We start from the raw sequence: 57,671 nt of genomic DNA on the forward strand, positions 1-57,671 counted from the left end.
GCCATCTCCTCCTTCGGCATAAGCGGCACCAACGCCCACATAATCCTCGAACAAGGCCCCACCCCCACCCCCCTCCCAGCCACCCCGAACACCCCCACCACCCCGACCACCGAAGCCACGCCGAACACCGAAGCCACGCCGAACACCCCCACCACGCCGGGGAACTTTGCGACGCCGGAGAACTCCGCCACGGCGGGCCCCGGAACCACCCCCCACCCCCCACTCGGACGCGAAGCAGCCGACGCCGAAGGCGAGGGTGCGACCGCCATACCCGTGGACGGGCCGGTGGGGATGCCGTGGCTGTTGTCGGCCAAGGGGGCGGAGGCGCTGGTCGCGCAGGCTGAGCGGCTTGCTGAGTTCGTGGACGGGCGGACGGGGCTGGGGGCGGGGGACATCGCGTATGCCCTGGCTACGACGCGGACCAAGTTCGAGCACCGTGCGGTGCTGGTTGTGGACGGTGGGGGGCGGGAGCGGTATCGGCGGGCGGTGGCCGACCTGATCGACGGGGTGCCTAACGGTGACATCGTCAGTGGGGTCGCCGGGGTGCCGGGCAAGGTCGCGATGATGTTCACGGGGCAGGGGAGTCAGCGGGCGGGAATGGGGCGGGAGCTCTACCGGCGGTTCGAGGTCTTCGCGACCGCGCTGGACGAGGTCTGCGCGCAGCTGGACGGACATCTCGGACGGTCGTTGAAGACCGTCATGTTCGCCGAGCCGGAGACCGACGAGGCGCGGCTACTGGACACGACCCAGTTCACCCAGCCCGCCCTCTTCGCGCTTCAGGTGGCCCTGTACCGGCTGGCCGAGTCGTTCGGCATCCGGCCCGACCACCTCATCGGCCACTCCATCGGCGAACTCACCGCAGCACACCTGGCAGGAATCCTCACCCTCCAGGACGCCTGCACCCTGGTCGCCGCCCGCGCCCGACTCATGCAAAGCGCCACCCCAGGCGGCGCCATGGCCGCCCTACAAGCCACCGAAACCGACGTCCTCCCCCTCCTCACCGACGGCGTCTCCGTAGCGGCCGTCAACGGCCCGGCCTCCCTGGTCATCTCCGGCGACAGGGACGCCGTGACGAGCATCGCCGACCACTGGCGCACGACAGGACGCAACGCCACCCTGCTCAGGGTCAGCCACGCCTTCCACTCCCCCCACATGGACCCGATCCTCGACGAGTTCCAGGCCACAGCGGAAACCCTCACCTACTCCACCCCGCACACCCCGGTCATCTCCAACCTCACCGGCGAACCGGCAGGCGAGGAGATCACCACCCCCGCCTACTGGACCAGGCACATCCGCGAAACCGTCCGCTTCACCGACGGCATCACCACCCTGGCGAGCCTGGGCACCACCGTCTACCTGGAGCTCGGCCCGGACTCCACCCTCACCACCTTCACCACCCAGACCGTGGAGACCCAGGTCCACGCCGTCCCGGCCCTGCGCCCGAAGCGTCCGGAGACCCACACCCTGCTCACCGCCCTGGCCACCCTCCACACCATCGGCGTCCCCGTCGACTGGACCCCGCTGCTGACCGCCCCGGCCCAAAGGGTGGCCCTGCCCACCTACCCGTTCCAGCAGCACCGCTTCTGGCTGGAAGCCCCGGCCAACAGCGGCAACGCGGCCGAACTGGGCCTGGTCGCGGCGGACCACCCGTTCCTCGGCGCCGGGGTGCAGATGGCGGGCGACGACTCCTGGGTGTTCACCAGCAGAATCGGCCTCACCACCCACCCCTGGCTGGCCGACCACGCCATCGGCGACACCGTCCTCGTCCCGGCGACCGCGTTCATCGACCTGGCCATCGCCACCGGCGACCACGCCGGCTGCACGGCCGTCGAGGAGCTCATCGTCTACGCCCCGCTGGTCCTGGACCCCGCCACCCCGGTCACCCTCCAGCTCACCCTCGCCGCCCCGGACGACCAGGATCGGCGCACGCTGAGCATCCACTCCCGGCCGAACACCACCGCCACCTGGACCCAGCACGCCACCGCCACCCTCACCTCCGCCCTCATCACCGTCCCGAGCCCCGACCCGTCCGACCGGCCCCCCGCGGACGCCGTCCCCGTGGACGTGACCGGGGCCTACCCGACGCTGGCCCGCCACGGCTACCACTACGGCACGGCCTTCCAGGGGTTACAGGCGATGTGGCGGCACGGCGACGACATCTACGCCGACATCCACCTCCCGTCCCTCGACTCCCCGGACTCCACGGGCGCGGCCGGCGGCACCGGCCACCCCATCCACCCGGCCCTGCTGGACGCCGCCCTGCACCCCATCGCCGTGCACATGCTGGAAACGCGGGATCGCGAGGACGGCAGGCTCCTGCCGTTCTCCTTCACCGGCATCCACCTGTACGCCACCGGCGCCACCCACCTGCGCGCCCACCTGACGCCGACCGGCGACACCACCTACCGCCTGGCCCTGACCGACCCCACCGGCGCCCCCGTGGCCACCGTCGACACCATCACCCTGCGCGCCGCCTCCACCACCGGCGCCACCTCGGGTGAACCGCTGTACCGGGTGAACTGGACCCCACTCCCCCTCCCCACCCCGCCCACCCCGGCCGAGTCCTGGGCCATCATCGGCACCCCTCTCCCGGCCACCGGCATCCAGGCCGACCACTACCCCGACCTGGCCGCCCTCCAGAACGCCTTGACCACCGGCACCCCGGCCCCGCCCGTCGTCATCACCACGACCTTCACCACCCACGACGACCACCCCGACATCGCCCAGGCCGCACGCCAAGCCGTGCACCAGGGCGTCGAACTCCTCCAGCGATGGCTGGCCGACGACCGCCTCACCGACACCCGCCTGATCATCACCACCACCGGCGCCGCCCCCGTCGAAACCGGCCAGGACATCGACCTGGTCAACGCCCCCATCTGGGGCCTCATCCGCAGCGCCCAGAACGAGAACCCCGACCGCATCACCCTGCTGGACCTCCCGCCGCACACCACAGGCCCCCTCATCGCCAACCAGGCCGCCATCACCCAGGACGCCGATACCCCCGCCGAGGCAGACCTGTCCGTGATCGGCGCGCTGATCGAGGCCGACGAGCCCCAGGCCGCCATCCGCGACGGACGCGTCCTGGTCCCCCGCCTCACCGCCGTCCAGGCAACAGGCGACGCACTGGTGGTCCCGCAGCAGGGCTGCTGGCGCCTGGAGGTCACCGCCCCCGGCACCATCGACGGCCTGACGGTCATCGAGCACGAGGCCGACACCCGCCCGCTGCGCCCCGGCGAAGTCCGCCTCGACGTCCGCGCCGCCGGCATCAACTTCCGCGACCTCCTCATGACCCTCGACCTCTATCCAGGCGACGTCGTGATCGGCAGCGAGGCCGCGGGCATCGTCACCGAGATCGGCCCAGGCGTGACGAGGCACCGGGTAGGCGACAAGGTCATGGGCCTGGTCTCGCACGCCACCGCCCCGGTGGCCGTGACCGAAGAGCACATGGTGGTCCCCATGCCGGCCGGCTGGACCTACAGCCAGGCCGCCGCCACCCCCATCGCCTTCGCCACCGCCTACTACTCCCTGGTCGACCTCGCAGGCACCCAGCCAGGAGACAACGTCCTCATCCACGCCGCAGCCGGAGCCGTGGGCCAAGCAGCAACCCAACTCGCACACCACCTCGGCGCCGAGGTCTACGCCACCGCCCACCCCGCCAAATGGCCCACCCTCACCACCAACGGCATCCCGGCAGAACGCCAGGCCAACTCCCGCACCACCGAGTTCGAACAGCGCTTCGGCGCCGTCCGGATGAACACGATCGTGAACTCCCTCACCGGCGAAGCCATCGACGCCTCCCTCCGCCTGCTCAGGAACGGCGGGAACTTCGTCGAGATGGGCAAGATCGACATCCGCCCGGGCATCCCGGAAGAGCACCCCGGCATCGCCTACCGGCCCTTCGACCTGACGGACGCCGGCCCCGAACGCCTCAACCAGATCCTCACCCACCTCACCGAACTCTTCGACCAGGGCCACCTGCGAGCCCTGCCCACCACCACCTGGCCCGTCACCCACACCCGCCAGGCCCTGCGCCACCTGCAGACCGGCCAGCACACCGGCAAGAACGTCGTCACCATCCCGAGCAGGGACACCACCGCGCTCATCACCGGCGGCACCGGCACCCTGGGCACCCTCCTGGCCGAGCACCTGGTCACGCGGCACGGCGTACGCCACCTGCTGCTCACCAGCCGCCAGGGCCCGGACGCCCCGGGCGCGGCGGACACCCGGCAACGGCTCACCGAGCTCGGCGCCGAGGTCACCGTTGCCGCCTGCGACATCGCCGACCCCGAAGCACTCGCCGCGCTGCTGGCGTCCATCCCGCCCGAGCACCCCCTCACCACCGTGGTGCACGCGGCAGGCGTCCTGGCCGACGCCACCGTCGAGAACCTCACCTCCGAGCAGATCGACACCGTCCTGCTCCCGAAGATCGCCGCCGCCTTCAACCTGCACACCCAGACCCGCCACCTCAACCTCGACGACTTCGTGCTGTTCTCCTCCATCACCGCCACCATCGGCACCCCCGGCCAGGGCAACTACGCCGCCGCCAACACCTTCCTCGACGCCCTGGCGCACCACCGCCACACCCACCACCAGGTCGCCACCAGCCTCGGCTGGAGCCTGTGGGAGCAGAGCAGCGCCCTCACCGGCAACCTCACCGGCACCGACCACACCCGCATGGCCCGCGGCGGCCTGCGTCCCCTCAGCACCCGGCAGGCCCTCGCCCACTACACCAGCGGCACCACCCACACGCACCCCCACCTGATCCCCGCCACCATCACCCCGGTGACCCCCGTCCCGCCGATCCTGCGCGACCTGGCTCCGGCGGGCCCGTCCCGGCGGGCGGCGGCGGCCGGGACCGGCGGCGGAGGCGGCTGGACCGACCGCATGGCGGCGCTGCCGGCGGACGAGCGCCGGCGGGCCGTCGAGGATCTGGTCCGCACCATCGTGACCACGGTCCTCGGGCACACCACCCCGGGCGCGGTGGACCCGGCGCGGGCGTTCAAGGACATCGGCTTCGACTCCCTCACCGGCATCGAGCTGCGCAACCACGTCAACGCCGCCACCGGCCTGCGCCTGCCCACCACGGTCGTGTTCGACCACCCGACCCCGGCCGCGCTGGCGGCGTACCTGCTCACCCGGGTCCCCGGCACCGCCACCGCCTCGGCCGCGGTGACCCGGACCGCGACGGCCACGGACGAGCCGATCGCGATCGTGTCCATGGCCTGCCGGTTCCCCGGCGGGGTGCGCAGCCCCGAGGACCTGTGGCGGCTGGTCGACACCGGCACCGACGCCATCGACGAGTTCCCCGGCAACCGCGGCTGGGACCTGCGAGGACTGTACGACCCCGACCCCGATCGTCCGGGCACCACGTACGCGCGTACCGGCGGCTTCCTGCACGACGCGGCCGACTTCGACCCCGCGTTCTTCGGCATCTCCCCCCGCGAAGCCCTCGCCATGGACCCCCAGCAACGCCTCCTCCTGCTCACCGCATGGGAGACCCTGGAGCGCGCGGGCATCGACCCGGCCTCGCTGCACGGCAGCAACACCGGCGTCTTCGCGGGCCTCATCTACACCGACTACGCCAGCCGCCTGCCCACCCTGCCCCCCGGCCTGGAGGGCTACATCGGCACCGGCAACACCGCGAGCGTCGCCACCGGCCGCCTGGCGTTCACGTTCGGCTTCCACGGCCCCGCCGTCACCGTGGACACCGCCTGCTCGTCCTCCCTGGTGGCCGTGCACCTGGCCGCCCAGGCGCTCCGGGGCGGCGAGTGCGACCTGGCGATGGCGGGCGGCGTCACCGTCATGGCCTCCCCCAACACGTTCATCGAGTTCAGCCGCCAGCGCGGCCTGGCCCCCGACGGCCGCTGCAAATCCTTCGCCGCCGGCGCCGACGGCACCGCCTGGGGCGAAGGCGCCGGCCTCATCCTCCTGGAACGCCTCAGCGACGCCCAACGCAACGGCCACCGGATCCTCGCCGTGATCCGCGGCTCCGCCGTCAACCAGGACGGCGCCAGCAACGGCCTCACCGCCCCCAACGGCCCCTCCCAGGAACGCGTCATCCAGCAGGCCCTGGCCGGCGCGGGCCTCACCCCGGCCGACGTGGACGCCGTGGAGGCTCACGGCACCGGCACCACCCTGGGCGACCCCATCGAGGCGCAGGCGCTGCTCGCCACCTACGGCCAGGACCGCCCCGCCGGCCACCCGCTGTACCTCGGCTCCATCAAGTCGAACATCGGCCACACCCAGGCCGCCGCGGGCGTCGCGGGCATCATCAAGATGGTCCAGGCGATGCGCCACGACCGCCTCCCGCGGAGCCTGCACATCGACGCCCCGTCCCCGCACGTCGACTGGACCACCGGCTCCATCGCCCTGCTGGACACCCCGCGCCCCTGGACGCCGAACGACCACCCGCGCCGCGCCGCCGTCTCCTCCTTCGGCATCAGCGGCACCAACGCTCACCTCATCCTGGAGGAGTCCCCGGTCCCGGCCGAGGTCGCGCCGGACGACGACGAGACGCCGGCCGTCGTGCCGTGGGTGCTGTCCGCGAAGACCCCGGAGGCCCTGCGGGCGCAGGCCGGGCAGCTGGCGGACCTCGCCGGGACCGCCACCGTGGCGCGGATCGGCCACGCCCTGGTCACCACCCGCGCCACCTTCGACCACCGCGCCGTCGTCCTCGGCAGCACCCGGGACGAGCTGGCCGAGACCCTGCGTGCGCTCGCGGAGGGCGCCGACACCCCGGGAGCCGTCGCCGGTCACACCGCCAGGCCCGGCAAGACGGTGTTCGTCTTCCCCGGCCAGGGCTCCCAGTGGCCCGGCATGGCCCGCGAGCTGATGGACGACTCCGAGGTCTTCCGGCAGCACATCGAGGCCTGCGCCGAGGCACTGAGCCCGCACACCGGCTGGTCGCTCGTGGACGTCCTGCGCGGCGGCGCGCCGTCCCTGAGCCGGGTCGACGTCGTCCAGCCCGCCCTGTGGGCGATCATGGTGTCGCTGGCGGCGGTCTGGCGCTCCCACGGCGTGCACCCGGACGCGGTCGTCGGTCACTCCCAGGGCGAGATCGCCGCCGCGTACGTGGCGGGCGCGCTGACCCTGGAGGACGCCGCCGCCGTCGTCGCCCGCCGCAGCCAGGCCCTCGCCACCCTGTCGGGGACCGGCGGGATGGCCTCCGTCCTGCTGCCCGCCGCCCAGGTGCGCGACCGCCTGCGAAGCTGGGGCGGCGACCTGCACATCGCCGCGACCAACGGCCCCGCCACCACCATCGTCGCCGGGGACCGGAACACCCTGGACGAGTTCCGGCTGCTGTGCGAGGCCGAGGGCGTGCACGCGCGCGCCGTGGACGTCGACTACGCCTCGCACACCCCGCACATCGAGGCCCTGCGGGACGAGCTCACGGGCCTGCTCGCCGGGGTCACGCCCCGGGCGTCCGAGATCGCGTTCTACTCGACCGTCACCGGTGACCGCCTGGACACCACGGCCCTGGACGCCGCGTACTGGTACACCAACCTGCGTCAGCCGGTCCGCTTCGAGGAGGCGACCCGGGCCCTGGTCCAGGCCGGTCACGGGCTGTTCGTCGAGAACAGCGCGCACCCCGTGCTGACCGGCGCCGTGCAGGAGACCCTGGAGTCGCTCGGCGACGCGCGGGGCACGGCCCTCGGGACGCTGCGCCGCGACGACGGCGGGCGGCGCAGGATGCTCACCTCGCTGGCCCAGGCGTACATCGGCGGCGCCCCGGTGGACTGGGCGGCCATGTACCCGCCGAACCCGGCCCCGGTGGATCTGCCTACCTACCCGTTCCAGCGGCACCGTTTCTGGCTGGAGGCGCCGGCGGGCGCCGGGAACGCGGCCGAGCTGGGCCTGGTCGCGGGCGGGCATCCGCTGCTCGGCACGGGTGTGCAGGTCGCCGAGGACGACTCGTGGGTGTTCACCGGACGGATCGGCCTGAACGGCCACCCGTGGCTGGCGGACCACGCCATCGGCGACACCGTGATCGTCCCGGCGGCCGCGCTGATCGACCTGGCCGTGGCCACCGGGGACCACGCGGGCTGCACCGCCGTCGAGGAGCTCATCGTCCACACCCCGCTGATCCTCGACCCCGGCGGCACGCTCACCCTCCAGCTCACCCTCGGCGCGCCCGGCGAGGACGGCGCGCGTCCGCTGAGCGTGCACTCGCGCCCGGACGGCACCGCCACCTGGACCCAGCACGCCACCGCCACGCTCTCCAGCGGCCCGCAGTCCCCGCCCGATCTCGATCCGAGCCCGTGGCCGCCGCCCGGCGCCGAGGCGCACGACCTCACCGACGCGTATTCGCTGCTGGCGGGGCACGGCTACAACTACGGCCCCACCTTCCAGGGCCTGCACGCGATGTGGCGGCACGGCGAGGACCTCTACGCCGACGTCCGCCTCCCCGACACCCCCGACCCGTCCGGCACCGGCGCCGACTCCGGTGCCCACCACGACCTGGCCGGCACCGGCACGGCCCACGCCATCCACCCGGCCCTGCTGGACGCCGCCCTGCACCCCCTCGCCGTGCACATGCTCGCGGCGCGCGGCGCCACCGGGCCGCGGCTCCTGCCGTTCTCCTTCACCGGCATCCGCCTGTACGCCACCGGCGCCACCCACCTGCGCGCCCACCTCGCACCGACCGGCGACACCACCTACCGCCTGACCCTCACCGACCCCGCCGGCGCCCCCGTGGCCACCGTCGACACCATCACCCTGCGCGCCGCCACCGCGGCCCCCACCACCTCCGGCGAGCCGCTCCACCGGATCGGCTGGACCCCCCTCCCCCTGCCCGCCGCCCCGGCCCCGGACCGCCGATGGGCCGTCCTCGGCCCGCCCCTGCCCACGGCGGGCATCCAGGCCGACCACTACCCCGACCTGGCCTCCCTCCAGAACGCCCTGGCCACCGGCACCCCGGCCCCGCCCGTCGTCATCACCACCGCCTTCACCACCCACGACGACCACCCCGACACCGCCCAGGCCGCACGCCAAGCCGTACACCAGGGAGTCGACCTCCTCCAGCGATGGCTGGCCGACGACCGCCTCACCGACACCCGCCTGATCATCACCACCACCGGCGCCGCCCCCGTCGAAACCGGCCAGGACATCGACCTGGTCAACGCCCCCATCTGGGGCCTCATCCGCAGCGCCCAGAACGAGAACCCCGACCGTTTCCTCCTCCTGGACCTCCCGCACACCCCCCTGGTGAACGGCACGGCCCCCGCCGGCACGGATCTCTCGGTGATCGGCGCGCTGATCGAGGCCGACGAGCCCCAGGCGGCCGTCCGCGACGGACGCGTCCTGGTCCCCCGCCTCACCGCCACCCCGACGACCGGCGACGCACTGGTGGTCCCGCAGGAAGGCTGCTGGCGCCTGGAGGTCACCGCCCCCGGCACCATCGACGGCCTGACCGTCATCGACCACGACACCCGGCCGCTGCGACCCGGCGAGGTCCGGCTGGACGTCCGCGCCGCCGGAATCAACTTCCGCGACCTGCTCATGACCCTCGACCTCTACCCCGGCCCCACCGTCATCGGCAGCGAAGCAGCAGGCATCATCACCGAAATCGGCCCCGGCGTCACCACCCACCAGGTCGGCGACAAGGTCATGGGCCTGGTCCCCCACTCCACCGCCCCCACCGCCGTAACCGAAGCCCTCCTCGTCGTCCCCATGCCGGACGGCTGGAGCTTCACCGAGGCCGCGGCCGTCCCCGTCGCGTTCGCCACCGCGTACTACTCCCTCGTGGACCTGGCGAGCACCCGCCCCGGGGACAACGTCCTGATCCACGCCGCAGCCGGTGGCGTCGGCCAGGCCGCCACCCAGCTGGCGCGGCACCTCGGCGCCGAGGTCTACGCCACGGCCCACCCCGCCAAGTGGCCCACCCTCACCGCCAACGGCATCCCGGCGGAACGCCAGGCCAACTCCCGCACCACCGAGTTCGAGCAGCGCTTCGGCGCCGTCCGGATGAACACGATCGTGAACTCCCTCACCGGCGAGGCCATCGACGCCTCCCTGCGCCTCCTCCGGAGCGGCGGCCACTTCGTCGAGATGGGCAAGATCGACATCCGGCCGGGCATCCCACGGGAGTACCCCGGCATCGCCTACCAGCCGTTCGACCTCACCGACGCCGGCCCCGAACGCCTCAACCAGATCCTCACCCACCTGAGCGAACTGTTCGACCAGGGCCACCTGCGAGCCCTGCCGCTCACCGTCTGGCCCGTCACCCACACCCGCCAGGCCCTGCGCCACCTCCAGACCGGCCGCCACACCGGCAAGATCGTCGTCACCGTCCCCACCGGGAACGGCACCACGCTGATCACCGGCGGCACCGGCACCCTCGGCGCCCTGCTCGCCAGGCACCTGGTCACCCGGCACGGCGTACGCCATCTGCTGCTCACCAGCCGCCAGGGCCCGGCCGCCCCCGGCGCCGCGGAGCTGCGCGACGAGCTCACCGCGCTCGGCGCCGAGGTCACCGTCACCGCCTGCGACGTCACCGACCCGGCCGCGGTGCGACGCCTGCTGGACGGCGTCCCGGCCGGCCACCCGCTCACCACCGTGGTGCACGCGACCGGCGTGCTGGCCGACGCCACCGTCGAGAACCTCACCCCCGAGCAGATCGACGCCGCCGTGCTCCCCAAGATCGTCGCCGCGTGGAACCTGCACACCCAGACCCGGCACCTCGACCTGGACGCCTTCATCCTGTTCTCGTCCATCACCGCGACCATCGGCTCCCCCGGCCAGGCCAACTACGCCGCCGCCAACTCCTTCCTCGACGCCCTCGCCCACCACCGCCACACCCACCACCAGGTCGCCACCAGCCTCGGCTGGAGCCTCTGGGAGCAGGCCAGCGGCCTCACCGGGAAGCTCACCGGCACCGACCACACCCGCCTGGCCCGGGGCGGCCTGCGTCCCCTCGGCACCCGGCAGGCCCTCGCCCACTACACCGACGCCACCACCCACACCCGGCCCCACCTGGTCCCCGCCACCATCGTCCCGTCGAGTCCCGCGCCGCCGATCCTGCGCGACCTCGCCCCCGCCACGACCAAGCGGCGCGCGGCGGGCGCCGTCCGGGACCGCTCGTGGCTGGACCGCATGGCCACCCTGCCCGCCGAGGAACGCGGGCGCGCGGCGGAGGAGCTGGTGCGCGGCGTCGCGGCCACCGTGCTCGGCCACGCCTCACCCGCGGGCATCGACCCCGGCCAGGCGTTCAAGGACATCGGCTTCGACTCCCTCACCGGCATCGAACTGCGCAACCGCATCAACACGATCACCGGGCTGCGCCTGCCGACCACGGTCGTGTTCGACCACCCCACCCCGTCGTCGCTGGCCGGGTACCTGGTGACCCGGCTGGCGCCGCAGGCGAGCAGCGCGCCGCCGCCCGTGCTGGACGACCTGGAGCGCCTGGAACGACGCCTCGCGGGTCTCGGCGAGCACGACGAGGTGCGCACGGCGGTCGACGCGCGGCTGCGCGGCCTGATGACCAGGTGGACCGACTCCCAGGGGGCGACCGAGCTCGCCGACACCGCGGCCCGCATCCAGGAGGCCTCGGTCGAGGAGATCTTGGCGTTCATCGACCACGACCTCGGCCGGGCGGCCGACCTGGCCCTGCGTGAAGGGTCATCGAGCGAAAGGAACCGATCCGCGTGACGGGCACCGAGCAACTGGTCGACTACCTGAAATGGGTGACGACCAACCTGCACGAGACACGCCGGCGCCTCGCCGAGGCCGAGTCGCGCGGGCACGAGCCGATCGCGGTCGTGGCGATGGCGTGCCGTTACCCCGGCGGGGTGCGTTCCCCCGAGGATCTGTGGGAACTGGTCGACTCCGGCACCGACGCGATCGGCGACTTCCCCGGTGACCGCGGCTGGGATCTGCAGGGGCTCTACGACCCCGACCCGGAACGGCCCGGCACCACCTACACCCGCACCGGCGGCTTCCTGCACGACGCGGCCGACTTCGACCCCGCGTTCTTCGGCATCTCCCCTCGCGAGGCCCTCGCCATGGACCCGCAGCAGCGGCTGCTGCTGGAGACCGCGTGGGAGGCGTTCGAGCGCGCCGGGATCGACCCCACGTCGCTGCACGGCAGCAACACCGGGGTCTTCGCCGGGCTGATCTACACCGACTACGCCACCCGGCTGACCACGATTCCCCCGGAGTTCGAGGGGTACATCAGCACCGGGAACGCGGCCAGCGTCGCCACCGGCCGCCTCGCGTACACGCTCGGGCTGCACGGGCCCGCGCTCACCGTGGACACCGCGTGCTCCTCGTCCCTGGTGGCGGTGCACCTGGCCGCGCAGGCGCTGCGGGGCGGCGAGTGCGATCTGGCGCTGGCGGGCGGCGTCACCGTCATGGCCACCCCGCACACCTTCGTGGAGTTCAGCCGCCAGCGCGGCCTGGCCCCCGACGGCCGCTGCAAGTCGTTCGCCGCGGCGGCCGACGGCACCGCGTGGGGCGAGGGCGCGGGCCTCCTGCTGCTGGAGCGGCTGTCCACCGCGCGGCGCAACGGCCACCCCGTGCTGGCCCTGGTCCGCGGCTCGGCCGTCAACCAGGACGGCGCCAGCAACGGCCTCACCGCCCCCAACGGTCCCGCCCAGGAGCGGGTGATCCGTCAGGCGCTGGCGAGCGCCGGCCTGACCCCCGCCGACGTCGACGCCGTCGAGGCCCACGGCACCGGCACCACCCTCGGCGACCCCATCGAGGCCAAGGCCCTGCTCGCGACGTACGGCCAGGACCGCCCCGCCGGCCACCCGCTCTACCTCGGCTCCGTCAAGTCCAACATCGGCCACACCCAGGCCGCCGCGGGCGTCGCCGGCATCATCAAGATGACCCAGGCCTTCCACCACGACCGCCTCCCCCGCACCCTGCACGTCGACCGCCCCACCCCCCACGTCGAGTGGTCCGACGGCTCCGTCGAACTCCTCACCGACGCCCGCCCCTGGACCCCGAACGACCACCCCCGCCGCGCCGCCATCTCGTCCTTCGGCATCAGCGGCACCAACGCCCACCTAATCCTGGAGGAACCCCCACCTGCCGAGCCACAGCCGACCGACGGCAGCACGACCGCCCCTGCCTCCACCCACACACTCGCCACCCCCGCACCGCCCCTCGGTGGCACCGCCACCCCCGCACCGGGCCCGGCCGCCGTCACCTCTGCCGTAGGGCGCGGCGGCGCCGTCCCTGCGGGCGGCGATGTCCTGCCGCTGCCGTGGCCCGTCACCGCCAAGAGCCGGGAAGCACTGGCGGCGCTGGCGGAGCGGCTCGCGGAGCACCTGGACCGGGACCCGGAGGCCCCGGTCGCGGGGATCGGGCACGCGCTGGCCACCACGAGGGCCGTCTTCGACCACCGCGCCGTGGTGCTCGCCGACGACCGTGAGCGATGCCTCGGCCGTCTGCGCACCCTCGCGCGCGGCACCCCGGCGGCCGACGTGATCACCGGCCGGGCCGACGACGGCAAGACGGCGTTCGCGTTCACCGGCCAGGGCAGCCAGCGCGCCGGCATGGGCGGGCAGCTGTACGGGACGCTCCCGGTGTTCACCGCCGCCTTCGACGAGACCTGCGACCACCTCGACCCGCACCTGCCGCACCCCCTGCGCGAGATCGTGTTCTCCGCCACCCCCGACACCGCGCGGCTGCTCGACCAGACCCGCTACGCGCAGCCCGCCCTGTTCGCCCTCCAGGTGGCCCTCTACCGCCAGGCCGAGGCGTTCGGCCTGCGCCCGGACTACCTGATCGGCCACTCCGTAGGCGAACTCACCGCCGCGCACCTGGCCGGCGTGCTATCCCTGCCGGACGCCTCCCTCCTGGTCACCACCCGTGCCCGCCTGATGCAGGAGGCCCCCGCGGGCGGCGCGATGATCGCCGTGCACGCCACCGAGGCCGAGGTCCGCGCCACCCTGACCGGCCACGAGGACGTCCTGTCCGTCGCCGCCACCAACAGCCCCGCCATCACCGTCATCTCCGGCGACCAGCAGACCGCCCTGGACGTCGCCCGAGGCTGGCGCGGCCAGGGCCGCAAAGCCAAACGCCTGCGTGTCAGCCACGCCTTCCACTCCCCCCACATGGACCCCGTCCTCGACGAGTTCCACCGCGTAGCCGCCGGCCTCACCTACGCCGCCCCCCGCATCCCGATCGTCTCCAACGTCACCGGCCGCACAGCCACCGCCGCCGACCTGTCCGACCCCACCTACTGGACCAAACACCTACGCGGCACCGTCCACTTCGCCGCCGGCATCACCCACCTCCGCGACCACCAGGTAACCCGCTACCTGGAACTGGGCCCCGACGCCACCCTCACCACCCTGATCCACCACTGCCTGTCCGACCCGCCGAGAGACCCCGAATCGGCCCAGGAGAACCGCGCCGCACCCGTCCAGGGGAACGACACCGCATCGAGCCATGGGAACGGCATCACTCCCGGCCAAGGGACCGGCGCCGTACCCGGCGAGCCCGGCTTCCGGGCCGTCGCGGCGCTCGGAGACGGCCGGTCCGAGGCACGGGCCCTGATGACCGCCCTGGCCACCCTGTACGTCACGGGCGCCCCGGTCGACTGGCGACCGATCTACGGCGACGCCCCCGCCGCGGCGGTGACGCTCCCCACGTACCCGTTCCAGCGGCGTCGCTACTGGCTGCGTCCCGCCGACGACGACACCGCGAGCCCCGAGGCCACCCCCGCCGAGTCCGGCTTCTGGGACGCCGTCGCGGGCGAGGACCCCCACACCGTCGCCGGGTTGCTGGAGCTGGACGGCACCGAACGCGCGTCCCTCGCCGCCCTGCTCCCCGCCCTGTCGGCATGGCACCGCCAGAAGGACTGGTGGTACCAACTCACCTGGAAGCCCGTCACCCCCGGCCCCTCCCGAGCCCTGTCCGGAACCTGGCTGGTCGTCACTCCTCCCGAGCCCCCCGCCGGCCTCGCCGCCGCGGCGGCCGCGGAGCTCACCGCTCGCGGCGCCGAGGTCGCCGAGGTCCACCTGTCCCCTATCGACACCGACGACCAGGTCGACGAACGCCTCAAGGAGGCTCTCACCGGCCGCCCCCTCGGCGGCGTCCTCTCCCTCCTCGCCCTGGTGCCACCCGCACCCCCCTCCGCCACGGACCCGTCCGAGGTGTCCGCCGCCGAGCCGCCGGGCGGCACGCTCACCGGGCTGGCCCTCACCGGGGCACTGCTGCGGGCGCTGGACGCCGCGGCCGTGGAGGCGCCGCTGTGGTTGCTCACCAGGGGCGCGGTGTCCACGGGTACGGCCGACGCCGGGGTGGACGCCGGCCAGGCGCGGCTTTGGGCCCTCGGCCAGCTGGTGGCCCTCGGACGGCCCCGTCACCACGGCGGGGTGGTCGACCTGCCGGAGACCTTCGACGACCGCGCACGACGGCGGCTCGGCGAGGCGCTCACCGCACTAAAGGGCGAGACCCACCTGGCGATCCGCGGCACCGGAACGTACGCCCTCCGCCTGACCCGCGCCCCGGGCCGCACCCCCCGCACCTGGGAACCCGGCGGCACGGCCCTCGTCACCGGCGCCGACACCCCCGTCGGCGCCCAGACCGCCCGCTGGCTCGCCGCCAACGGCACCCACAACCTGATCCTCGCCGGACCCATGACGACCGGCGTGAGCGGCACAGGCGACATGGGCGAGACGAGCGGCACGACCGACTCAAGGGACATACCCGACATGACACGCATGGAGGGGCTGGTGGCCGAGCTGGCCGCCATCGGCGCCGATCGGCACGGGGACGGCTTCCGTGTGCGGCACGCCGCGGTGGACCCCGGGGACCGGGACGCGCTCGCGGAGGTGATCACCGGGATCCCGGCGGAGCATCCGCTCACCGTGGTCGTGCACGCGGCCCCGTTGCGGGAAGGGGGGGAGCCGGGGATCCTGCCGTCCGCCGTCGAGGAGGATCTGCGGGCGGCCGTCGGGCCGGCGGTGGTGCTGGACGAGCTGACCAGGGATCTGCCGCTACCGGCGTTCGTGATGTTCTCACCGGTGTCGGGAGCGCTGGACTCACCGGTGACGGCGTCGCTGAACGCGCTGGCGGCACGGCGCCGGGCCACGGGGCTGGCGGGTGTTTCGGTGGCGTGGACCCGCCCTGACGCGGTCACCTCGGTACCGCACGGCCTGCGGGCGATCCCGCCCCGTCCGGCGATCGTCGGCGCGGCGCTCAACCGTCCGGAGACGGCCGTGGTCGTGGCCGACGTCGACTGGGCACTGTTCGCGCCGGTGCGCACGGCACTGGCGCGCGACCTCCCCGAGGCCCGGTCGTTCATCGACGACTACGGCCCCACGGCCACCGGCCCCGCCGGCGACGGCGCGGCGAAACTGCGCCGCCGTCTCACCGACGCCGCACCGTCCGAACGGAACGCCATCCTTCTCGACCTCGTGATGACCCAGGCCGCCGCCGCCCTAGGCCACGAGTCCCCCCAAACCATCGACCCGACCGCAGGCTTCTTCGACATAGGCTTCACCTCCCTGACCGCCCTCCACCTGAACAACCTCCTCCGCACCGCCACCGGCCTCCCCCTCCCCCTGAAAATCATCTTCGAACACCCCACCCCCACCACCCTCGTCCCCTACCTCCACACCGCCCTGAACCTCGGCGCTCCTCCCGACAAGCCCTCGACTGAACAACAGGCCGGCCCTTCGGTGAGGCGCTAGACGAAAAACATCATTTCCGGCAGGCCGCCCTATTGTGAGCGGCCCGTTATCGGAGCGCTGACGGCCTGGTCCACCCGCCACCAATTCTGGCCCGGAACCACGCAGCAGCCCCACTGCACTGGAGATCCGGACGTGCGCGACGGCCGTTGGACCACGATCACGCCTTCCCGGTGCCCGGCATGAGCGTGAAATCCCGGAACACCTGCGCATAGCCCTACCGGCGAACCGCCGGAGCGCATGATTTCTGCGATGGACTCCTTATCACCTCCTCGCCATGGAGAAACCTCGGGATGTGGGTTCTACTTGACCTGCGCCCCTCTCATCAGACGCTCTCCCATGGCGAAGGTTGCGGCATGAGACTGTTGACGCCCACCGGGCGACGACTCAGCACAGCGAAGGCGAAAGAGGGACTGGTCACACGTGGCGTCGTTTTCATCGATCAAGCCACGATCGATGAGGTAAGGTCCTTTTTGCTCGATTGGACCGAGCCGTATCGGCATCCGCACGAAAGTAGCCCCGGTATCACCTTCATCGAGCCCACCCCTTCCCGTGAGGGCGAGAACGGCAAAGGCTTCACGTGCCGATCTTTACCGCTACACACTGATCGCGCCCATGTCACGACGCAACCCACCATAGTGGGCTGCCTTTATACGACACAGGCCCGCAAGGGTGGCGAATCCCTCCTTCTGGACGGCGGCCGCGTCATCAAGGAGGCCAGCAAGAAGCGACTGCTCGCCCACGCCGACAACGTTGTCCTTCTAGTCCCGGGCCGTCCTTGGCCCCCCGTCATCAAGGTCGCCCGCGACTCCACTCTCTGGCGCATCCGATACCGAAGCGACGCCCTGGCACGCCCCCACGCCGCGACGGTCCGGGCGAGACCCCTGCTGAACCTGCTACGCAGACTACCGGCACCCGTCGATCACACCTTCGCCGGAGGCCAGGGGTATCTGATCCACAACCTCCGAGTGCTGCACGGGCGTCGCTCCTTCATCGGTGATCGTCGAGCGGTGCGCGTACTGGCCACCGTCGCCCGGTCATCGGACTACGCCTACCTGAACGAAGGCTTCCACCTACCCGTAGAGCACCACTCCGGCGAGATCAGGGGCTGAGATTGCGCGAGTCGAGACGATACGCCCAGGTGATCCAGCGGCTGGAAACGCTGCCCGAGCAGAAGTCCTCGGCGTTTCCGCAGGCCATCCGCGATGTCATCGAGTGGATCCCCGACCCGGAGGAAACCCTGCGGGGCGTTCTGCAAATACCGCGACTCGACCATTCCATCCGGTTCTGCGCGTTGTACGGATTACTGCTCCGTCTGCGCAGAGAGGAACGCCACAGCGAGTACGAGCACACGGTCGTACGCCATGCCCAGCGGTTTGAAAAAGAACCCTATTTCCCCACATTCCTCGCCATAGTCGAGCGTAACCGAGGAGATGTAGCAAGCCTCCGAAAGGCCGTCGAATATTCGCGCCGAGCAGCGGCCGACATGCCGGATGTCGCGGGTGTCGTCCATCAGGTGGCCGCTTTCATGGCAGAATATCTTGAGCGAAGAGCGGAACCTCCGACGATCAGTGAGATCGAAGAAGCCGAGCGTTGCGTGGACACGGCAATAACCTCGACCAACGGGCGGATATCACATTATCACGAGACAAAGGCGCGCATTCTTACCCTTCGACATGAGTTCGACTCCGCACGCATATCGCTAACCCGCGCGATAGAGCTGGAGCCACGCGGAAATCGCGACTACCACCGCCGTCTGATGCAGTACCAGACCACGCGGATGCGCATCGATCTGGTCGAGCAGCAGGCACGCTGGCACGAGATGCAAGAGAACAACAAGCGAGAGCTGACGGAGTTCAAGAACCAGCAGCTTCAGCTCCTGGGCCTGCTCGCCGCCGTGGTCGCCCTCATCGCGGCCGGGGCGAACATCGCGAGTCAGAGCGAGCTCTCCAACGGCATCGTCCTCATCGAGGTGATGGCCGGAGCGGTCGTCATCGTGTTCTCGGCGTTCTCGCTGATGGCGTCTCGCTCACTGTGGCGCGTGCTGACCGCGTTCGCCGTGGGCCTGGCCCTGATTCTGATCCCACACATCTTCGGACGGTGAAATCACGGTGAAGGTCCTCGACATCACTGAGAGTCCCGGCTCCCCCGCGAAGCCCAGCGAGGACAGGGTGGGCTCGTCGGGCAACCTCGCGTGGGTCGTCGACGGCGCGACCGACTTCACCGGCGAAAGAACCCTTCCGGGCGGCTCCAATGTCCAGTGGTTGGTGGATGTGGTCGACCGGAGCCTCCGTGACCTCGGCGCGCTCGCCGAGGTCACCGACGTGACCGAGATCTTCGATCGCCTGGGCAAGACGGTCCGCGACGAATTGGCCTCCGTCGCCACTGACGACCTTCGCAACCACCCCTGCTGCTCGGTCGGCCTGGCCGCCTTCGACGACGACTCCGTGGACCTCGGCCGGGTCGGTGACGCCCTCCTGGTCGCTTTCGCGGGAGATCGCCTCACATGCGAGGTCAGCACGGATTTCTTCGATCGACGTGAGGCACAAGCAGTCCGGCGGTCGAGGACGGCCCGGCAGACCAGGGACCAGATCGTGGCCGACATGTTCGCAAGGCGCCTGGAGTACATCAAGGGCGTTCATGAGGAGTCGGTCTTCTCCGCCCACCCCGCGGGGATCTTCCACATCCATCGGCAAACTGTTTCGTCACGACAGGCGGAGACCGTTCTCTTGTGCACCGATGGATTCGCCCGGGCCGTCACCGACTATCGGATTTTCGCGGACTGGCAGAGCCTCGGCCTGCATGCCCGTCAGAAGGGCCTCGACAGCGTCACGTCCCTGATCCGGCGACATGAGACACATCCGGCCGACGCGACGGGCGACAGATTCAAGAGCGCCGACGACGTGGCGGCCGTCCTCTTAGGCAGTGGGAACAGGAGATGAACATGGACGGCCCTGACCGCCTCCGCGCCGACGGGATGCCCGAATACCTCGTCGAGCGAAACCTGGGCTATTTCGAGTATCAGCTCCCGGTCTCGGTGAAGCTGGTCATCGACTTGGGCGGGAGGATCCCGCTGCTCATGAACGAGCGTGACGAGTGGGAACTCCCCGGCGGGAAGCTCGAACTCGGGGAGACACCGGAGGTGTGCGTCTGCCGTGAGGTGTTCGAGGAGCTGAACCTCACCGTGACCGTCGAGGGGATCATCGACACATGGGTCTACGAGATCACCCGGCTCCGGCATACGTTCATCGTCAGCTACGGAACCACCTACACCGGCGACGAACAGGTGCGCAGCTCGAACGAACACAAGAGACTCGGTCTCTTCGACTACGCCGACGTGCCGGCGCTTCCCATGCCCGAGCCGTACAAGCAGTCCATCCAGTCCTGGCAGAAGCTCCTCACAGAGCACCGCCCCGGCACCAGCCGTACCCCGCCGGTTTGATCTCCTGAGAAAGCCGGCGAAGGCACAGACCTGTCCCGCAACCGTCCCGCCGCGGCATAGCACCTCTGACAGGAAGGCCCGTGGCTGTCGCCACGGGCCTTCCTCGTGCCGCCGGAGCGGTCAGAAGTCGAACTCACCCTTCTTGGCACCGTCGACGAAGGCGTCCCACACACTCGCGCTCACCACGAACGGCGCCTTCTCGGGAGCCTCGGTGTCCCGCAACCCGACCCGCCCTCCAGAGAGCGGAGCCACCTCAAGGCAGTTTCCCTGGTTAGGCCCGCTCTTGGTGGCCTTGCGCCAGGCCGCTCTCTCCAGCTCGTCGTTCAGGTCCATCGTTTCTCCGCCTCCCTGATCAACTCGATCGAACCAGGCTGGGGCTGGGCCTCAGCTCGCACAGTGTCATAGCTGCTCTGAATCACCTTGACGTCTCCTGGACGGTTCGACACCTGCCCGTGAGTCGCGGATTCGATGTACACGGTATCCGGACTGTCCGGTGTCTGCGCGATGACAAATCCACCCAGTAAGCCTGTGGTGACCCCAAGAGCCGTGGGGACGACCTGAATGCCGATATAGGGAGTCTCGACGGCTTCAAGAAGCCGACGGACCTGGTCTCGCATGACGTCATTTCCGCCGACCGGCCGATTAAGCACACCCTCGTCTATCACTGCCCAGAGCATGGGCGGAGCCTCACGAGCAAAAATCCGCTGCCGCTCCATACGGGCAAATACGGCTTTCTCGACTTGAGCGGCGGTTATACCAGCTTCTCCGCGGATGATCGTCCGCGCGTAGTCTTCGGTCTGGAGCAGACCCGGAACCACCAATGGTTCCCAGGTGTGCAGCGTGTGCGCCTCCTGTTCGATTTCCAGCCACCCGCGAAACCATCGAGGACTGGCGTCGCGGGTCAGCCGGGTCCACAGGCGGACGAGGTCTCCGCCTGCGCTCAGTGCGTCGTCGCATCGTTGTGCCAGGTCGCGAGTGGGAGTGCGTTCCCCCCGCTCGACGAAGGCCAGCATGCTGCGACTGAACTGCGTGATCTCGGCCAGCCGTTCCTGGGTGACGTTCGCCCGCCTGCGGCATTCGCGAAGTTCCGCGCCGAAAACTGCGAGCGACCTGACGGATGGGTCATGGGATGAGCGTACGGACATTTCAACTCCCTCCGACAGCAAGGGAACTCGCGGGCACCGGGATGACACGGAAATGGCACAGATGGCGGCACGAAAGTGTCACAGGGGTGTGCCCGGCTTCCTGATGCAGAAGGTAGTCCTCTACGGGCACGCTGTGCAGGGAATCACGAAACCGAAGAGCCTCGCCGGATTCCGTCCCACTCCATTCACCTGTGCCGCGCGATGGCCGTCGAGAGATTTGCTAGACATGTCCGGATAAGGGGATGCAATTGAACATCGAGTTGGAAGGTCGTATCTCTGGTGGGTGATAGACGCATTCACTCGACAGTGTTTTGTCACCAGCCGGTAAGCCGCACCGGGCACGTCGACAAGCTGTCACGCGCACGAATTCCACGAGGCGAGCGCCCGCGTGAGGAGATGGCGGAATGAACCAGGACACGGCCTTCCAGGTACGCGTCCGAGGGCGGCACCGGCCAGGCACGGCCGTTATGCCGGTTCCCTCTCGACTGTGGGATGTGGTCCAGAAGGCCGCGGCGCGGCGGTTGGACCATACCGAGCCCGCGTGGAGCCATGAGCCACCCGACACCCCACGGAGCACCGATGCAGGAGACGCAGGACGGCGGTTCGCGCGCCGTCTGCTGGGACCTGACCGACGACCTGTCGATGGTCGGCAAGACCCGCGCCATGGTGCGAGAGACCCTCACCGCCTGGGCGGCGCCCGTCGCCGCCGACGACGTGGTCCTCGTCGTGGGCGAGCTGCTCGCCAACGCGCTCACCTACGGCGAGCCTCCGGTCAGGCTGTCCCTGTGGCTCGGCGCCGGCGCCCTGTGCGTCCGTGTCACCGATCGCGGCGCGGAGCCGCCGCGCCATCTGGACCTCGACGTCGAGGCCGTCCACGGCCGCGGCCTGATCATCGTCGACGCCCTCGCCGACGACACCGGCGTCACCCCGCTTCCCGACGGCCGGGGCAAGACGGTCTGGTGCCGCTGGCACCTGCCTGCCCGGGCGGCGGACACCCAGCGACCCCGCTGATCCCAGCTAATCCGTCCCGGGATCGAAGTCGATCCGCAGACTGCTGCTGTACGCGCCATCCCTGTCACGCTCGCCGGCCGCACCCGGCGGGCCCGGCGTGAGGTCGTCTCCACCGAAGACCTCGATCGCCCGGAAGTCGAATCCGTCCTGCCGCCCCCGCTCCCAGGTGAACCGGACACGCTGCCCCGGCACGAGGGATCGGTAGCCCTCGACCCCCACGATCGCGGAGAAGTGCGCGAAGACGTCACCGGAGACGTCGGCGGACCGGAGGACGCCCCACCCTTCGTCGTCCTTCCACTCCACGACAGTCCCCACGGCCACCTCACCCGGCCCGACGCTCATCATCGGCTCCTTCCCCGCCACACGGACGGCCCCGTCCCGGCCTCCATTACACCGCGCCGTGGCGGTCGCGGACGATCGCGCCCGGCGGCCGTTGACCTCGAACGCGGGTGGAACGGACACCGTGTGGTGCCGCCGGTCAGCCGGTGAAGGACTCGGGGCCGAAGCGGCCCCACACGATGAACGCCGCGAGTGCGAGATAGGCCAGGTTCAGCAGCACGAACGCGAATTCGCCGCGCCGGCCGTGGGTGATCATCGCACCGGCCATCAGCAGAACCCAGCAGACGGCGGTCACCGGCACCAGAACCGGGGCGACGCCGAGCGCGGCGGGCAGGATCAGGCCCACCGCGGCCAGGAGTTCGAGAACGCCGAGGGTCTTGACGAAGCCGACGCCGGCGTCTCCGGTCCATCCCCCGCCATGCGCCGCCGCAAGTTTCTCCTTGGGCACGAACGTCTTGGTGACGCCGCCGGTCAGGGCCACCGCGGCCAGCAGTCCGGCGGCGATCCACAACGCGAGGTTCATCGTCCACTCCTTGATCGAGCATTACCTGCACCTCACAGACCAGACAGGAACCCCGCTTGTGACATCTCCGACTCCCGGACAGGGGCACGGGAGGGCGGGTGCGCCCGTACGGCCCTCCTCAGTTGCCGCTCGCCTGACGATCAGCGTACCGTCTAAACGCCATTGACTGGTAGCTCGTATACGTCTACGTTTCATGTTCATCAGGGGAAGCTTTCGAGGCGGACGTAGCGGAGCTACCTCCGTCACCCAGAATTTTGGTGATCCGACCGAGGAGACAGCATGCGGGAACGGTTCGGGAACAAGTCGGCCATCGTCGCTCTGATCGCCCTGACGCTGGCGGTGTTCACCTACGTCACGACCGAGTCGCTGCCGATCGGCCTGCTCCCCTTGATCGCGAAGGATCTCGGTACCAGCGCGTCAGCGGTCGGGCTGCTGGTCACCGGGTACGCCCTGGTCGTCGTGGTGGTGTCCCTGCCGCTCACGCGGCTGACCAGCCGGATGCCCCGACGGCGGCTGCTGTGCGTCCTGTTAGGCGTGTTCGTCGTGGCGACCTGCCTGTCGGCCGTGGCGGGGAACTACTGGCTGCTCATGGGTGCCCGGATGGTGACCGCGCTGAGCCAGGCGCTGTTCTGGGCCGTCGTGACACCGGTCGCCGCCGGCCTGTTCCGGCCCGAGGTGCGCGGCCGGGCCCTGTCGATCCTGTACGCCGGCGCCTCCAGCGCCGCGCTGGCCGGCATCCCGGCGGGTACGTGGCTCGGCCAGCAGACCGGCTGGCGGGTGGCGTTCCTCGCGCTCAGCGGCCTGGGCCTGCTCGTACTCGTCACGGTGGCGGCCGTGCTGCCCGGCACACCGGCCGGGCGGGGCGCGGCCGACAGGGGCAGCGCGCCCGACCGCGGCCGGTATCTGTCGATCGTGGCCACCACGGCGATAGCGGTCACCGGCGCGTTCACGGCGTTCACCTACGTCAGCCCGTTCCTGACCGGCGTCAGCGGCTTCCCCGAGTCGTCGATCGGCCCGCTCCTGCTGGTACGCGGGATCGCGGGCCTGGCCGGTGTGTTCGCGGCCGGCTACCTCGTCGACCGCCACGGCTGGCTCACCATGACGGGGCTCATCGGCCTGCAGGTGCTGGCGCTCGCCGGGCAGTACGCGTTCGGCGCCTCCCAGGTCGCGACCGTCATCGCGATCTCCCTGTCCGGCTTCACGCTGGCGGGCCTGACCGCCGTCCTCGGCTCGCGGGTGCTCGTGTACGCGCCGGGCCAGTCGGTCATGGCGAGCGCCGCTACCTCCGCGGCGTTCAACATGGGCATCATGGCGGGCGCGTTCGCCGGTAGCGTGCTGCTGCCGGGTCCCGGAGTGCGCAGCACGGCGCTCGTCGGGGCGCTGCTCAGCCTGGCAGGGTTCGCCATCGTGCTGGCCGAACCGCTCCTCTCCAGCCGGCGGAAGGCCGCAACGACGACCGGTGGCGAGCTCTTGCCCGAGGACGCCAGAGTCACGTGACCCCGATGCTCAACGGCCAGCGACCGGCTACCCCCGTCGGAAGTTTCGATGGTAGCATCGGTGGTATGCCACTCGATGTGAGCCAAGTGCCGCTGGTCGGCGGGCACCCCGCACTCGATCTGGTCAACACGCTCGAACGAGGGGCGCCGCCCGATGCCGAGCCGCCGCCCCACGACTTCCTGTCCGACACCTCCGCACTCCTGCGCTGGGCGGTCAGGGTGGGCCTGATCAGCGACGCGGAGGCCGGCCGGGCCGGCCAGGCATGGCGCGACGATCCCGCGACGGCACACGCGGGACTGGCCGCCGTCCGGGACATCCGCGAGGGGCTGTACCTGGTGATGCTCGCGGCGATCCGGCCCGCCGGCGGCGGGTCGGCGGACGACCCGGGCGGGAACGACCCGATCGCGGCCGGTGCCGCGCTGGTCGGGCTGCACGAACGGTGGTCGGCCGCGGCCACCCGGGCGACGCTGGTGCTCGACAGAGGCGACCCGCCACAGGTACGGCTCACCTACGGCACGGTGCCGGCCATGCTGATACCCGACCGGATCGCCGAGACCGCACTGGACGTACTCCGGACGGCCGACCTGACCCGGGTGCACCGCTGCCCCGTCCCCGAAGGCGGCTGCGGCTGGCTGTTCCTCGACCACAGCCGCAACGGCTCCCGCCGCTGGTGCCGCATGGCCGACTGCGGCACCACAGCCAAGGCCCGCCGCCTCACCGACCGCCGCCGCGCCGCACGCACCGGCACCCCGTAGATCCTCCCGCCCTCCGCACCGTCCTGGCTCCACCGCCTCGTGGACGGTTCATTCCGCGCGCCACCAGCTAAATGCATTGGCATCGTCGCCCGGCCGACGTGAGCGAACAAACAGGTGAGCGATCCCCTGCTGCGGCCGTGGCTGATGTGGTTCCCGCGGCCCCGGGCGGCGGCCGGCGACGGTTTACGCGCGCGACCCGTTCCGCTGTTAGGGGGCTGGAAGTGGCCTGCAAGCGGTGTGCCTTCCACTGAGGGTGCAGGTGACGCGGTGCGCCGCCGCTTCACCGGGCACGCCAGAGGAGGCACCCATGAGCACGTCCGAACACCCCCCACCGGGCGCGCGGCTCGCGCGTGGCCGGCGTACGCCACCCAGATGGTTCGCTCTGCTGCTGCTACCGGTCGGCGCCTACCTGGCCGTCGCGCTGACCGAGAAGCACAGCCTGGCGGTCGGCGTCCTCGCGGCCGTCGTATACGGGACGCTGGCGCTGGTTCCGCTGTTCTCCGTGCAGGTCAGATCATGGTCGAAGGCCCACCCCGTGCTCGACAGCCTCGTCCTAATCCCTCTGATCTTCCTGGCCCTGGCCTACCTGACCCCCCTGTCGCTCCCGCTATGCGCCGCCATAACCGCCGCCTGCACCCTGCCCTGGCTGGCCATAACCGCCATCATCCGACGCCGCCGCCACTCCAAACTCCTCCTCGACCGCGTCGGCGGAATCCTGTCCGACGCCGCCGACACCGCCCTACGACGCGACACCCCCCCACCAACACCCCCCACACCGAAGAACGACGAGCCCGGCAGACCCGGGAGTGCAGAAACGCCCCCCGCCTGAAAACACCCCCTCGCGGCTTCCACACAAAGCACGCCAACCGCGAGAACCATCTCCACCGCCACCCACAACACATCGAGGCCACCCACCCCACGACGACACCGAATCCGCCGTACGACATCCCGCCACTACGGCGCCCCACGGACTCGTCCGGGGCGAACCCCCGTCCGGGGAGGCGCAACCCCCACGGACAACGGCAAAGAGGGAAGGCCAACCGCCGTACGAGGGCGCCGAGTTCGCCACACAACATCCCACCGCCAACGGCGCCCCCCACAACGACGCCCACGACGACGCCCCGGGGCGGACCCCCGCCCGGGGAGGCGCACGGTCACACGCACCCCCACGGGTAACGGAAAAAGGGGAAGGCCAACCGCCGTACAAGGACCCCGAGCCCGCCGCACAACATCCCACCGCCACGGCGCCCCCCACAACGACGCCCACGACGACGCCCCGGGGCGGACCCCCGCCCGGGGAGGCGCACGGTCACACGCACCCCCACGGGTAACGGAAAAGGAGGGAGGCCAACCGCCGTACAAGGACCCCGAGCCCGCCGCACATCTTCTCGCCGGCCCGGCGCCGGGAAAGAGTTCCTGAGTGAGGGCGTGGTCCCCGGCTTCCGCGTGGGGGAAGGTCTGGCTCTGTTCGAGGTGGTGGAATGCCCGCACCTGGTGGAACTGCCGAAGGGGTGGCCGGTGGGGCACGATGAGGCCGGCAGGGCCGGGGGTGCGGGGGTGCCCCCCGCATGAGAACAGCCCTCGCGGCTTGCGCGCGAAGCGCGACCACCGCGAGGACCATTTCCACCGGCGCCCACACACATCGGGTCACCCACCGTACGGCGGCGCCGAATTCGCCGTACACCTTCTCGCCGACGCGGCGCCGGGAAAGGGCCTCACATGACGACCTGGACCCCGGCTTCCGCGTGGCGGAAGGTCTGGCTCTGTCCGAGGTGGTGGAACTCCGAAGCCAGGTGGAACTGCCGAAAGGGTGGGCGGTGGGGCACGATGAGGCCGACAAGGCCGGGGGTGCGGGGGTGCGAGGTGCCCCCGCATGGGAACAGCCCTCGCGGCTTCCGCGCGAAGGGCGACCACCGCGAGGACCATTTCTACGGCGCTCACGCACATCGGGTCACCCACCGTACGGCGGCGCCGAATTCGCCGTACACCTTCTCGCCGACGCGGCGCCGGGAAAGGGCCTCACATGACGACCTGGACCCCGGCTTCCGCGTGGCGGAAGGTCTGGCTCTGTCCGAGGTGGTGGAACTCCGAAGCCAGGTGGAACTGCCGAAAGGGTGGGCGGTGGGGCACGATGAGCCCGGCAGGGCCGGGGGTGCGGGGGTGCCCCCCGCATGAGAACAGCCCTCGCGGCTTGCGCGCGAAGCGCGACCACCGCGAGGACCATTCCCACCGGCGCCCACACACATCGGGTCACCCCTTGTGAGGGGTGCGTCCGGGGTGGGGGGTCAGCCGGTTGAGGGTTCGGGGGTTGCGGTGGCGGGGGGTTGGGCGGGGGTGGTGTGGCGGGTTATGGCGGCGTCGGCTATTTGGGCTATTGCTAGGCCTACGGCGAAGAAGGCGGCGCCTACGAAGCCTAGGTAGCGGGCGTCGATCAAGGTTAGGGCTATGGCGCCTACCACACCGGAGAGGGAGGCGCCGATGAAGACGACTGAGCTGTTCAGGGAGATGGCCAGGGGGGCGGACTGGGGGGAGATGAGGATCAGGCGGTGTTGCTGGGGGACCAGTTGGGACCAGCCGAAGACGCCCCAGACGATGACGGCGGCGATGGCCAAGCCCAGGTTGGCGCTGGTCCAGGGGAGTAGGGCGAAGTTTAAAATGGAGACGCCTACGGCGATGTTGAAGACGCGGCGGCTGCCGAAGCGGTCGGTGAGGGGGCCGGAGCCTAGGCTGCCGACGACGCCGGCGAGGCCGGACAGGAACAGCAGCAGGGCCAGGGTGGTGGCCTCGCCGCCGGTGGCGCGGCCGAAGGCCTGGCTGACGTAGACGTTCAGGGTGAAGTTGCCGGTGAAGACCACGATGGTGGTGGCGAGGACCAGGGCGACGCGGCTGTCCTTGAGCGGGGAGAGGCGCTGGCGCAGGGTCAGGGCGAACGGCGCGGGCAGGTCGCGCAGGAAGACGCCGATGCCGACGGCGGCGATCAGGCCGAGCGCGGCGACGAACCACATGGTGACCCGCCAGTCGGACCAGCCGCCGATGGCGGCGCCGAGCGGTACCCCGAGCGCGGACGACACCGCGACGCCGCCGCCCACGATGGACAGAGCGGTGCCGCGCTTCTCCGGCGGGACCAGCGACGCGCCGGCGGCCAGGGCGACCGGGGTGACGGCGGCGCCGCCGATGCCCGCGACCACGCGGGACAGCAGCACGAGGCCGAACGTCGGGGCGACGGCGGCCGCGACGTTGGCGAGGATGAACAGGCCGACCCCGGTGAGCAGCAGCCGCTCGCGGGACCAGCGCGCGGTGACGACCGCGATGACCGGTGAGAGCAGCGCGTAGGTAAGTGCGTAGGCGGTGACGAGTTGTCCCGCCGACCCCACGCTGACGTCCAGTGACCGGGCGACCTCGGGGAGGATGCCAGCGATCACGAAGCTGTCGGTCCCGATCGCGAATGTGGCCACCGCGAGTGGGAGTAGACGCCGGTACATGATGAGTGTGTCTCCAAAGGACGTTGTCCCTGGCCGCGCTGAACCGATCTCCCGTCCGCCCGGCAGGCTGCCGCGCGCCGGACCGGCGCGGGACGGTCAGCCGCGCGGCAGGAGGTTGATAGGGGTTTCTCGGATGTCGGTTCCGAAGTCGTCGGTCGCGGTCAGGATGGCGCGCTGCAGGTCGCGCAGGGCGCGGCAGGGTTCGAGGCCGAGCTCGTTGTTGAGCACCCTGCGCGCCGACTGGTAGACCCCGAGCGCCTCGGCCTGCCGCTCGGAGCGGTACAGCGCGAGCATCAGGTGGCGGTAGAACGCCTCGTAGAGCGGATACTCCCTGGTCAGGGAGTACAGCCGTCCCACCAGCTCACGGTGGTGGCCGAGCTCAAGGTAGGAGTTCATCAGTATCTCGATGCATTCGAGCCGGGCCTCTTCCAGCCACGTGACGAAGCCCATGATGGTGCAGCCGTCCCGCAGGTCGCCGACCGCCGGGCCGCGCCACATGGCGAGCGCGTTCTCGAAGCAGGCCGCGGCCTCCTGGTGGCGCCGTTCCCTGGCGTGCATCCTGCCCTTGTTCATCAGCCGCATGAAGGCGTCGACGTCGATCTCGTCGTCGCGCATGTGCAGGACGTATCCGGGCGGCCGGGTGACGATCACGCTGCCGGAGGGGCCTGGGCGGTTGAGGAACTTGCGGAGCTGGGAGATGTAGACGTGGATTCCCGCGGCGGCGCGGCGCGGCGGGTCCTCTCCCCATATCTCGGTGATGAGCTGGTCCAGCGCGACCACCTGGCCGGCCCGGATGAGCAGTATGGCCAGCACGGTCTCGATCTTGCGAGCGCTGATGAACATGGTGGTCTCTCCGTCGGCTATTCGGAGAGGACCTAAGATTTCATACCTCACGCAACTCTCCCCCTGAGAATCGCATCGGACACCCCGACGGCACCGGAGGCTCCCCAAAAGCCCCAGTGGGAACACTCCAGCGCGGCGATCTTGTCAACCCCTCATCTCCCATCACTTCACTCCTGGCTCGGGCCGATTCCACAGCGCCGGGCGACGGGCGGCGTCGCCGCGGCCACACCACGCCGCGAGTGGGCAAGGTGCGCTGAGTTGGGGTCAGGGCGCCGAGTAAGGAAAAATCGGCGCGACTTTTCGGACCTAATTGTCAGGCCAATTCCCGGTTTCGGGCTGAGGGAGGACGTCGAATCGGGAGGTTGGCAAGGTGAAGCATCTTGGCTGGCCGGTGAGGCGTGTGTCCGCGCTCACTCAGACGTGAGTCCGCCTCATCGGTAATGATCCCCCTGTACATCTCGCGGGCCGTAACACAGGTCTGAACTCTGGACACCTCGGGCTACCTGCTATAAAGGCAGACGCTAGCCAACCATTGCAGTAAACGCAAGTGTCAGACACAAAGTTAGGCAATTCGCTTTCGCTGTGTCATACCACAGTAACGACCCGCATCTGTGGTCTAATGCGTCCTACTTCGCCACAGCAGGATGGACGCAAGCACAGGCTGTTGTACTGAAGCACAACAAAGATCATTCAGCTGCGGACGGAAACGTGCATATTGGCGCTCTCCGCTATGAACACGACAATGCACCAGTCTCGAAAGGCGGACATGCCGGAGCGCCGCGGGGCGACGCGGTGAGCGCCGCCCCACGGCGGTAAGCCGCCCCGGATCACCCGGGAAGCAGCAGCTCCTCCAGCACGGCGCGGGCCGGAGGAGTCCAGGACGTGGGACGCAGCGTGGCGGGATCCATGCGGATGTGCACACGGCGGCCCTCGGCGTGCACCGTGGCGCCGTCGGCCGACACGAAGCGGAAGGCGTAGACGGCGCTGGTGTCGCCGAGCCGCTCGACCCAGAAATGCACGCTCACGGGACCGGCGCCGCGCACGGGGAACTTGTACTTGATGGAGAACTCGGCCACGACGAGAAACGAATCAGGATTACTGGCCCCGTTTTTGTTGGAAAAACCGCGGCCCGTCCAGAATTCACTGAGGGCGCGTTCCAGAATAACGGCATAACGGCAGTTGTGTACGAGACCCATCGCGTCGAGGTCGTCATAGAACACCGTCATCGGCTGGATGTGACCGTGCCCGGCCACCGGAACCGGCGTCGACGCGGACGGGGACTGCGGCTGGACAGTCAAGCTGACAACTCCTTCGGAAAATGGAAACGCCCGGACGGATCATATTAACAGCGACTCCTGCATACGGACCGGTCGGTATGGAATCGCGGTGCCGACGCGCGGACGCGCCCGCCGCCTCGCGGCAAGCCCGCTGATCACCTGCACCGGGACGCCGTTCGCGCCACGACAGGGGATGCACGCCGCAAAACGGTCACGATCCCGGGAATCGGCGCGACGCGCACCCCTCCGGATATGCGTGCGCCCCCACCGCCCTCGCGCGATCGGCGGTTCACCAAGTGACCGGCAGCACGGAAACCCCGCTGATCTGTGAAAAGAGCTTGACCGGAACGTCCTCCGCCGGGATTGCCAGCCCCAGGGTGGGAATGCGCCGCAGCAGGGTCTCCCAGACCACGCGCAGCTCCAGCCGCGCCAGGGACTGCCCGACGCATTGATGGATTCCGTGACCGAAGGCGAAGTGGTCCTTGGCCGGCCGGTGGATATCGAACCGATCGGCGTCCGGGTAATGGGCGTCGTCGCGATTGGCGGAGAAATTCAGCGGGATGACGCCCTCGCCCGCCCTGATCAGCTGCCCGCCGATCTCGATGTCCTCGGTGGCCACCCGCAGCACGACCAGGTGGACGACGGTCAGATAACGCAGCAGCTCCTCGATGGCGCCGGGCAGCAGACCGGGGTCGGCGCGCAGCTCGGCGACGTGGCCGGGATTCCGCAGCAGCACCAGGGTGCCGGTGGCGATCATGCTGGCGGTGGTCTCGTGACCAGCGATGATCATGAGCATGCCGCTGTTGACGACGTCGTTGCGGCCGATCGTCCCCTCGCGCGCCGCCGCGACGAGCTGGCCGAGGATGTCGTCCCCGGGGTCCGGCGCCGCCTCCCGCTCGGTGATCAGCTGGTCCAGGTACGCGCGCAGCTCCATGCCCGCCTTCATGGCCCGCTCCAGCGCGTGCGGGTCGGTGAAGTCGGCGCGGTTCATCAGGTGCTCGGTCGCGGTGTTGAAGAAGCCCTGGTCCTCCTCGCGCACGCCGAGCACCCAGGCGAGCACCGTGGACGGCACCGGCAGGGCCAGCGCCCGGACCAGGTCCGCCGGCCGCTCCCCGGCCGTCATGCGGTCGATCGCGCCGTCCACCAGGGCCTGGAGCCGGTCGCGGTAGGCCTCCACCCGCCGGGCCAGGAAGTTCTTCACCAGCAGGCGCCGGAACACGGCGTGCTCGGGCGGGTCCATCCAGATGAACGGCCGGTCCTCCTCCCGCGGCGGGAACACCCCGAACTTCGGGTACCCCGGCCGCCGGATGTCCGAGCTGATCCGCCGATCCCCCAGCACCGCCCGCACGTCGTCGTACCGGGTGACGAGCCATGCCTCCTGCCCGTTGCGCGTGGTCACCTTGGTGACGGGCCGCCGCTCCCGCAGCCACGCGTACAGCTCCGGCGGGTCGAAGGCCGTACGCGGCCACGGAAACGGCTCGGCGAACAGCTCCGGCGGGTCGAAGGCCGCCGCGGACTCGGGTGCGGTGCCGAGTGCGGGGCCTGGCGCGGTATCGGGTGCGGTGCCCGGCATGGTGCCGGGTGCGGTGTCGGTCATGGGCCACCTCCGGGCGGCCTGTGCGGTGAACGGTGAAAACGCGCCGCCACCCGCCCACGCGCCTCGCCCCATCCTCCGCATCCGGGCTAAAGCAGACCTAATACGCCCACCACCGCACACCCGGCGACTCCCGGCTGCTCCACGGCCGGCGGACGGTGGGCCATCATCGACAGTTATGAGGAGTGGGCGCGCGAAGGCGTGGTTATGGGGCGTACTCGCCCTGACCGGGATGGCGACGGTCGCGGTCGTCGTCCCCTGGTTCCTGCCGGAGCTGCGGACGGGCGACGTCGACCCGCTGGGCGCGCTGATCGGTGTGGTGTCGCTGGTGGTCGCCGCGGTGTCGCTGGTACTGGCCGCCCGCGCGCTGCGTCCACCGGCGCCTTCGATGCTGGAGGTCGCCGCCGAACTGGCCCACGCGGTCAAGCGGGCCGAGACCGCCGCCCGCCGCCAGCTGCTGGGCGGCGACGACACCGTCATCGACGTGACCTTCACGCTGCGGCCCGCCCCCTGCCACACGCCGCCCGCCCGCGCGACGATCGGGGCCCGCGCCGGAGGCCGCCTCGGGCAGGTGGTCGACTACTACCGGGAGCTGACCCCGGGGCGCATGGTCATCACCGGAGCCCCGGGCGCCGGCAAGACCGTGCTGGCGGTCGAGCTGATCCTCGGCCTGATCGAGGACCGCGCCGAGCAGGACGCGGTCCCGCTGCGCATCTCCGCGACCGCCCTGGACACCGCAGTGACCACCGCCAGCGCGGTGGACGCCTGGCTGGTGCGCCACCTGACAGGCGTGTACCGCCTCAGGCGGGACACCGCCGTGGCCCTGGTGGACGCGCGCCTGGTGACTCCGGTGATCGACGGCCTGGACGAGATGGACCCCGAGGACGAGCCGGGTTACGACTCACGAGCGGGGCGGGCGCTGCGCGCGCTGAACGCCTACCAGGACGGCCGCGCCAAGGCCGCCGTGGTGCTCACCTGCCGCAGCACCCACTACCAGGCGCTGGAACGGGCCCGCGTGTGGGCCGGCTCCCCCGCCCGGGTGGAACTGTCCCCGGTCTCCTCCCGCCAGGCCCGCGCCTTCCTGTCCGAACGGGTCACCGACCTCAGCCGCTGGGAACCGGTCCTGCGGGCCATCGGGCACGCCCCGGCCGGGCCGCTCGCCGAAGGCCTGTCCACCCCCTGGCGGCTCACCCTGGCGGCCGTGGTCCACGAACAACGCACCCCCACCGGGGAGTTCGTCCGCGACCCGGCCGACCTGACCGGCGCCGCCCTGGGCACGGCCCAGGCCGTACGCGACCATCTGCTGGCCTCGTTCATCCCGGCCACCGTCGCGTCCCGGACACCGCCGGGCGAGGCCGGCGCCGACCGGGTGCACCGCTGGCTGGCGGTGCTGGCCCGCTACCTCGACACCAACTCCGCCACCGGCCGCGCCCTGGGCGGACGCGCATTGTCGGGGACGGACCTGGTACTCCACGAGCTGTGGCCACTGGCCGGAACCCTGCGCCCCCGCATGATCACCGCCGCCGCCGTAGCGGTGCTCGGCGCGGCCGTCCCGGCGCAGTTCCCGGATGGCCTGTCCCCTGCCCAGTTCGTCATCGCCGGGCTGTCGATCGCGGGGGTGCTCATCCTGATGTGGCAGGCGTGGTGGATCACCTGGCCCCAGCCCAGCCGGTTCGACCTGAGCCGGCTGCGGAGCCGCACCGGCCGCCGCACCCTCGCCGTCCGGCTCGCGATCGGGCTGGCGATCGGCATCGCGAGCGGGCTGGCCGCCGGCCTCGCGTCCGGGCTCGTGGCCACGCTCGCGGACCGGCGCACGGACGGGCTCGGGACCGCGCTCACGTTCGGCCTCGCGGGCGGGCTCGGGACCGGGCTGGCGCTCGGGCTCGCGTTCGGGCTCGTGGCCTCGGGGGCGGGCGGCACGGCGGATCCCCGGGACGGGGTGCGCACCGACCTCGTGGCCGGGGTCACGCTCGCGCTCGGGCTCCAGGTCGCCGCCGCGCTGGCCCTGGAGGTCGCGGTCGTGGTCGTGGCCGGGCTCGCCACCGCGGTCGCGTTCGGGCTCGCGTTCGGGCTCGCCGGGCTGCGGTACGTGGCGATGTTGCTGTGCGCGCGGCGGTGGAACGCGGTGTGGCTGCCCTGGCGGCTGGGCCGGTTCCTGGACTGGGCCCACGGGGCCGGGCTGATGCGGGTCGCCGGGGTCGCCTACCAGTTCCGGCACCGTGAGCTTCAGGACTACCTCGCCGCCCATCCGGTGCCGGAGCGTTGACGGGTCAGCCGAGGAGCTCGTCGGCGGCGGCGAGGAGTTTCAGGGCGGTGGGGTGGGGGGTGCGGGTGCCCCGGGGGACGCGGGTGGCTATGCGCTGGAGGAGGACGTGGACGTCGTCGGCTTGGGCCATGGCGGCGTCGGCGTGGCGGAGGCGCAGGAGCAGCTCCAGGCCGCAGGCCGCCTGCGCGGCGACCAGGGTGAGGAGGTCGACGTCGGCGAGCTCGCCGCGGAAGGACTCCGAGCGGTCGAGGACCTCCAGGACGCCGATGACCTCCTCCTGCCGGAACAGGGGGGCGGCCATGATGCTGCCGGGGACGTAGCCGGTGGACTCGGCGGCGTCCCTGGAGAACGGGGCGTCCCGCAGGTCGTCGGCGATCATGGGCTGGCCGCTGGCCGCGACCCAGCCGGCGATGCCGGTGCCCTGGGGGAAGCGCATGCCGATCAGGTGTTCCTCGCCCTCCCCCGACACCGCCTCGAAGACCAGCTCCCCGGTCTCCTCGTCCACCAGGAATATCGACGACGCGGCGGCGCCGAACACGGCCCTGGCCACGTCCACGATGGACAGCAGCAGACGGCGTTCGATGATCGCGGTGCCCGCCGAAGGCATCGGGTCATGTACGGACATGGGTGCCTCCGTTGAGAGAGGTGACGTTGTTGGCCGCCAGGTAGAGCACCGACTTGAGCTGGAACGGCGTCATCCAGGGGTGCTTGCTGAGGATGAGGGCGCAGATGCCGGTGATGTGCGGCGCCGCGAAGCTGTTCCCGGTGCTGTGGATCTCCCGGCCGCCCGGCCAGGCCACCGGCACCCGGACGCCGCGCCCGTAGAACTCGGCCGGGGGGTTGGGGTTGTAGTAGTACGTCATCGGGTCCGCCTGGTCGTGGCTGGCGACCGAGATGACCGAGGAGAACGTCCACGGGAAGCTGAGCACGGGCATGTTGTGCGCCGACGCCACCATGAGGCACCGCCGGAAGTACGCGCGGTCGGCCAGCTCGTGCAGCGCGGGCTGGAACTCGCTGCGGGTGGTCGAGAGGCTGAGGTTGATCAGGTCGTATCCCTGGTCGATGGCCCAGCCGAGCCCGGCGAGCAGCGCCGCCCCGGTGCCCGCCTTGCCGTCGGTCAGCACCCGCACCGAGGACAGCAGCACCTGGGGGGCGAGCGACCTGATGATCCCGGCGCACGCGGTGCCGTGCCCGGCGGGGTCGACCGGATCGCAGTCGGTGACGGTCAGCCGGTCGTCCTCGTCACGGCTGACCACCAGTGACCGCTCCAGCCCGCCGACCCGGGGGTGGGCGCCCTCGACGCCGGTGTCCAGCACGCAGACCCGCACGCCGGACCCGTCGGACCCGCCCCACGCCCACTGCTGGGTGATCTCCTCCTGGCGGCTGACGTGGAACTCCTCCAGCGCCGCACGCGAGGTGCTGAGACTCCAGGCGGGCATGCCGGGATAGTGTTCCCGGCGCTCGCGCCGCCACGGCAACTGCGTCACGGTTCTGCCTCCCCTGCGGCGGAATCAGCGGAATCGGCGGCACCCCCGGCCCCCGGGACTCCGGAAGCCGCCGGGCCGCCGGCGGCGAGGCGCTCGCGGGCCCGCGCCGCGGACAGGGCGGCGCCCTTGTCGGTGTAGTGGCGCAGCGCGCGGGCCGCGGCGGCCGTCGACTCGGCGCCGAGGCCGGCGTCGCGGTAGGTGTCGGCGATCTCCAGGAGCACGTCGCCGCGCAGGCATGGGTCGTCGGTGCGCTCCAGCCGTTCCTCGGCCTGGACGGCGAGCCCGACGGCCGCGCGGTGGTCGCCGGCGAGCGACGCCAGCCGGGCGCGCAGCGCGAGCAGGGTCAGCTCGCCCCGGGACTGGAGCCGTCCCGCGTCCTCCTCCGGCCGCTCCAGCTCCGCCGCGGCCTCCGCGGCGAGGCCCCGGCGGAGCAGCTCACGGGCGGCGTAGATCTCCAGCGTGGTGGCGGGCCCGGTCTGCCCGGTGGCGCGCAGCGACGCCGCGCCCTGCCGGAACAGCCGCTCGGCCTCCTCGTGCTCCCCGGCCAGCGACTCCACCAGCCCGCTGACCTGCACCACCGCGGTGGCGGCCAGTTCGAGGTGCAGGTCGCCCGCGTACCGTCCCGCGGCCTGGAGGGCCTCGCGCGCGGCGCCGATGTCGCCGGACAGGGCCAGCAGGCGGCCCTTGGTGATCAGGACGGGCACCAGCAGCGCCCGGTCCCCGCCGAACCGCGTGGTCAGCCCCTCGCACAGCGCGAGCCCGTCCCCGACAGGTGTGGACGACCACTGCGCCAGCTCGCACAGCCCGCTGAGCAGGCGGCTCTCCTCGTAGCGGTCGCCGAGGGACCGCGCGCGGGCCAGGCCGTCGCGCAGCGCCGCCTCCGCGCCGCCGAACCGCCCGTCGCCGAGGTGCACCAGCGCCTCCAGCTGGTAGAACCTGCACCAGCTCAGGTCGTCGGCGGGGTCGGCGAGCAGCAGGTCGCGCAGCGGGTCCAGCGCCGGGGTCCGCACGCCGAAGCGCACCGACAGCGTCTCGCGCTGGATGGCGCAGGTCAGCAGGTTGCGCCGGTCCTGCGGCAGCATGCGCTCGGCGATGTCGAGCGCCGCGAACGCCCGGTCGCCGTCGCCGCGGGCGAGCCCGGCGTCGCAGATGCGCACCGCCAGCGGCCGGTGCTCGGCGTTCCCCGCGGGCAGCAGCGCGCGCCCGCGTTCCAGCAGGGCCAGCGCCGCGGGGAGGTCCTTGCGGTGCAGCGCCTGGGTGCCCGCGCCGATCAGCGCGCGGGCGGCACGCTCGGTGAGGCCGGGCAGCAGCGGGTCGTCCGGCCGCACCTCGCGCTTGAGCAGGCAGGCGGTCTCCAGGTGGTGCGCCAGGTCGCCCTGCGCGGACTCCTCGAACGACGCCTTCGGGGTCTCGGCCCGCTCCGACAAACGGTCGGCGAGAGCGAGGTGCCAGGTGGCACGCAGCTCCTTGCGGGTCATGGCGTAGACGGTATCCCGGGTGAGCGTCTGGGTGAACTGGTACGACCCGGGCAGCTCGCCGCGCCGGATCATGCGGTTGCGCAGCAGCCTGCGCAGCAGGTCGTCCAGCCGGGGCCGGTCCGCGGGGGCGTCCTGGAACAGGGCCCGCATCTCCTCGGCGGTGAAGGTGTGCCCGATGGTCGCGGCCCGCTCCAGCACGTCGCGCTCGCCGTCGCCGAGCCGGTCCAGCCGGGCGCCGAGCAGCGCCTGGATGGTGGGGGGCAGCGGCGCGTCCTCCCCCTCCTCCAGCAGCATCTCCAGCATGAGCTCGGCGAACAGCGGGTTGCCGTCGGAGCTCTCGGCGACCCGCTGCCAGGGCGGGTCGGCGCCGTGCGCGACCACCTCGGCCTCGGCGGTCCTGGCGGCGGACAGCTCGGCGACCAGGTGCCCCATCTCCATGGTGTCCAGCGGCCCGAGCTCCAGGGAGGTGGCGCACGCCATGCCGCCGCCCCAGGTGGGACGGGCGTCCAGCAGGTCGGGCCTGGCCACGCACACCAGCAGGACCGACACGTCGAGCAGCCAGGTGGCGAGCTCCTCGATGAGGTCCAGCAGGGTCGGCTCGGCCCAGTGCAGGTCCTCCCACACCGCGACCACCGGGCGGTCCGAGGCCCGCGCCTCGAACAGCGAGCGCACCGCCATGGAGATCTCCTCCACCCCGGCGCCCTCGCCGTCCGCGCCGGAGGACGCGCCGGTGAGGCCGCGCAGGGCCCGCACGCTCGCCGGTTCCAGCGTCTGGCCGATGGACGGCCAGCCGGCCTGCGGGGATTCGAGCATCTCGGCGATGGGCCGGTAGGTGATGCCCGCGCCGTAGGACAGGCACCGGCCGCCGAGCACGGTCACGTCGTCGGGCAGCGCGTTGGTGAAGTCCCGCACCAGCCGGGACTTGCCGATGCCGGGCACGCCGAGCAGCGTCACCACGCAGCACCGGCGGCCCTGGGTGACCCGGCGGTACGCCTGGCGCAGCTGCTCCATCTCCTCCTCGCGGCCCACCAGCGGGATCTGGTCCTCGTCGGGCCGCCGACCGTAGGGCTCCAGCGACAGCAGCCGCCACGCCCGCACCGGGCTGCTCTTGCCCTTCAGCGTGAGCGGCGGCACGGGATCGAGGGTGGCCTGCGCGCGGACCATGCGCGCCACCTCGTCGCCGACCAGGATCTCGCCGCCCTCGGCGGCCGACTGCAACCGGGCCGCGGTGTTGACGGTGTCCCCGATGACCCGCAGGTCCGAGCCGGGGGTGACGATGACGATCGCCTCCCCGGCGGAGATGCCGCAGTGCACGTCCAGCCGGATGCCGTGCGTGGGCGCGAGCTCCTCGCTCAGCCGCCGCACCCCCTCGACCGCGGCGTGCGCGGCGCGGACGGCGCGCAGCGCGTCGTCCTCGCTGCTGACCGGGATGCCGAAGGTGGCCATGATGGCGTCGCCGATGAACTTCTCCACGACCCCGCCGTGCTCGGCTATTCCGGTGGTGCAGGCCCGGTAATAACGGTCCAGGATGTGCCGCAGAAGCTCGGGATCGAGCCGCTCGGCGAGTTCGGTCGACCCGACCAGATCGATGAACACCACGACGACGTGCCGGCGCGCCGGGCCCGTGGCCCTGTCGCTCATACGAGCTTGAGCTCCTGGCCCTCGACCTCCCCCGCCACCGCGTCCAGGCGGGTCTTGATGGAGTTGAGCAGGTCGACCTCGGGGCGGCTGAGGTCGGCGAAAACCTGCCGTTGCCCCTCGTTGAGCAGGTCGATCGGGTGCCCCGCGGCCCGCAGGGTGGTCAACGCGTCGAACGACTCCGGCCGTGGTCGAGCCTCGCTGGGGTTCATCGGCTACCTCCCGGATCCTCGCCGCCGCGGATGCTCTCGGCTGCTGGTGCTCCGCACGCTAGTCAGCCCGGGTTTGTAGCCAGTATGGCGGCGCCATGCCGTCGCCATACTGGGCCGAAACTGGCCCTCCCTAGCGTGTGGATCGCCGATGAACGGCACCGTCCCCGGATACTCGAGGAGCCTGCCATGACTGAGCCCAACGACGCCGTCAACCCTGAGATCGAGCCCGAAGAGGCCGAGGCCCCGGATGTCGTCGCCCACTCCGAGGACGACAGCGAAGAGAGCCCCCTTCCTCCCCCCGCCGGTTGGTGCGGCGTGCACCAGTCGAAGGACCTCGGCTGACCGAGCGCGTGTGTTCCCGGTCTCCCAGGTGGAGACCGGGAACTCTCGTCGTGTAGTGCGAGTGCGAAGGAGTCCCATGAACCGAGGCCGTCACCGTGGCGTGGAGGCCCGTCCCCGCGTGCTCCGAGGGGAGCACGGCTGGTGGTTCCTCGGGCCCGGCGGGGTCGCGAGACTGAAGGACGGACACCTCACCCCCGATCTCACCCTGCGGCCGGCCGCGGAGCGAAGCCTTCGCGAGCGGGGCCTGTTCGACCTCCCCGCCTATCGCACGTACTCGCTCACCGTGCTGACCAGCACGAACTGCAACCTCGGCTGCGCGTACTGCTTCCAGAACGTCGAGCAGGACACCAGCGGCGCGAACCGCCCGCCGCGGATCGGCTACTCCCGCCTCACCTCCGGCACGATCACCTCGGTACTGGAGTTCGCCGCGCGGCGCATGGCCGAGGGCGGCATGTCCGGCCTCGGGGTGATGCTGTTCGGCGGCGAGCCGCTGCTCAACCCCCGGGGCTGCCGGGAGCTGCTCGCCCGCGCCGCGGACTACGGGCTGTGCTGGGCGAGCATGACCTCCAACGGCACCCTGCTCACCCCCGCGCTGGCCCGTCAGCTGAGCGACCTCGGGCTGCGCGACGTCCAGGTCACCTTCGACGGCGACCGGGACGAGCACGACGCCATCCGGGTCCGCAGGACCGGGGGCGGCACGTTCGACGACATCGTGCGCAACATGGCGGCGGTGACGGAGGCCACCCCGCTGCGGTGGGGCCTGCGGGTCAACGTCTCGCACCACAACCACGAGGGCATCGACGACCTCGTGGAGCGGCTCGGCGCCGCGCTGGACCCGTCCAGGTGCGCGATCTACTTCGCCCGCGTCGGCGACGTGGGCATCGGCTACGGCAACGACCTGGAGTTCTCCGGCGACATGGCCGCCAGCTTCATCCGGTGGCAGCGCCGCGCGCTGGAGCTCGGATTCAGCGTGCCGCGCCCCCGCACGATCGACCCCTGCCAGGCGTGCTCGTACGCCGACGGCAAGTACGGCGCGGTGGTGAACGCCGACGGCACCCTGTCCAGCTGCTGGGAGACGGCCGGCAAGCCCGGCTACCAGGTCGGCACGGTCCGCGACGGCTACCTGCCGCGCGAGCGGACCGAGGGCAAGTGGATCTCCTGCGAGGAGTTCTACGAGTACGCCGAAGACCTGTCGGCGCTGACCCGGTTCCAGGACACCGTGGACGCGGCCCTGCTCGACTACCTGAGCGCCACCGGGCGGCTCGGCAAGTGAGCCCCGGAACCTCGGGACGGGAAAGGAACACCATGCGCTACCCGGACGCTCCGCGTCTGGACACGGCCGAAGAGTTCCACGGTGAGGTCGTCGGCGACCCCTACCGCTGGCTGGAGGACGCCGGCGACCCGCGGACCCTGGCGTGGACGGCCGCCCAGCAGGAACTGTTCGCCCGCGAACGCGCCGGGTGGGCGGAGCTGCCCGCGTGGCACGCGACGCTCACCGAGCTGAGCCGGCTGCCGATGGGCTCGGTGCCGCGGCTGCGCGGGGACCGGGTGTTCGCCAACCGCCTGGAGGCCGGCGCCGAGCACGCCGAGCTGCTGGTGCGTGAAGGCGGGGACGAGCGTGTGCTGATCAGCCCGCTCACGCTGGACCCGGGCGGCGGCACGGTGCTGGAGGCGTGGCAGCCGTCGCTGGAGGGCGACCTGCTGGCGTACCAGCTCTCGTCGGGCGGCACCGAGGACTCGCTGCTGCGCGTGATGGACGTCGCCACCGGTGCCGTGGTGGACGGCCCGATCGACCGGGTGCGGCGCACGCCGGTGGCCTGGCTGCCCGGCGGCCGGTCGTACTACTACGTGCGGCGGCTCGCCCCCGAGCTCAACCCGGGCGAGGAGCGGTACCACCGGCGGGTGTACCTGCACCACGTGGGAACCGGCCCGGAGCAGGACGTGCTGATCTTCGGAGAGGGCCAGGACAAGACCCGGTTCTACACCGTCGGCGTCACCCCCGACGGCCGCTGGCTCAAGGTCTCGGCGACCACCGGCACCAGCCCCGCCAACGACCTGTGGCTCGCCGACCTGCGCGACGGCCCTCCGGAACGGCCCCGCCTGCGCCCGGTCCAGCAGGGCACGGGGGCGCGCACCGTCCTGCAGATCGCCCCCGGCACCGGGCCCGGCGACCCGGTGTGGCTGCGCACCGACCGGGACGCGCCGCGCGGCCGGGTCGTGGTGGCGACCGCCGCCGGCCCCGCGCCGGCGGCCTGGCGCACGCTGATCCCCGAGCGGCCGGACGCGGTGCTGGAGGATTTCGCCCCGCTGACCGGCGACGGCCTGGACCGCCCGCTCATGCTCGTCCTGTGGAGCCGGCACGCGGTCTCGGAGATCACCGTGCACGACCTGGCCGACGGCCGCGAGCTCGGCACCGTGGGGCTGCCCGGCAGCGGCGCCGCCGGGCCGCTCACCACCCGGCCCGAGGCCGGCCACGAGGCGTGGTTCGTCTACTGCGACCACACCACGCCGCCGACGGTCCTGCGTCACGACGCCCTCACCGGCCTGACCGAGCCGTGGACGCGACCGCCCGGAACCGGGCACGACGGCGAGGTGAAGACCTCGCACGTGACGTTCCCCTCGAAGGACGGCACACCCGTGCGCATGTTCGTCCTGTCCGCGGCGGGCACGCCGGACCGGCCGCGGCCCGCCGTGCTGACCGGGTACGGCGGTTTCGGGGTGTCGATGTCGCCCGGGTACATGCCGCAGGCGCTCGCCTGGGTCCGGGCGGGCGGGGTGTTCGCCGTCGCCTGCGTGCGCGGCGGCGGCGAGGAGGGCGAGCAGTGGCACCGCGCGGGCACCGGGCCGCGCAAGCAGAACGTCTTCGACGACTTCGACGCCGCGGCCGGCTTCCTGGTCGAGCAGGGCTGGACGGCGCCCGGCATGCTCGGCGCCGTCGGGGAGTCCAACGGCGGGCTGCTGGCCGGCGCCGCGCTGACCCAGCATCCGGAGAAGTACGGCGCGGTGGTCTGCCTGGCGCCGCTGCTGGACATGCTCGGCTACGAGAGGCTCGGCATGGGGCCGAGCTGGCGGCCCGAGTTCGGCAGCGTGGCCGACCCCGAGGGCTTCGCGGTGCTGCGGGCCTATTCCCCCTACCACCGGGTCCGGGAGGGCGTGCGGTACCCGCCGGTGCTGTTCGCCGTCGCCGACGGCGACACGCGGGTGGACCCGGCCCACTCGCGCAAGATGTGCGCCCTGCTCCAGCACGCGTCCTCGGGCTCCGGCCCGGTGCTGCTGCGGCTGGAGCGGGACGTCGGCCACGGCGCCCGCGCCGCGAGCCGCATCAACGCCCTGCACGCCGACGTCTTCACCTTCATGGCCCGGTACCTCGGCCTGCCCCGGGCCCCCGCCCCGGCCGACCCCGACGTGACCACGACGCCGGCATGAACGTCCTGCTGTGCCCGTTCGGCGAGCCCGGCTACCTGTACCCCGCGCTGGCCGTCGGGATCGAGCTGCGCGGGCGCGGCCACACCGTGACGGTCCTCGCCCGGCCCGGCGCGGCGCGCGTCGTGCGCGAGGCGGGCCTGACCCCGCTGGACGCGACCGCCTACGCGGAGGCCGGCACGTTCTCCGTGAGCATGTGGACGCGGACGGGACGGCAGCAGTACCAGGCGGTGGTCAGGGCCGCCGGGGAGACCGGGGCCGGCGCGCTGCTGACGTCGCCGCTGTGCCACGGGGCGCTGCTGGCGGCCGAGGCGCTCGACCTGCCGGCCACCGTGCTCGGCTTCGCCGCCCACATGTGGCCGTACCGCGAGGGCGGGGAGGGTGAGCCGGAGCACGTCGTGGCGCGGCGGTGGCGGCTGCGGGAGCTGCTGCGCCACTACGGCGCCACCCGCGAGCAGACGGGAATGCCGCCGCGCCGTGACCGCCAGGAGGACCGCCCGCTGATCGGGGCGGGGCTGCTGCTGCGCGGGGACCCGGCGCTGGAGTACCCGGGCGCGGTCCTGCCGGACGGGGTGCGCCACGTCGGGCCGTGCGTCTGGGAGCCGCGCGCCGACCCGGCCGAGCTGGACCGGGTCGCCGGGCTGCTGGCCCGTGCGGGCAAGCCGGTCGTGTACGTGCACCTCGGGCGGACGTTCGGCGGGGACAGCATGTGGCCGCGGCTGAACGCGACGTTCACCGGCGGCCCGTACCAGGCGGTGGTGGAGCTGGCCCGCTCCGCCGACGCGCGGCCCCATCCCTGCGCGGACATCGTCACGGTCCGCGTGCCCTGGATGGACCCGCTGGTCGCGTCGGCGCGGATGGTGCTGACCAACGGCACCAGCTCCCCGGTGCTCGCCGCGCTGCGCCACGGCAGGCCCTTGGCGGTGGCGCCGGCGGGCTCGGAGCAGCCGGTGCTGTCGGAGGCGTGCGTGCGCTCCGGCGTCGCGGTCCGCTTTCCCGCCGATGAAGCCGCCGACGGCACCGCGGCCCTCACCTCGGCGCTCACCGGCGAGTCCCCGCACCGGGTCCGCGACCTGGCCACCCGCCTGGCCGCCACGCGGGGCGCGGCGGCCGCCGCCGGCTTCGTCCTGTCGACCCTCTCCCCCGCCCTGGCGGGCACCTCGGGAGCCGCCCCATGACACCGTCCGGACCGCGGCCGACACCCTCAAGCCCGGGACTCGCCGACGATCCCAACTCCGTGACACCGTCCGGACCGCGGCCGACACCCTCAAGCCCGGGACTCGCCGACGATCCCAACTCCGTGACACCGTCCGGACCGCGGCCGACACCCTCAAGCCCGGGACTCGCCGACGATCCCAACTCCGTGACACCGTCCGGACCGCGGCCGTCGCCGTTCAGCCCGGGATTCGCCGACGATCCCTACTCCGTGCTCGCCCCGTACCGCGCCGAGTGCCCGGTGGCGCGGGTGACCACGCCCAGCGGGCGGCCCGTGTGGATGATCACCAGCGACGCCGGCGTGCGGGCCGGGTTCACCGACGCGCGGCTGTCCCTCCAGGACGGGCGGGACCTCACGGCGCCGCGGGAACGGGCCCTGGACATCACCTTGGTCAACTACGATCCGCCGCACCACACCCGGATCCGGCGGCTGGCCACGCCGTGGTTCACCGCGCAGCGCGTCGAGGCCTACCGGCCGACGGTCGAGGCGGTCGCGGACGAGTTGCTCGCGCCGCTCGCCCTGCGTCCGGTCGCCGACCTGATGGCGGACTTCGCGCATCCCTTCTCCTTCCAGGTCATGTGCGAGCTGTTCGCGCTGGACCGCGCGGTGCGCCCCGACCTTTACGGCTGGATCGCCACGGTGTTCCGCCATCCGGTGCGCGACCGCCGCGCCGTCGTCGACGCCATGAACCGGCTCGACGCGTTCTTCCACGCGGAGACGCGGCGACGGCTCGCCGAGCCGGGGGACGACGTGCTCTCCTGCCTCGTGCGCTCGTGGGACCCCGGCGGCGAGGTCACCGAGCAGGAGATCGTCTCACTGGGAGCCTCGCTGCTGCTGGCCTCGTACGAGACCACCGCCGCGACGATCGGCATGTCCCTGGTGGAGCTGCTGGCCCGCCCGGCGGCCCTCGCCGCGCTGCGCTCCGGCCGGGTCGCCCTGCCGGCCGCGGCGGACGAGCTGCTGCGATTCCACCCCCCGGGACCGTTCGGCACCCTGCGCACCGCGACCGAGGACATCCCGGCCGGGGACACGGTCATCCCGGCGGGCGCCCGCGTGCTGCTGTCCATCGCCGCCGCCAACCGCGACCCCGCGCGGCACGCCGACCCGGACCGGCTGGACCTGTGCCGGGCGGGCGCCGGGCGGCACATGACGTTCGGTCTCGGCCCGCACTACTGCCCGGGCGCCCCGCTGGCCCGGCTGGAGCTCACCGTGGCGCTGGACGCCGTCGCCCGCCACTTTCCCCGCATGACCCTGGTGCAGGGGCGTCCGCGCTGGCGCGGCGACATCCTCAACCGGAGTCTCACCGATCTCCTCGTGCGCCCGCACGGCGGGCGACCCTCAGTGAACGGCATCCCACCGACGAAGGTGACGACATGAGCGAGCTACCGCCGCTGCGCCGCAACTTCCGCTTCCAGACGTTGTGGATCGGCGCGGCGACCTCGGAGCTGGGCACGACGCTGACCTGGCTGGCCTTCCCGCTCCTGATCCTGGCCGTCACCGGCTCCCCGGCGGTGGCCGGTCTGATCAGCGCGTTCCGGATCACCACCAACCTGCTGGTCTCGCTGCCCGCGGGCGTGTGGGTGGACCGGTGGGACCGCCGCCGCATCCTGATCGTCTCCGAGGCGGTGCGGTTCGGCAGCCTGACCGCGCTGACCCTGGCGATCTTCACCGACCAGGTGGCGATCTGGCACATCGTCGTCGTGGCCGTGGCGAACGGCACGGCCGACGCGTTCTTCAACCCCGCCCGCGCCGCCGCCATCCGCGCGGTGGTCGCCCCCGAGCAGCGCGCGTCGGCGTACGCGCAGGAGGAGGCGCGCAGCCACGCGGCGTCGCTGGCCGGGCCGCCGCTCGGCGGTGTCCTGTTCGCGCTCGGGCGGGTGGTGCCGTTCGCGGTGGACGCGCTGACCTACCTGATCTCGATGGTGTGCGTCATCCTCGCCAAGGTGCCCAGGCACCCGGAGACGGCCACGGACCAACGGCAGAAGACCCGGATGCGGGCCGACATCGCCGAGGCGGGCGGCTGGTTGTGGCGGCAGCGGGGTCTGCGTGCCGGGCTGGCGTTCTCCCTGGTGTCCAACCTGGTGGCCAACGCGCTGCTGCTGCCGGTGATCGTGATGATCGAGGCCGGCGGCGGCGACTCGGCCGTGACCGGCCTCGTGCTGGCCGGGATGGGGCTCGGCGGGCTGCTCGGCGCGATGGTGTCCGCGCGGATCGGCGCGCTGCTGCCGCCGGGACGGCTGATGCTCGCGGTGGTGGGGTTCTTCGCGCTGATGGTGTGCGCGACGGCCCTGCCGTTCGGGGCGTACTGGCCCGCGGTCCCGTTGTTCCTGGCGATGGTCGCGGTCCCCGCGCTCAACGTGGCGCTGCAGGTGCTGGTCGCCGCGCTGGTGCCCGACGCGATGATGGGGCGGCTGACCTCGTTCTTCGGCACGGCGAGCATGGGCCTGACCCCGCTCGCGCCGCTGGTCGGAGGCGTGCTGGCGCAGTACGTCGGTGGCGCGGGCGCGCTGGTCATCATCGGCGGGCTGCTCGCGCTGAACGTCGTGCTCGCCGCGATGGGCCCCGGCCTGCGCAGCCTGGACATCATCGCGTCCACGCACGCCGGCGGCCCGGAGCCCGGGGACCCGGAGCCCGCGCGGAACGGCTCAGCCGGTGACCCGGTGCAGCTCGACCGCGAACCGGTGGGCGAGCGGTGACATCGTGTAGAGCATGGTGTGCGCGGTCACCTCGTAGTCCGGCACCGACAGGATGTTCGCCTCCAGCAGCGACTCGATGACCCGCTCGGGCGGCATCCCGGTGCCGTCCAGCGTGTCGACCAGATCGTCGTGGCTGAACGGCGGCGCGTCCAGCGCGCCGAGCGTGCGGAACGCGGCCCAGGGCGTCCACGTGGGCCGGTTGTAGCCCTCCTCGAACCGTTCGCGCAGCGACAGGTCCCCGGCGACGAACTCGTCCAGGACGCTCTCGGCCCGCCCGAGGCGGTCGGCCAGCCGGGCCAGCGGGACGTGCGGCAGCCCGGCGAACCTGCCGCCGAGCACGCGCAGGATCAGCGGCGACAGCCCGTACCGCTCGAAGATCGCGGAGACGGCGGGCAGGTCCCCGAGCACCCGCGGGGCGCCGATCATCCTGCGCAGGAACTCGGTGCCCTCGTCGGCCGACAGCTCCCCGAGGCCGACCCGCGTCACCGACTCCAGCCCGCTGAGCCTGCTGCGGCTGGTCACCAGCACCTTGCTCTCCGAGGTGCCGGGCAGCAGCGCGCGCACGCTGGCCTCGTCGGGGGCGTCGTCCAGGATGAGCAGGACCTTCCGCTTGGCCAGCCAGGACCGCCACACCGACGACAGCACGTCCTCGTCGCGCACCGCCGCGATGTTCAGCCCGATGGCTTCGAGCAGTTCCCGCTGGATGTCGGCGATGGGCCGCGGGGCGCCGCCCCTGCGCCGCAGCGGGAGCACGACCGCGCCGTCGGGGAACGTCGGGGCCAGCATGTGCGCGACGCGCACGGCCAGCGTGGTCTTGCCGATGCCGAGGTCGCCGGTGATCAGGGTGACCGCCGAGGACTCGTCGGCGATGCGGCGCATCTCCTTCTCCCTGCCGACGAAGTCGCCGATGTCGCGAGGCAGCTGGTTGGCCGGGGCCTGGATCGGCTTCACCGGGGTGCCGTTGCGCGGCGCGGAGGTGCCGCGGAGGATCTCCTGGTACAGCGTCCTGAGCACCGGGCTCGGGTCGATGCCCATCTCCGCGGCCAGGTGCCTGCGCAGGCCCTCGAAATGGGACAGCGCCTCGGAGGTGCGGCCGCAGCGGGCCAGCGCGGTCATCCGGGCCGCCGAGATGCGCTCGCGGGTGGGGAACCGCGCCGCGAGGACGTCCAGGCCGGCCAGCGCCTCCACGTGGCGGCCGAGCTCGATCTCCAGCTCGGCCCAGTCCTCGTACACCGACAGGAACAGCTCGGTGAACCGGCCGACCTCCCGGGACACCAGCGGGACGTGCGAGAACTCGGCCAGCGGCTGGTCGCGCCACAGGCCGACCGCGTCGGCGAGCAGCTCGGCGGCCACGGCGGGGTCACCGCCGCGGATGGCGCCGCGCCCGTTCTTCGCGGCCTCCTGGAATCGCAGCAGGTCGAGCTCGTCCCGCTCGGCGCGGAAACTGTAGCCCCAGCCCTGGAAATCGATGCGGTCCCCGACGATCTTGCGGAGCGCGGAGACGTAGACCTGGAGATTCTTGCGGGCGGTGCGCGGCGGAATATCGCCCCACAACGCGTCGATGAGCTGAACGGAAGGAACCACCATATTGACGCGGCATAACAATATGGCCAGCAACAGGCGCTGTTTGGGTGCGCCGATGACCGCCTTGACATCGTCGACCCGGACCTCGAGCGGCCCGAGTATCGAACAGCACAGGCGAGACGAGACCCCGTGACTCATGCGTCCCCCTCGATGTCACTTCGCCGCGGTGGCCATGGGTCACCGACCTTGCCGGCCACTAGGGGTGCCCAGTGTGAGGAAATCGACGATCCCGACCGGCGGCGGGGATATCACGTCCCCGGCCGCCCGCAGATGCAGGGCGCGGACCATCCGCGCCGCCGCGTGGGACACGGCGCGGTCGCCGGCCTTCGACTCGAACCAGCGCCAGTCGCCGTCCACGTTGACTTCCAGGAACACCACCTCCTCACCGTCGAGCAGTAAATCGAACGCTCCATAAATGAGGCCCCACAGCTCCGCCAGCCCGCGCACCACCTCGGCGGCCCGGGGCGGCACGGGCACCGGCGTGACGGCCACGGCGGTGGCGTCGCGCCACAGGGCGTCCGGCGCGCTCTTGACCACCGCGTACGCGTACACGGCGCCCGCGAGGTGGAAGACCCGCAACTCCGCGTCGTGCCGCACGTGCTCCTGGACGATGACAGGGAAGTCCAGCGGCGCCCAGCGCGCGGCCTCGGCGCGCGGCACGACCTCGGGGAACACCCCGACGAGCAGGCCCGGCGCGGTCTCCACGAAGTGCTCGTCCAGGACCTTCACCACGACGTCGGGGCCGGGCATCGCCGCGGCGGCCGGCCCTGGGTCGGTGGTGACGACGGTGCGGGGGATGCGGATCCCCGCCCGTGCCGCTCCGGCGAGCTGTTCGAGGCGCCCGGGGGCGCCGCCCGGCAGGACCGACGGCGCCAGGGCGCCGAGCTGGCCGATCAGGGCGCGCCAGGAGTCGGCGCGGAGCATTCCCGCGGCCGGGTCCGCCGCGCCGGGGGCGGCGCGGGGCGACAGGTGCCGGGCCCAGACGACGGTCGGCGCGATGGGGTGGCCGTCCACGGTGACGGTGCCGTCGCCGACGGAGACCGAGAGCGCGAGGGCCGCCACGCCGCCCGCGTCGACGCGGACGCTCGGCACGCCGAGCCGGGAGAGGGTGTGGCGCAGCGCGGCGAACTCGGAGCTTCCCGCCCGGTCGGCGAGCACGACGTAGGGCGCCGGGGCGGGGGCGGACGAACCGGGCGGGCCCGGCAGCCAGGACACGGTGTGCTCAGTGGGAGGGAGGTCGACGACGACCGGGGAAACGTGGAGTCGGCCTAGAAGAGGCCCCATTTCTGCGCTCAACTTCTCACCGTGATTGTGCCCAGACCGAGCGTCTTATTCGCACGTACCACCGGTAATTGCATTGAAAGCGCGACCGTGATCACACTCACCCCTACAGCTAACGATGTCATCCCTTTAGTGTCAAGAGAACAGGATGTAGCGCCATGAATACCGCGCAATTCACGGAAGGGATAAAGGTTATTAACCAGGCCCGAACCGGACACTTGACCGGCCGTTATTCCGCGCGCTCCGCCGTGGCCAGACCATGGAAGGCGGGCTCGTCCGGCCATGCCTCGTAGCGCCTGAGCCCGTACAGCAGCGGGACGGCGTCCTCGCGCCACCCGGTCGCGCCGGCCACCTTGCCGATCACCAGCGTGTGGTCGCCGGCGGCCACGACGTTGTCCACGGCGCACTCCATCGTGGTGTGCGCGTGCTCGGGCAGCGCGGGCAGCGACCAGATCGGGGTGGTGTCCCAGCCGACGGCCGCGAAGCGGGCGGGTGCGGGCGAGGAGAAGACGATCGCCGCCTCCCTGCCGCCGAGGTGAAGCAGGTTCACCGCGAACACGCCGCGCCACACCACCTCGGCCAGGGTCTCGCTGCCGCGGCGCAGCGAGACCAGCAGCAGCGCGGGCTTCAGCGACAGGCTGCACAGCGACGAGACCGTCATGCCGTACGGCGTTCCGTGCCGCCCCACGGTGGTCACGACCGCGACGCCGCTCGGGAACGTGCTCATCAGGTTCCGGAAGCGGCCTGCGGCGATGGAGTCGATCTGGCGCGGCATCGCTGTCCCCCCGGCGGTCACAGGGTCGGGGCCGAGCGTGCCACCCAGCCGTCCCGGTCCTTCACCAGCTCGTCGTGCAGCCGCGGCTCGGCGTCGAACAGGGCCAGCGCCTCCGCCTGCGGCAGCGCCTTGCGGACCAGCACGTCGGCCGCGGCCTTGCGTTCCCGCCACCGCTCGATCGGCTCGGCCGAGCGCAGCAGCCGGGTGGGCACCTTCTGGCCGAGGAGCACGCAGTCGATGCCCTCCAGGCCGTAGAAGGTCGGCGCGGTGAGGCTCAGGTGCAGCTGGGTCAGCCGGTCGCGCAGGCGCAGCGGCGCGCCCGCGGCGTACACGTCGAGCAGCGGCTGGAGGCCGGAGACGTCGGTGCGCTCGCGCGCCTCCCGCCAGAACGGGGTGTCCAGCCGCGTGTTGAAGCGGTAGTGGACCGACAGGAACCAGCGGATCTCATCCCATTTCATGCCCAGCACGGAGTTGACCACGTCGCGGCCGACCGGGTCGGCCCAGGAGGCGGGCATCGCGCGGACCAGGGCCAGGATGCCCTGCGTGATCATCAGCAGGCCGCTGGACTCCAGGGGTTCCACGAAGCCGTAGGAGTTGCCGATGGCCATCATGTTGCCCCGCCACGCCGACTCGTGGCGGCCCACGCGGAACCGCACGAAACGCGGCGGGGTGATGCCGGGGAAGCGCCGGGCCAGCTCGTCGGCGGCCTCCTCGTCGCTCAGCGCGGCCGAGGAGTAGACGTAGCCGAGGTGGTCGCTCTCCCTGGTCGGGATGTTCCAGCACCAGCCCGCGTCCATGGTGGTGGCCGAGGTGTACGGCTTGAGCAGGCCGCCGTGCGGGATGTTGCCGGTCACCGCGGAGTCGGTGAACAGGCTGCCGGAATAGCTGTGGAACCGGGTGTTCAGGGCCTTGCCGAGCATCAGGGAGCGGAAGCCGCTGCAGTCGACGTAGAAGTCGAAGTCCAGCCGCTGCCCGTCGGTGGTGACCAGGTGGTCGATCCAGTCGGGACCGGAGGGCACCACATCGGCGATCTTGGCGTCCAGGTGGCCGACGCCCCGGGCGCGGGCCAGGCCGGTGAGGTAGCGGACGAACCGCTCGTTGTCCAGGTGGTAGGCGAAGGACAGGTACTTCATCAGGGAGATCGGCTCGCCGGCCGGGCCGAACACCGGGGTGCGGTTCCCCATCATCATCAGCGACTGCAAGGTGAAGGCGTTGATGTTCCCGCGCTCGGCCAGCGAGCCCAGCACGCCGACCGAGTTGACCCCCCAGTCGAACGGGGCCATGAAGCCCTCCGGGTCGGGCCCCCAGTTGAACTTGATGCCGAGCTTCCACGTCGGCTGGACCTCGCGGTAGAAGTCCTGCGGGTCGATGCCGAGGTAGCTGTGCAGGAACGTCACCATCAGCGGCACCGTGGCCTCGCCCACGCCGATGATCGGCACGGTGGACGACTCGACCAGCGTCACGTCCAGCCACGGCCGCTTGGCGCGCAGGGCCAGCGCGGTCAGGTACCCCGCCGTCCCGCCGCCGATCACCCCGACGGTGCGGACGGCCCGGGGGTCGTCGGCGGACGGCCTGACGAACTCCTCCGCCACCCGTTCGCGCCCGGCGCCGAAGCCGCGCGGCGCCTTGGCCTCCTCGGGGGCCAGCCAGGAACGCACCAGCGCGCGTTCCTCCTCGGTCATGGACCCGGCGAGCCCGTCCAGCATTCCGCTCAGGTTCATGGGGTTGCCAGGACTCGACGCCATGCCCGGACTCCGTTCCCGCCGCCGCGTGGTCGATTCGCAGGCTAAGATCCCGAAGTTCGGATTCGGTTCAGCGCCGGTATGGAAGCGTTCTAGGGCTCGGCCTACCAGCGGCTTTCCGCCGATGTCACAATCCGTTCCATGAGTGACGCGGAGTGGCCCGGCGACCCGGACGACGACGCCTGGGCGGACCCGGAGTCACCCGGCGACGACCCGGCCGCCCGGTACGCGAACATCGCCGTGGCCCTGCACACCCGCTTCACCTACTCAGGGGACGAGGAAGACCTCGCGGCCGCGATCGACGCGGCCCGGACCGCCGTGGCACACGCCGGGCCGGGGCATCCCGAGCACGGCCCGCACCTGTCCAATCTCGCGGTGATGGTGGGCGCCCGCCACCAATGGTTCGGATACCCCGAGGACCTGGACGAGGCGGTGGCGCTGATGCGCGCGGCGATGGACGCGACACCGCCCGGCACGCCGGGCCGGGAGGGGGTCGTCTCCAACCTCGCCGACGCGCTGCACCTGCGCCACGAGGCGCGGGGCGCCGACGCCGACCTCGCCGAGGCCGTGGACCTGAAGCGCGACGCCCTCGCCGCCACCCCGCCCGGCCACCCGGACCGCGCCGCCGTGCTCGGGGAGCTGGCCGAGATGCTGCTCACCCAGACCACCCGGTTCGGCCGCCTGTCCCTGCTGGAGGAGGCCGTCGCGGCGTCCCGGGAGGCCCTGGCGGAGGTGCACGAGTTCCGCCGTGCGGACATCGTCGCCGGCCTGGCCGGGGCCCTGCGTTACCGCTACGACGTGCTCGGCGCACCCGCCGACATCGACGAGGCCGTGCGGCTGGCCCGCGAGGCCCTGGCGCTGACCCCCGATGACCACTCGCTGCTGCCGCACCGGCTGTACGACCTCGGCGCGACCCTGCAGACCAGGTACGAGGAGACCGGGGACCCCGCGGACCTGGACGAGACCCTCGCCGTCCTCCGGGACGCCGTCGCGGCCCTGCCTGCGGACCACCGTCACCAGCCCGCGTTGCATCTCGGCCTGTGCAACGCGCTGCGCCTGCTCGGGCTGCGCACCGGCGACCTGGCCGCGCTGGACGCGGCGGTCGCGGCCGGCCGTACCGCGCTGCTCCTGCCGGAGGACCACCCGCACCGCCCCTCCTACCTCGGCACCCTCGGCGCCGCGGTCTACGAGCGGTTCGAACGGACCGCGCGCCCGGCGGACCTGGCCGAGGCCGTGCGGCTGCTTCGGGAGGCGATGGCGGGCCTGCCGGAGGAGCACGCCCAGCGCGGCGTCTGCGCCGCCAACCTGTGCGGGCTGCTGAACAGGCGCTTCTCCTGGTACGGCGACCTGCCCGACCTCCACGAGTCGGTGGAGGCCGGTCGCACGGCCGTGGCGTCCCTCCCGGAGGGGCATCTGGAGCTCCCGGCGGCGCTGCACAACCTCGCCACCGCGCTCGGCGACCGCTTCGAGGTGTCCGGCGACCCCGCCGACCTGGAGGAGTCCATCGGCACCGGCCGTGCCGCCCTGGCCGCGCTGCCCGAGGCCAACCCGTTCCGGCTGGCCGTGCTGGACGCCCAGGCGGCCCACCTGCGCGCCCGCCACCGGGCGACCGGCGACCTCGGGGACCTGCGCGAGTCCACCGCGCTCAACCGCGAGGCCCTCAACGCCACCCCGTACGGCGCCCCCGGGCGCGCCGCCCGGCTGGCCAACCTCGCGATCGCCCTGCGCGAGCACTACGTGAGCGACGGCGACCCCGGCCACCTCGCCGAAGCGGCCGACGCCGCCCGCGCGGCCTGCGAGCTGCTCCCGCCGGAGCACGCGAACCACGCGACGGCCGCCGCCAACCTGGCCCTCGTCCTGGTCGACCGCTACGCGCACCACGCGACCGCCGAGGACCGCGCCGAGATCGCCGGGCTGTACCGCGCCGCCGCGACCGACCCACGCGCGAGCGTGCCCACCCGCGTCCAGTCCGCCTCCGGCTGGGGGGCGTTCGCCGCCCACCACGACGACTGGACGTCCGCCCGCGAGGGCTTCTCCACCGCCGTCACGCTGCTCCCGCTGCTGGCCTGGCGCGGCCTCCACCGCGCCAGCCGTGAGCGGTTCCTCTCCGGCTGGAGCGGCATCGGCGGCACGGCCGCCGCCTGCGCCCTCACCACCGGCGACCCCGCCGAGGCGGTCCGCCTCCTGGAGCTCGGCACCTCGGTCCTGTGGTCCCAGTCCCTGCAGACCCGCACCGACCTGTCCGCGCTGCGCTCGGCCGCCCCGCACCTCGCCGAGGCCCTGACGCGCCTGCGCGCCGAGCTGGACGCCCCCTCCTGAGCGGCCGTCCTCACGGCCGGCGCAGGAGCCGGAGCGTCTCGTCCCACAGGCGGTCGGCCGCGTCGTCGTCCAGGGCGTAAGAGGCCACGCCGTTCATGCCGTCGCCCGGCGAGGTGACGACCCCGGCCTCCGCGCAGTCCTGGAAGTAGCGTCCGGTCACCCCCTGGACGTGCGGGGACGCGGCCAGCAGGACCGAGGTGGCGGCGCCCTGCTCCGGGGTCTTCCAGCCCCGGGGGACGTCCATGACGCGGCCCTGCTCGTCCAGCGCGCCCACGAACCGCAGCTGGTTCTCGTCGAGGTGGCGCTGGAGCGCGGTGACGATGCCGCCGGGGTGCAGCGCGTTGGCGGTGACGCCGCCGGGGGCCCACCTCTTGGCCAGGGCGACGGTGAACAGGATGGACGCCGTCTTGGACTGGCCGTAGGCGGACCAGGCGTCGTAGGGGCGGGAGGTGTAGTGGACGTCCTCGAAGACCACCGGGGACATGAGGTGCGCCGCCGAGCTCACCGTCACGACCCGGGCGTCCCCCGCGGCGGTGAGGGCGTCGTGCAGGCCGAGGGTGAGGGCGGCGTGGCCGAGGTGGTTGACGGCGAACTGCGTCTCCCAGCCCTCCGGGGTCGTGGTGCGCTCGGGCAGCGCCATGACCCCGGCGTTGTTGACGAGGATGTGCAGGGGCCCGTGCCAGCCCGAGGTGAACGCGTCGATGGTGGAACGCTCCAGCAGGTCGACGCGCGCGACCCGGACGTCCCCGATCGCGGCGGCGGCGCGCTCCCCAGCGGCGGGGTCGCGGACGGCGAGGGTCACCTCGGCTCCGGCGGCGGCCAGCGCGCGGGCGGTCTCCAGGCCGATGCCGGAGGAGGCGCCGGTGACGACGGCACGCCTGCCGGTCAGGTCGACGCCGGCGAGTACCTCGCGGGCGGTCGACCGGGCGTCGAACGGGGTGGTGATTCTGGGCATGGCTGTACTCCGTGTGTCGGATCGGTGTGCCGTAAGGGTGGGTCAGGCGGCGGTGCGGCAGATCAGCCGGACGGCGGTCCTGATCCGGTCGCGGAACTCGGCGCGGGTGGCCGAGGTCTGCTTCCAGGTCATGGCGGCGGAGAACAGGACGTCCATGACGTCGTCCGCCGCCACCTCGCCGGTGAGCACGCCGGGCGGGGCGAGGGCGGCGATGCGCGCGCTGATCGTCGCCCGGGCCTTCTCCTGGTAGTCGTGGAACATCGACCCGAGCTGCGGGCCGCTGTTCTCCAGCAGTTCCCCGAGGTCCTTGGCCATCTGGCTCTCGACGTACTGCCCGGCCAGCGCGTCCAGCCCCGCGACGACCCGCTCCTCGAACCGCAGCGCCTCGTCGGCGAAGCACGCCTCCATGGCCCGCTGCCCCTGCTCCATGACCCCCCGCATGGTGGCCCGGTAGAGCTCCTCCTTGCCGGGGAACAGCAGGTACAGGCCGGGCCGGGAGATGCCCGCCGCCTTGGCGACCGCCTCCATGGACGTCTTCTGGAACCCGTACCGCCCGAACACCGCGAGAGCGGCGGCGAGGACGGCGTCGCGTCTGGGGGCGGCGGTCTCTGGAATGCTCACGACTGACACATTAGACAAACTTCCAAAAGTTGTCTAATTCGTCAGCCCTGCGACCGGCCTTTATGAGAGGTGATTCACCTGTTAGGTTACTGGGGAAACATCCGGCACCTCCCGAGGGATGGCGATGAACGCAGCCCGGTCCCGCACCGTCCGCACCGATCGACTGGCCACCTACGTCCGCGAGCGCGGCGAAGGGGTGCCCGTGCTGTTCGTGCACGGCAACCTGTCCGACGGGTCGGTGTGGGACGAGCAGCTGTCCCTGCTGCCGGACGGCCTCCACGGCATCGCGCCCGACCTGCGGGGATTCGGACGCAGCGAGGCGGCGCCGGTGGACGCGACCCGCGGGCTCGGGGACTTCCGGGACGACCTCTCGGCGCTGCTGGACGCGCTCGGGGCCGGGGCCACGCACCTGGTGGGGCACTCGCTGGGCGGCGGCGTGGTGATGGACTTCGCCATCCACCACCCGGAGCGCGTGCGCACGCTGACCGTGGTGGCGCCCGCGTCGCCGTACGGCTTCGGCGGCACCGGCGCCGGCGGCCGCCCCAGCACGCCGGACTTCGCGGGATCGGGCGGCGGCACCGCCAACCCCGAGCTGGTGAAGCTGATCGCCGAGGGGGACACCTCCGACCAGCACCCCCTGTCGCCGCGCAACGTCGTGCGCAGCCTGTACTTCCCGAGCCCCGAGGCCGTGCGGGACGAGGAGGCGCTGACCCGGGGCATCCTCGCCACCCACATCGGCGACGGCAACTACCCGGGGGACAGCGAGCCGTCCGCGAACTGGCCGGGCATGGCGCCGGGCACCCGCGGCGTGCTCAACGCGCTCTCCCCCAAGTGGTTCGGCTGGCACACCCTGCCCGGGTCCGGCTGCCGCGCCCCCGTGCTGTGGGTGCGCGGCGACAAGGACGTCATCGTGTCCGACACCTCCACCTCCGAGCTCGGGCACCTCGGCGCGCTCGGGTACGTCCCCGGGTGGCCCGGTGCGGACGTCTACCCCGCCCAGCCGATGGTCCGGCAGACCAGGGACGTGCTGACCAGGTACGGTCGTCACACCGAGCACGTGTTCGACGGCACCGGCCACTTCCCTTACA

Annotated in this window: 38 protein-coding genes (1 of these 38 running past the window's edge); 19 read left to right on the forward strand and 19 right to left on the reverse strand. The window is 72.1% G+C overall.

The features are described from left to right. Window positions 1-191 (reverse strand): hypothetical protein (locus ACFP1K_RS28245; protein ID WP_380758837.1); only part of this gene is annotated, 191 nt, incomplete at its 3' end. An 82-nt stretch (window positions 192-273) separates the two neighbouring features. On the opposite strand from ACFP1K_RS28245, the gene ACFP1K_RS28250 reads away from it, so the two are divergent. The 6 genes from ACFP1K_RS28250 (at window position 274) to ACFP1K_RS28275 (ending at window position 20,082) form a co-directional block, all read left to right on the forward strand. After that, on the forward strand, window positions 274-11,646 hold the full coding sequence (locus tag ACFP1K_RS28250; RefSeq protein WP_380758839.1) for an SDR family NAD(P)-dependent oxidoreductase: 11,373 nt from the start codon (window positions 274-276) through the stop codon (window positions 11,644-11,646). Further along, window positions 11,643-16,643 carry a type I polyketide synthase gene (locus tag ACFP1K_RS28255; protein WP_380758841.1) on the forward strand — a complete coding sequence of 1,667 codons (5,001 nt, stop codon included), beginning with the start codon at window positions 11,643-11,645 and terminating at the stop codon, window positions 16,641-16,643. The genes ACFP1K_RS28250 and ACFP1K_RS28255 overlap by 4 nt, the downstream gene beginning before the upstream one ends. A gap of 353 nt (window positions 16,644-16,996) precedes the next feature. Further along, window positions 16,997-17,752, forward strand: a complete 756-nt coding sequence (locus ACFP1K_RS28260) for a TauD/TfdA family dioxygenase (RefSeq protein WP_380758843.1) — start codon at window positions 16,997-16,999, stop codon at window positions 17,750-17,752. Between the two features lie 29 nt (window positions 17,753-17,781). Beyond that, the gene (locus ACFP1K_RS28265) at window positions 17,782-18,744 is read left to right on the forward strand and encodes a hypothetical protein (RefSeq protein WP_380758845.1); all 963 of its coding nucleotides are present in this window, start codon (window positions 17,782-17,784) and stop codon (window positions 18,742-18,744) included. A gap of 7 nt (window positions 18,745-18,751) precedes the next feature. Continuing rightward, a complete protein-coding gene (locus tag ACFP1K_RS28270) occupies window positions 18,752-19,582 on the forward strand; it encodes a protein phosphatase 2C domain-containing protein (protein ID WP_380758848.1) in 831 nt (276 codons plus the stop codon). Between the two features lie 2 nt (window positions 19,583-19,584). Continuing rightward, entirely contained in the window at window positions 19,585-20,082 is a 498-nt protein-coding gene (locus tag ACFP1K_RS28275) for an NUDIX hydrolase (protein ID WP_380758850.1), read from the forward strand. Between the two features lie 120 nt (window positions 20,083-20,202). On the opposite strand, the gene ACFP1K_RS28280 is transcribed toward ACFP1K_RS28275, so the two are convergent. Beyond that, on the reverse strand, window positions 20,203-20,415 hold the full coding sequence (locus tag ACFP1K_RS28280; RefSeq protein WP_380758852.1) for a DUF397 domain-containing protein: 213 nt from the start codon (window positions 20,413-20,415) through the stop codon (window positions 20,203-20,205). Next, on the reverse strand, window positions 20,406-21,227 hold the full coding sequence (locus ACFP1K_RS28285; RefSeq protein ID WP_380758854.1) for a helix-turn-helix domain-containing protein: 822 nt from the start codon (window positions 21,225-21,227) through the stop codon (window positions 20,406-20,408). Before ACFP1K_RS28285 ends, ACFP1K_RS28280 begins: the two co-directional genes overlap by 10 nt. A 579-nt stretch (window positions 21,228-21,806) precedes the next feature. Between ACFP1K_RS28285 and ACFP1K_RS28290 the strand changes: the two genes are divergently transcribed. Next, window positions 21,807-22,238, forward strand: a complete 432-nt coding sequence (locus ACFP1K_RS28290) for an ATP-binding protein (protein WP_380758855.1) — start codon at window positions 21,807-21,809, stop codon at window positions 22,236-22,238. A 6-nt stretch (window positions 22,239-22,244) separates the two neighbouring features. On the opposite strand, the gene ACFP1K_RS28295 is transcribed toward ACFP1K_RS28290, so the two are convergent. Next, on the reverse strand, window positions 22,245-22,583 hold the full coding sequence (locus ACFP1K_RS28295; protein WP_380758857.1) for a cold-shock protein: 339 nt from the start codon (window positions 22,581-22,583) through the stop codon (window positions 22,245-22,247). A 133-nt stretch (window positions 22,584-22,716) separates the two neighbouring features. Continuing rightward, window positions 22,717-23,100, reverse strand: coding sequence for a DoxX family protein (locus ACFP1K_RS28300; protein ID WP_380758859.1), 384 nt, complete (start codon window positions 23,098-23,100; stop codon window positions 22,717-22,719). A 279-nt stretch (window positions 23,101-23,379) separates the two neighbouring features. Between ACFP1K_RS28300 and ACFP1K_RS28305 the strand changes: the two genes are divergently transcribed. From ACFP1K_RS28305 to ACFP1K_RS28315, 3 genes are all read left to right on the forward strand, one after another. Next, on the forward strand, window positions 23,380-24,597 hold the full coding sequence (locus ACFP1K_RS28305; protein ID WP_380758861.1) for an MFS transporter: 1,218 nt from the start codon (window positions 23,380-23,382) through the stop codon (window positions 24,595-24,597). Between the two features lie 65 nt (window positions 24,598-24,662). Then, the gene (locus ACFP1K_RS28310) at window positions 24,663-25,352 is read left to right on the forward strand and encodes a CGNR zinc finger domain-containing protein (protein ID WP_380758863.1); all 690 of its coding nucleotides are present in this window, start codon (window positions 24,663-24,665) and stop codon (window positions 25,350-25,352) included. 307 nt (window positions 25,353-25,659) lie between these two features. After that, window positions 25,660-26,181, forward strand: a complete 522-nt coding sequence (locus ACFP1K_RS28315; protein WP_380758865.1) for a hypothetical protein — start codon at window positions 25,660-25,662, stop codon at window positions 26,179-26,181. Between the two features lie 1,456 nt (window positions 26,182-27,637). Here ACFP1K_RS28315 and ACFP1K_RS28320 read toward each other — a convergent pair. From ACFP1K_RS28320 to ACFP1K_RS28335, 4 genes are all read right to left on the reverse strand, one after another. After that, complete coding sequence (locus ACFP1K_RS28320) at window positions 27,638-28,807, reverse strand: MFS transporter (RefSeq protein WP_380758868.1); 1,170 nt, start codon at window positions 28,805-28,807, stop codon at window positions 27,638-27,640. Between the two features lie 123 nt (window positions 28,808-28,930). Further along, entirely contained in the window at window positions 28,931-29,677 is a 747-nt protein-coding gene (locus ACFP1K_RS28325) for an AfsR/SARP family transcriptional regulator (RefSeq protein ID WP_380758870.1), read from the reverse strand. Window positions 29,678-30,504: 827 nt separating this feature from the next. Beyond that, entirely contained in the window at window positions 30,505-30,975 is a 471-nt protein-coding gene (locus ACFP1K_RS28330) for an acyl-CoA thioesterase (protein WP_380758872.1), read from the reverse strand. A gap of 268 nt (window positions 30,976-31,243) precedes the next feature. Beyond that, window positions 31,244-32,551 (reverse strand): cytochrome P450, encoded by a 1,308-nt coding sequence (locus ACFP1K_RS28335; protein ID WP_380758874.1) that lies wholly within the window; start codon window positions 32,549-32,551, stop codon window positions 31,244-31,246. 175 nt (window positions 32,552-32,726) lie between these two features. On the opposite strand from ACFP1K_RS28335, the gene ACFP1K_RS28340 reads away from it, so the two are divergent. Further along, on the forward strand, window positions 32,727-34,814 hold the full coding sequence (locus tag ACFP1K_RS28340) for an NACHT domain-containing protein (protein ID WP_380758876.1): 2,088 nt from the start codon (window positions 32,727-32,729) through the stop codon (window positions 34,812-34,814). Window positions 34,815-34,818: 4 nt separating this feature from the next. On the opposite strand, the gene ACFP1K_RS28345 is transcribed toward ACFP1K_RS28340, so the two are convergent. The 4 genes from ACFP1K_RS28345 to ACFP1K_RS28360 are packed head-to-tail and all read right to left on the reverse strand — an operon-like array spanning window position 34,819 to window position 39,629. Continuing rightward, on the reverse strand, window positions 34,819-35,439 hold the full coding sequence (locus ACFP1K_RS28345) for a GAF domain-containing protein (protein ID WP_380758878.1): 621 nt from the start codon (window positions 35,437-35,439) through the stop codon (window positions 34,819-34,821). Then, the gene (locus ACFP1K_RS28350; RefSeq protein WP_380758880.1) at window positions 35,426-36,301 is read right to left on the reverse strand and encodes a S8 family serine peptidase; all 876 of its coding nucleotides are present in this window, start codon (window positions 36,299-36,301) and stop codon (window positions 35,426-35,428) included. The genes ACFP1K_RS28345 and ACFP1K_RS28350 overlap by 14 nt, the downstream gene beginning before the upstream one ends. Continuing rightward, on the reverse strand, window positions 36,298-39,420 hold the full coding sequence (locus tag ACFP1K_RS28355; protein WP_380758882.1) for an AAA family ATPase: 3,123 nt from the start codon (window positions 39,418-39,420) through the stop codon (window positions 36,298-36,300). Before ACFP1K_RS28355 ends, ACFP1K_RS28350 begins: the two co-directional genes overlap by 4 nt. Then, window positions 39,417-39,629 carry an aroma-sacti cluster domain-containing protein gene (locus ACFP1K_RS28360; RefSeq protein ID WP_380758884.1) on the reverse strand — a complete coding sequence of 71 codons (213 nt, stop codon included), beginning with the start codon at window positions 39,627-39,629 and terminating at the stop codon, window positions 39,417-39,419. The genes ACFP1K_RS28355 and ACFP1K_RS28360 overlap by 4 nt, the downstream gene beginning before the upstream one ends. A 186-nt stretch (window positions 39,630-39,815) precedes the next feature. On the opposite strand from ACFP1K_RS28360, the gene ACFP1K_RS28365 reads away from it, so the two are divergent. The 6 genes from ACFP1K_RS28365 (at window position 39,816) to ACFP1K_RS28390 (ending at window position 47,306) form a co-directional block, all read left to right on the forward strand. Beyond that, the gene (locus ACFP1K_RS28365; RefSeq protein ID WP_380758886.1) at window positions 39,816-39,971 is read left to right on the forward strand and encodes a hypothetical protein; all 156 of its coding nucleotides are present in this window, start codon (window positions 39,816-39,818) and stop codon (window positions 39,969-39,971) included. Between the two features lie 76 nt (window positions 39,972-40,047). Then, the gene (locus ACFP1K_RS28370) at window positions 40,048-41,244 is read left to right on the forward strand and encodes a radical SAM protein (RefSeq protein WP_380758888.1); all 1,197 of its coding nucleotides are present in this window, start codon (window positions 40,048-40,050) and stop codon (window positions 41,242-41,244) included. Window positions 41,245-41,276: 32 nt separating this feature from the next. Further along, window positions 41,277-43,397, forward strand: a complete 2,121-nt coding sequence (locus ACFP1K_RS28375) for a prolyl oligopeptidase family serine peptidase (RefSeq protein ID WP_380758890.1) — start codon at window positions 41,277-41,279, stop codon at window positions 43,395-43,397. Continuing rightward, window positions 43,394-44,572 (forward strand): glycosyltransferase, encoded by a 1,179-nt coding sequence (locus ACFP1K_RS28380; protein WP_380758892.1) that lies wholly within the window; start codon window positions 43,394-43,396, stop codon window positions 44,570-44,572. The genes ACFP1K_RS28375 and ACFP1K_RS28380 overlap by 4 nt, the downstream gene beginning before the upstream one ends. Before the next feature lie 185 nt (window positions 44,573-44,757). Next, window positions 44,758-45,987: a cytochrome P450 gene (locus ACFP1K_RS28385; protein WP_380758895.1), complete on the forward strand. Its 1,230-nt coding sequence runs from the start codon at window positions 44,758-44,760 to the stop codon at window positions 45,985-45,987. After that, complete coding sequence (locus ACFP1K_RS28390; RefSeq protein WP_380758897.1) at window positions 45,984-47,306, forward strand: MFS transporter; 1,323 nt, start codon at window positions 45,984-45,986, stop codon at window positions 47,304-47,306. The genes ACFP1K_RS28385 and ACFP1K_RS28390 overlap by 4 nt, the downstream gene beginning before the upstream one ends. Here the strand turns inward: ACFP1K_RS28390 and ACFP1K_RS28395 are convergent. The 4 genes from ACFP1K_RS28395 to ACFP1K_RS28410 all read right to left on the reverse strand — a co-directional run bounded on the left by ACFP1K_RS28395 (window position 47,256) and on the right by ACFP1K_RS28410 (window position 52,691). Beyond that, window positions 47,256-49,028 carry an AfsR/SARP family transcriptional regulator gene (locus tag ACFP1K_RS28395; protein ID WP_380758899.1) on the reverse strand — a complete coding sequence of 591 codons (1,773 nt, stop codon included), beginning with the start codon at window positions 49,026-49,028 and terminating at the stop codon, window positions 47,256-47,258. The two genes, ACFP1K_RS28390 and ACFP1K_RS28395, sit on opposite strands and share 51 nt — an antisense overlap. 39 nt (window positions 49,029-49,067) lie before the next feature. Further along, window positions 49,068-50,105 (reverse strand): ATP-grasp domain-containing protein, encoded by a 1,038-nt coding sequence (locus ACFP1K_RS28400; RefSeq protein ID WP_380758901.1) that lies wholly within the window; start codon window positions 50,103-50,105, stop codon window positions 49,068-49,070. A 295-nt stretch (window positions 50,106-50,400) separates the two neighbouring features. Continuing rightward, entirely contained in the window at window positions 50,401-50,946 is a 546-nt protein-coding gene (locus ACFP1K_RS28405) for a flavin reductase family protein (RefSeq protein WP_380758903.1), read from the reverse strand. Between the two features lie 17 nt (window positions 50,947-50,963). Next, on the reverse strand, window positions 50,964-52,691 hold the full coding sequence (locus ACFP1K_RS28410; protein ID WP_380758905.1) for a tryptophan halogenase family protein: 1,728 nt from the start codon (window positions 52,689-52,691) through the stop codon (window positions 50,964-50,966). Window positions 52,692-52,829: 138 nt separating this feature from the next. Between ACFP1K_RS28410 and ACFP1K_RS28415 the strand changes: the two genes are divergently transcribed. Beyond that, window positions 52,830-55,007, forward strand: a complete 2,178-nt coding sequence (locus ACFP1K_RS28415; RefSeq protein WP_380758908.1) for a hypothetical protein — start codon at window positions 52,830-52,832, stop codon at window positions 55,005-55,007. A gap of 10 nt (window positions 55,008-55,017) precedes the next feature. On the opposite strand, the gene ACFP1K_RS28420 is transcribed toward ACFP1K_RS28415, so the two are convergent. Both ACFP1K_RS28420 and ACFP1K_RS28425 read right to left on the reverse strand, forming a co-directional pair. Then, entirely contained in the window at window positions 55,018-55,962 is a 945-nt protein-coding gene (locus tag ACFP1K_RS28420) for an SDR family NAD(P)-dependent oxidoreductase (RefSeq protein WP_380758910.1), read from the reverse strand. A gap of 42 nt (window positions 55,963-56,004) precedes the next feature. Continuing rightward, window positions 56,005-56,583: a TetR/AcrR family transcriptional regulator gene (locus ACFP1K_RS28425; protein ID WP_380758913.1), complete on the reverse strand. Its 579-nt coding sequence runs from the start codon at window positions 56,581-56,583 to the stop codon at window positions 56,005-56,007. A gap of 124 nt (window positions 56,584-56,707) precedes the next feature. On the opposite strand from ACFP1K_RS28425, the gene ACFP1K_RS28430 reads away from it, so the two are divergent. Continuing rightward, a protein-coding gene (locus tag ACFP1K_RS28430; protein WP_380758915.1) for an alpha/beta fold hydrolase crosses the window boundary here: on the forward strand, window positions 56,708-57,671 show its 5' portion. It continues 65 nt past the right edge of the window; 964 of the gene's 1,029 nt are visible here — the first part of the coding sequence; its start codon is at window positions 56,708-56,710; its stop codon lies off the right edge, out of view.

The organism is Sphaerisporangium aureirubrum, assembly GCF_042658925.1.
Lineage (GTDB): Bacteria > Actinomycetota > Actinomycetes > Streptosporangiales > Streptosporangiaceae > Sphaerisporangium > Sphaerisporangium aureirubrum.

What these genes read in the sequence shown, in the direction of transcription:
- ACFP1K_RS28260 (WP_380758843.1), top strand. Translation starts at nt 16,997, where the DNA reads ATGAGACTGTTGACGCCCACCGGGCGACGACTCAGCACAGCGAAGGCG.
- ACFP1K_RS28275 (WP_380758850.1), top strand. Translation starts at nt 19,585, where the DNA reads ATGGACGGCCCTGACCGCCTCCGCGCCGACGGGATGCCCGAATACCTC.
- ACFP1K_RS28280 (WP_380758852.1), bottom strand. Translation starts at nt 20,415, where the DNA reads ATGGACCTGAACGACGAGCTGGAGAGAGCGGCCTGGCGCAAGGCCACC.
- ACFP1K_RS28285 (WP_380758854.1), bottom strand. Translation starts at nt 21,227, where the DNA reads ATGTCCGTACGCTCATCCCATGACCCATCCGTCAGGTCGCTCGCAGTT.
- ACFP1K_RS28290 (WP_380758855.1), top strand. Translation starts at nt 21,807, where the DNA reads ATGCAGGAGACGCAGGACGGCGGTTCGCGCGCCGTCTGCTGGGACCTG.
- ACFP1K_RS28295 (WP_380758857.1), bottom strand. Translation starts at nt 22,583, where the DNA reads ATGATGAGCGTCGGGCCGGGTGAGGTGGCCGTGGGGACTGTCGTGGAG.
- ACFP1K_RS28300 (WP_380758859.1), bottom strand. Translation starts at nt 23,100, where the DNA reads ATGAACCTCGCGTTGTGGATCGCCGCCGGACTGCTGGCCGCGGTGGCC.
- ACFP1K_RS28305 (WP_380758861.1), top strand. Translation starts at nt 23,380, where the DNA reads ATGCGGGAACGGTTCGGGAACAAGTCGGCCATCGTCGCTCTGATCGCC.
- ACFP1K_RS28310 (WP_380758863.1), top strand. Translation starts at nt 24,663, where the DNA reads ATGCCACTCGATGTGAGCCAAGTGCCGCTGGTCGGCGGGCACCCCGCA.
- ACFP1K_RS28315 (WP_380758865.1), top strand. Translation starts at nt 25,660, where the DNA reads ATGAGCACGTCCGAACACCCCCCACCGGGCGCGCGGCTCGCGCGTGGC.
- ACFP1K_RS28325 (WP_380758870.1), bottom strand. Translation starts at nt 29,677, where the DNA reads ATGTTCATCAGCGCTCGCAAGATCGAGACCGTGCTGGCCATACTGCTC.
- ACFP1K_RS28335 (WP_380758874.1), bottom strand. Translation starts at nt 32,551, where the DNA reads ATGACCGACACCGCACCCGGCACCATGCCGGGCACCGCACCCGATACC.
- ACFP1K_RS28340 (WP_380758876.1), top strand. Translation starts at nt 32,727, where the DNA reads ATGAGGAGTGGGCGCGCGAAGGCGTGGTTATGGGGCGTACTCGCCCTG.
- ACFP1K_RS28345 (WP_380758878.1), bottom strand. Translation starts at nt 35,439, where the DNA reads ATGTCCGTACATGACCCGATGCCTTCGGCGGGCACCGCGATCATCGAA.
- ACFP1K_RS28355 (WP_380758882.1), bottom strand. Translation starts at nt 39,420, where the DNA reads ATGAGCGACAGGGCCACGGGCCCGGCGCGCCGGCACGTCGTCGTGGTG.
- ACFP1K_RS28360 (WP_380758884.1), bottom strand. Translation starts at nt 39,629, where the DNA reads ATGAACCCCAGCGAGGCTCGACCACGGCCGGAGTCGTTCGACGCGTTG.
- ACFP1K_RS28365 (WP_380758886.1), top strand. Translation starts at nt 39,816, where the DNA reads ATGACTGAGCCCAACGACGCCGTCAACCCTGAGATCGAGCCCGAAGAG.
- ACFP1K_RS28370 (WP_380758888.1), top strand. Translation starts at nt 40,048, where the DNA reads ATGAACCGAGGCCGTCACCGTGGCGTGGAGGCCCGTCCCCGCGTGCTC.
- ACFP1K_RS28375 (WP_380758890.1), top strand. Translation starts at nt 41,277, where the DNA reads ATGCGCTACCCGGACGCTCCGCGTCTGGACACGGCCGAAGAGTTCCAC.
- ACFP1K_RS28380 (WP_380758892.1), top strand. Translation starts at nt 43,394, where the DNA reads ATGAACGTCCTGCTGTGCCCGTTCGGCGAGCCCGGCTACCTGTACCCC.
- ACFP1K_RS28390 (WP_380758897.1), top strand. Translation starts at nt 45,984, where the DNA reads ATGAGCGAGCTACCGCCGCTGCGCCGCAACTTCCGCTTCCAGACGTTG.
- ACFP1K_RS28395 (WP_380758899.1), bottom strand. Translation starts at nt 49,028, where the DNA reads ATGAGTCACGGGGTCTCGTCTCGCCTGTGCTGTTCGATACTCGGGCCG.
- ACFP1K_RS28405 (WP_380758903.1), bottom strand. Translation starts at nt 50,946, where the DNA reads ATGCCGCGCCAGATCGACTCCATCGCCGCAGGCCGCTTCCGGAACCTG.
- ACFP1K_RS28410 (WP_380758905.1), bottom strand. Translation starts at nt 52,691, where the DNA reads ATGGCGTCGAGTCCTGGCAACCCCATGAACCTGAGCGGAATGCTGGAC.
- ACFP1K_RS28415 (WP_380758908.1), top strand. Translation starts at nt 52,830, where the DNA reads ATGAGTGACGCGGAGTGGCCCGGCGACCCGGACGACGACGCCTGGGCG.
- ACFP1K_RS28420 (WP_380758910.1), bottom strand. Translation starts at nt 55,962, where the DNA reads ATGCCCAGAATCACCACCCCGTTCGACGCCCGGTCGACCGCCCGCGAG.